This is a genomic window from Pseudomonas quasicaspiana (genome assembly GCF_021147825.1).
Classification (GTDB): domain Bacteria; phylum Pseudomonadota; class Gammaproteobacteria; order Pseudomonadales; family Pseudomonadaceae; genus Aquipseudomonas; species Aquipseudomonas quasicaspiana.
This window is the reverse complement of sequence record NZ_JAGTPI010000010.1, coordinates 1-55,286: the sequence shown is the minus strand read 5'-3', so window position 1 is coordinate 55,286 and position 55,286 is coordinate 1. Positions and strand designations below refer to the sequence as shown.

General features: G+C 56.2%; 58 protein-coding genes, 2 tRNA genes and 3 pseudogenes (1 of these 63 running past the window's edge). 39 read left to right on the top strand and 24 right to left on the bottom strand.

Annotation, left to right across the window (positions count from 1 at the left end):
• Positions 1-672: the 3' portion of a 7-cyano-7-deazaguanine synthase QueC gene (gene queC, locus KDX30_RS09170; RefSeq protein WP_049826808.1), read on the top strand. 3 nt of this gene lie to the left of the window's left edge; the window shows 672 of its 675 coding nt (coding positions 4-675); the start codon falls outside the window, past its left edge; it ends in the stop codon at positions 670-672.
• 63 nt (positions 673-735) lie between these two features.
• Positions 736-811, top strand: a tRNA-Lys gene (locus tag KDX30_RS09165).
• Between the two features lie 195 nt (positions 812-1,006).
• On the opposite strand, the gene KDX30_RS09160 is transcribed toward KDX30_RS09165, so the two are convergent.
• Together KDX30_RS09160 and KDX30_RS09155 are read right to left on the bottom strand one after the other, a co-directional pair.
• Positions 1,007-1,618 (bottom strand): Imm5 family immunity protein, encoded by a 612-nt coding sequence (locus KDX30_RS09160; protein ID WP_231675586.1) that lies wholly within the window; start codon positions 1,616-1,618, stop codon positions 1,007-1,009.
• 68 nt (positions 1,619-1,686) lie between these two features.
• Entirely contained in the window at positions 1,687-2,109 is a 423-nt protein-coding gene (locus KDX30_RS09155; RefSeq protein WP_231675585.1) for a hypothetical protein, read from the bottom strand.
• Positions 2,110-2,471: 362 nt separating this feature from the next.
• Between KDX30_RS09155 and KDX30_RS09150 the strand changes: the two genes are divergently transcribed.
• The 4 genes from KDX30_RS09150 (at position 2,472) to KDX30_RS09135 (ending at position 6,406) form a co-directional block, all read left to right on the top strand.
• Complete coding sequence (locus tag KDX30_RS09150; RefSeq protein ID WP_231675584.1) at positions 2,472-2,951, top strand: hypothetical protein; 480 nt, start codon at positions 2,472-2,474, stop codon at positions 2,949-2,951.
• Positions 2,952-3,017: 66 nt separating this feature from the next.
• Complete coding sequence (locus KDX30_RS09145; RefSeq protein WP_231675583.1) at positions 3,018-4,004, top strand: T6SS immunity protein Tli4 family protein; 987 nt, start codon at positions 3,018-3,020, stop codon at positions 4,002-4,004.
• A gap of 128 nt (positions 4,005-4,132) precedes the next feature.
• Positions 4,133-5,242, top strand: coding sequence for an ADP-ribosylarginine hydrolase Tri1 (gene tri1, locus KDX30_RS09140; protein ID WP_231675582.1), 1,110 nt, complete (start codon positions 4,133-4,135; stop codon positions 5,240-5,242).
• Between the two features lie 99 nt (positions 5,243-5,341).
• Positions 5,342-6,406, top strand: a complete 1,065-nt coding sequence (locus tag KDX30_RS09135) for an ankyrin repeat domain-containing protein (RefSeq protein ID WP_231675581.1) — start codon at positions 5,342-5,344, stop codon at positions 6,404-6,406.
• Between the two features lie 214 nt (positions 6,407-6,620).
• Here the strand turns inward: KDX30_RS09135 and KDX30_RS09130 are convergent, their stop codons facing one another.
• Together KDX30_RS09130 and KDX30_RS09125 are read right to left on the bottom strand one after the other, a co-directional pair.
• Complete coding sequence (locus KDX30_RS09130; protein WP_231675580.1) at positions 6,621-7,211, bottom strand: biliverdin-producing heme oxygenase; 591 nt, start codon at positions 7,209-7,211, stop codon at positions 6,621-6,623.
• A 70-nt stretch (positions 7,212-7,281) separates the two neighbouring features.
• Positions 7,282-8,181 (bottom strand): LysR family transcriptional regulator, encoded by a 900-nt coding sequence (locus KDX30_RS09125; RefSeq protein ID WP_122707721.1) that lies wholly within the window; start codon positions 8,179-8,181, stop codon positions 7,282-7,284.
• A 132-nt stretch (positions 8,182-8,313) separates the two neighbouring features.
• On the opposite strand from KDX30_RS09125, the gene KDX30_RS09120 reads away from it, so the two are divergent.
• The 8 genes from KDX30_RS09120 (at position 8,314) to nadA (ending at position 15,874) form a co-directional block, all read left to right on the top strand.
• The gene (locus KDX30_RS09120) at positions 8,314-9,519 is read left to right on the top strand and encodes an aminotransferase class I/II-fold pyridoxal phosphate-dependent enzyme (RefSeq protein WP_231675579.1); all 1,206 of its coding nucleotides are present in this window, start codon (positions 8,314-8,316) and stop codon (positions 9,517-9,519) included.
• Positions 9,520-9,606: 87 nt separating this feature from the next.
• On the top strand, positions 9,607-10,413 hold the full coding sequence (locus tag KDX30_RS09115) for an ABC transporter substrate-binding protein (RefSeq protein WP_206361721.1): 807 nt from the start codon (positions 9,607-9,609) through the stop codon (positions 10,411-10,413).
• 40 nt (positions 10,414-10,453) lie between these two features.
• Positions 10,454-11,155, top strand: coding sequence for an amino acid ABC transporter permease (locus KDX30_RS09110; protein ID WP_206361720.1), 702 nt, complete (start codon positions 10,454-10,456; stop codon positions 11,153-11,155).
• A 2-nt stretch (positions 11,156-11,157) separates the two neighbouring features.
• Positions 11,158-11,904 carry an amino acid ABC transporter permease gene (locus KDX30_RS09105; protein ID WP_122395915.1) on the top strand — a complete coding sequence of 249 codons (747 nt, stop codon included), beginning with the start codon at positions 11,158-11,160 and terminating at the stop codon, positions 11,902-11,904.
• A complete protein-coding gene (locus KDX30_RS09100) occupies positions 11,901-12,629 on the top strand; it encodes an amino acid ABC transporter ATP-binding protein (RefSeq protein WP_095093525.1) in 729 nt (242 codons plus the stop codon). Before KDX30_RS09105 ends, KDX30_RS09100 begins: the two co-directional genes overlap by 4 nt.
• Entirely contained in the window at positions 12,629-13,666 is a 1,038-nt protein-coding gene (locus tag KDX30_RS09095; RefSeq protein WP_231675578.1) for an amidohydrolase family protein, read from the top strand. Before KDX30_RS09100 ends, KDX30_RS09095 begins: the two co-directional genes overlap by 1 nt.
• Before the next feature lie 188 nt (positions 13,667-13,854).
• A complete protein-coding gene (locus KDX30_RS09090; protein WP_099269083.1) occupies positions 13,855-14,532 on the top strand; it encodes an RraA family protein in 678 nt (225 codons plus the stop codon).
• A 283-nt stretch (positions 14,533-14,815) separates the two neighbouring features.
• Positions 14,816-15,874, top strand: coding sequence for a quinolinate synthase NadA (gene nadA, locus KDX30_RS09085; protein ID WP_122707713.1), 1,059 nt, complete (start codon positions 14,816-14,818; stop codon positions 15,872-15,874).
• 274 nt (positions 15,875-16,148) lie between these two features.
• Here nadA and KDX30_RS09080 read toward each other — a convergent pair whose 3' ends face one another.
• A complete protein-coding gene (locus KDX30_RS09080) occupies positions 16,149-17,579 on the bottom strand; it encodes a M48 family metalloprotease (protein ID WP_027899145.1) in 1,431 nt (476 codons plus the stop codon).
• A 148-nt stretch (positions 17,580-17,727) separates the two neighbouring features.
• Between KDX30_RS09080 and KDX30_RS09075 the strand changes: the two genes are divergently transcribed.
• Together KDX30_RS09075 and KDX30_RS09070 are read left to right on the top strand one after the other, a co-directional pair.
• Complete coding sequence (locus KDX30_RS09075; RefSeq protein WP_122807912.1) at positions 17,728-17,979, top strand: sulfurtransferase TusA family protein; 252 nt, start codon at positions 17,728-17,730, stop codon at positions 17,977-17,979.
• A 36-nt stretch (positions 17,980-18,015) separates the two neighbouring features.
• Entirely contained in the window at positions 18,016-19,086 is a 1,071-nt protein-coding gene (locus tag KDX30_RS09070) for an AI-2E family transporter (protein WP_099269086.1), read from the top strand.
• 117 nt (positions 19,087-19,203) lie between these two features.
• Here the strand turns inward: KDX30_RS09070 and KDX30_RS09065 are convergent, their stop codons facing one another.
• Positions 19,204-19,677, bottom strand: a complete 474-nt coding sequence (locus tag KDX30_RS09065; RefSeq protein ID WP_231675577.1) for a peroxiredoxin — start codon at positions 19,675-19,677, stop codon at positions 19,204-19,206.
• Between the two features lie 9 nt (positions 19,678-19,686).
• Positions 19,687-20,250, bottom strand: coding sequence for a glycine cleavage system protein R (locus KDX30_RS09060; RefSeq protein WP_027899149.1), 564 nt, complete (start codon positions 20,248-20,250; stop codon positions 19,687-19,689).
• A gap of 326 nt (positions 20,251-20,576) precedes the next feature.
• On the opposite strand from KDX30_RS09060, the gene dapA reads away from it, so the two are divergent.
• From dapA to KDX30_RS09020, 8 genes are all read left to right on the top strand, one after another.
• The gene (gene dapA, locus KDX30_RS09055; RefSeq protein WP_027899150.1) at positions 20,577-21,455 is read left to right on the top strand and encodes a 4-hydroxy-tetrahydrodipicolinate synthase; all 879 of its coding nucleotides are present in this window, start codon (positions 20,577-20,579) and stop codon (positions 21,453-21,455) included.
• An 18-nt stretch (positions 21,456-21,473) separates the two neighbouring features.
• On the top strand, positions 21,474-22,589 hold the full coding sequence (gene bamC / locus KDX30_RS09050) for an outer membrane protein assembly factor BamC (RefSeq protein ID WP_231675576.1): 1,116 nt from the start codon (positions 21,474-21,476) through the stop codon (positions 22,587-22,589).
• Positions 22,590-23,348 carry an MBL fold metallo-hydrolase gene (locus tag KDX30_RS09045; protein ID WP_027899152.1) on the top strand — a complete coding sequence of 253 codons (759 nt, stop codon included), beginning with the start codon at positions 22,590-22,592 and terminating at the stop codon, positions 23,346-23,348.
• Between the two features lie 28 nt (positions 23,349-23,376).
• A complete protein-coding gene (gene purC / locus KDX30_RS09040) occupies positions 23,377-24,090 on the top strand; it encodes a phosphoribosylaminoimidazolesuccinocarboxamide synthase (protein WP_077571533.1) in 714 nt (237 codons plus the stop codon).
• Between the two features lie 92 nt (positions 24,091-24,182).
• Positions 24,183-24,272: transfer RNA gene (locus tag KDX30_RS09035), tRNA-Ser, on the top strand.
• A 131-nt stretch (positions 24,273-24,403) separates the two neighbouring features.
• On the top strand, positions 24,404-24,799 hold the full coding sequence (mntA, locus tag KDX30_RS09030; RefSeq protein WP_231675575.1) for a type VII toxin-antitoxin system MntA family adenylyltransferase antitoxin: 396 nt from the start codon (positions 24,404-24,406) through the stop codon (positions 24,797-24,799).
• Entirely contained in the window at positions 24,789-25,211 is a 423-nt protein-coding gene (hepT, locus tag KDX30_RS09025) for a type VII toxin-antitoxin system HepT family RNase toxin (protein WP_231675574.1), read from the top strand. The genes mntA and hepT overlap by 11 nt, the downstream gene beginning before the upstream one ends.
• Positions 25,212-25,724: 513 nt before the next feature.
• Positions 25,725-25,952, top strand: coding sequence for a hypothetical protein (locus KDX30_RS09020; RefSeq protein ID WP_099269093.1), 228 nt, complete (start codon positions 25,725-25,727; stop codon positions 25,950-25,952).
• A gap of 120 nt (positions 25,953-26,072) precedes the next feature.
• Here KDX30_RS09020 and KDX30_RS29715 read toward each other — a convergent pair.
• The 4 genes and pseudogenes from KDX30_RS29715 to KDX30_RS09000 form a co-directional block, all read right to left on the bottom strand.
• Positions 26,073-26,164 (bottom strand): annotated as a pseudogene (locus tag KDX30_RS29715) (HAD family hydrolase); the annotation flags it as partial.
• A 53-nt stretch (positions 26,165-26,217) separates the two neighbouring features.
• On the bottom strand, positions 26,218-26,502 hold the full coding sequence (locus KDX30_RS09010; RefSeq protein ID WP_099269095.1) for an addiction module antidote protein: 285 nt from the start codon (positions 26,500-26,502) through the stop codon (positions 26,218-26,220).
• Between the two features lie 3 nt (positions 26,503-26,505).
• Positions 26,506-26,799: a type II toxin-antitoxin system RelE/ParE family toxin gene (locus KDX30_RS09005; RefSeq protein WP_027899161.1), complete on the bottom strand. Its 294-nt coding sequence runs from the start codon at positions 26,797-26,799 to the stop codon at positions 26,506-26,508.
• Between the two features lie 336 nt (positions 26,800-27,135).
• Positions 27,136-27,786 carry an HAD-IA family hydrolase gene (locus KDX30_RS09000; RefSeq protein WP_231675573.1) on the bottom strand — a complete coding sequence of 217 codons (651 nt, stop codon included), beginning with the start codon at positions 27,784-27,786 and terminating at the stop codon, positions 27,136-27,138.
• Positions 27,787-28,156: 370 nt separating this feature from the next.
• On the opposite strand from KDX30_RS09000, the gene KDX30_RS08995 reads away from it, so the two are divergent.
• From KDX30_RS08995 to KDX30_RS08975, 5 genes and pseudogenes are all read left to right on the top strand, one after another.
• Positions 28,157-29,845, top strand: a complete 1,689-nt coding sequence (locus tag KDX30_RS08995; protein WP_099269098.1) for an NAD-dependent malic enzyme — start codon at positions 28,157-28,159, stop codon at positions 29,843-29,845.
• A 306-nt stretch (positions 29,846-30,151) separates the two neighbouring features.
• Positions 30,152-30,769, top strand: a pseudogene (locus tag KDX30_RS08990) (methylated-DNA--[protein]-cysteine S-methyltransferase); the annotation flags it as partial.
• A 147-nt stretch (positions 30,770-30,916) separates the two neighbouring features.
• Positions 30,917-32,050, top strand: a complete 1,134-nt coding sequence (rnd, locus tag KDX30_RS08985) for a ribonuclease D (RefSeq protein ID WP_099269100.1) — start codon at positions 30,917-30,919, stop codon at positions 32,048-32,050.
• On the top strand, positions 32,047-32,340 hold the full coding sequence (locus tag KDX30_RS08980) for a YcgL domain-containing protein (RefSeq protein ID WP_027901859.1): 294 nt from the start codon (positions 32,047-32,049) through the stop codon (positions 32,338-32,340). The genes rnd and KDX30_RS08980 overlap by 4 nt, the downstream gene beginning before the upstream one ends.
• Before the next feature lie 114 nt (positions 32,341-32,454).
• Entirely contained in the window at positions 32,455-33,387 is a 933-nt protein-coding gene (locus tag KDX30_RS08975; RefSeq protein WP_231675572.1) for a D-2-hydroxyacid dehydrogenase, read from the top strand.
• Between the two features lie 138 nt (positions 33,388-33,525).
• On the opposite strand, the gene KDX30_RS08970 is transcribed toward KDX30_RS08975, so the two are convergent.
• Positions 33,526-34,119 (bottom strand): nitroreductase family protein, encoded by a 594-nt coding sequence (locus tag KDX30_RS08970; protein ID WP_099269102.1) that lies wholly within the window; start codon positions 34,117-34,119, stop codon positions 33,526-33,528.
• Positions 34,120-34,347: 228 nt separating this feature from the next.
• On the opposite strand from KDX30_RS08970, the gene KDX30_RS08965 reads away from it, so the two are divergent.
• The gene (locus KDX30_RS08965; RefSeq protein WP_027901862.1) at positions 34,348-34,797 is read left to right on the top strand and encodes a YcgN family cysteine cluster protein; all 450 of its coding nucleotides are present in this window, start codon (positions 34,348-34,350) and stop codon (positions 34,795-34,797) included.
• A 129-nt stretch (positions 34,798-34,926) separates the two neighbouring features.
• On the opposite strand, the gene KDX30_RS08960 is transcribed toward KDX30_RS08965, so the two are convergent.
• The 4 genes from KDX30_RS08960 to KDX30_RS08945 form a co-directional block, all read right to left on the bottom strand.
• Positions 34,927-35,301 (bottom strand): YgaP family membrane protein, encoded by a 375-nt coding sequence (locus KDX30_RS08960; RefSeq protein WP_027901863.1) that lies wholly within the window; start codon positions 35,299-35,301, stop codon positions 34,927-34,929.
• A gap of 87 nt (positions 35,302-35,388) precedes the next feature.
• Positions 35,389-35,877, bottom strand: coding sequence for an RNA methyltransferase (locus KDX30_RS08955; RefSeq protein WP_087265375.1), 489 nt, complete (start codon positions 35,875-35,877; stop codon positions 35,389-35,391).
• Positions 35,878-36,003: 126 nt separating this feature from the next.
• Positions 36,004-36,375, bottom strand: coding sequence for a YajD family HNH nuclease (locus KDX30_RS08950; protein ID WP_122707684.1), 372 nt, complete (start codon positions 36,373-36,375; stop codon positions 36,004-36,006).
• A 71-nt stretch (positions 36,376-36,446) separates the two neighbouring features.
• Positions 36,447-37,133 carry a spermidine synthase gene (locus KDX30_RS08945; protein ID WP_027901866.1) on the bottom strand — a complete coding sequence of 229 codons (687 nt, stop codon included), beginning with the start codon at positions 37,131-37,133 and terminating at the stop codon, positions 36,447-36,449.
• Between the two features lie 93 nt (positions 37,134-37,226).
• Between KDX30_RS08945 and KDX30_RS08940 the strand changes: the two genes are divergently transcribed.
• On the top strand, positions 37,227-37,511 hold the full coding sequence (locus KDX30_RS08940; RefSeq protein ID WP_122707682.1) for a hypothetical protein: 285 nt from the start codon (positions 37,227-37,229) through the stop codon (positions 37,509-37,511).
• Positions 37,512-37,887: 376 nt separating this feature from the next.
• Here the strand turns inward: KDX30_RS08940 and KDX30_RS08935 are convergent, their stop codons facing one another.
• Both KDX30_RS08935 and KDX30_RS08930 read right to left on the bottom strand, forming a co-directional pair.
• Positions 37,888-38,364, bottom strand: coding sequence for a cyclic nucleotide-binding domain-containing protein (locus tag KDX30_RS08935; protein ID WP_122708300.1), 477 nt, complete (start codon positions 38,362-38,364; stop codon positions 37,888-37,890).
• Positions 38,365-38,471: 107 nt separating this feature from the next.
• Entirely contained in the window at positions 38,472-40,532 is a 2,061-nt protein-coding gene (locus tag KDX30_RS08930) for a S9 family peptidase (protein WP_231675571.1), read from the bottom strand.
• Between the two features lie 142 nt (positions 40,533-40,674).
• Here KDX30_RS08930 and KDX30_RS08925 point away from each other — a divergent pair, with 142 nt between their 5' ends.
• The 3 genes from KDX30_RS08925 (at position 40,675) to KDX30_RS08915 (ending at position 42,603) form a co-directional block, all read left to right on the top strand.
• The gene (locus KDX30_RS08925; RefSeq protein WP_231675570.1) at positions 40,675-41,163 is read left to right on the top strand and encodes an MFS transporter; all 489 of its coding nucleotides are present in this window, start codon (positions 40,675-40,677) and stop codon (positions 41,161-41,163) included.
• A gap of 59 nt (positions 41,164-41,222) precedes the next feature.
• On the top strand, positions 41,223-41,996 hold the full coding sequence (locus KDX30_RS08920; protein WP_231675569.1) for a class II glutamine amidotransferase: 774 nt from the start codon (positions 41,223-41,225) through the stop codon (positions 41,994-41,996).
• Between the two features lie 82 nt (positions 41,997-42,078).
• Positions 42,079-42,603 (top strand): DUF2937 family protein, encoded by a 525-nt coding sequence (locus tag KDX30_RS08915; RefSeq protein WP_099269107.1) that lies wholly within the window; start codon positions 42,079-42,081, stop codon positions 42,601-42,603.
• A 177-nt stretch (positions 42,604-42,780) separates the two neighbouring features.
• Here the strand turns inward: KDX30_RS08915 and KDX30_RS08910 are convergent, their stop codons facing one another.
• The 3 genes from KDX30_RS08910 to KDX30_RS08900 form a co-directional block, all read right to left on the bottom strand.
• Complete coding sequence (locus tag KDX30_RS08910; RefSeq protein WP_099269108.1) at positions 42,781-43,959, bottom strand: vWA domain-containing protein; 1,179 nt, start codon at positions 43,957-43,959, stop codon at positions 42,781-42,783.
• Positions 43,960-43,972: 13 nt separating this feature from the next.
• Complete coding sequence (locus KDX30_RS08905; protein WP_027901874.1) at positions 43,973-44,818, bottom strand: AAA family ATPase; 846 nt, start codon at positions 44,816-44,818, stop codon at positions 43,973-43,975.
• A 278-nt stretch (positions 44,819-45,096) separates the two neighbouring features.
• Positions 45,097-46,164 (bottom strand): DUF748 domain-containing protein, encoded by a 1,068-nt coding sequence (locus KDX30_RS08900; RefSeq protein ID WP_099269135.1) that lies wholly within the window; start codon positions 46,162-46,164, stop codon positions 45,097-45,099.
• Positions 46,165-46,299: 135 nt separating this feature from the next.
• Here KDX30_RS08900 and cysK point away from each other — a divergent pair, with 135 nt between their 5' ends.
• Positions 46,300-47,274, top strand: coding sequence for a cysteine synthase A (gene cysK / locus KDX30_RS08895; RefSeq protein WP_231675568.1), 975 nt, complete (start codon positions 46,300-46,302; stop codon positions 47,272-47,274).
• A gap of 138 nt (positions 47,275-47,412) precedes the next feature.
• Positions 47,413-48,351 (top strand): aspartyl/asparaginyl beta-hydroxylase domain-containing protein, encoded by a 939-nt coding sequence (locus KDX30_RS08890; protein WP_122707676.1) that lies wholly within the window; start codon positions 47,413-47,415, stop codon positions 48,349-48,351.
• Between the two features lie 236 nt (positions 48,352-48,587).
• Here KDX30_RS08890 and KDX30_RS08885 read toward each other — a convergent pair whose 3' ends face one another.
• Positions 48,588-49,481 carry a DMT family transporter gene (locus KDX30_RS08885; protein WP_099269109.1) on the bottom strand — a complete coding sequence of 298 codons (894 nt, stop codon included), beginning with the start codon at positions 49,479-49,481 and terminating at the stop codon, positions 48,588-48,590.
• A gap of 413 nt (positions 49,482-49,894) precedes the next feature.
• Between KDX30_RS08885 and KDX30_RS29710 the strand changes: the two are divergent.
• Together KDX30_RS29710 and KDX30_RS29705 are read left to right on the top strand one after the other, a co-directional pair.
• Positions 49,895-50,869: pseudogene (locus KDX30_RS29710) on the top strand (cache domain-containing protein); the annotation flags it as partial.
• A 54-nt stretch (positions 50,870-50,923) separates the two neighbouring features.
• Positions 50,924-51,775, top strand: coding sequence for a methyl-accepting chemotaxis protein (locus KDX30_RS29705; protein WP_406643806.1), 852 nt, complete (start codon positions 50,924-50,926; stop codon positions 51,773-51,775).
• Positions 51,776-51,873: 98 nt separating this feature from the next.
• On the opposite strand, the gene KDX30_RS08875 is transcribed toward KDX30_RS29705, so the two are convergent.
• Both KDX30_RS08875 and KDX30_RS08870 read right to left on the bottom strand, forming a co-directional pair.
• Positions 51,874-53,055 carry an FAD-dependent monooxygenase gene (locus KDX30_RS08875; protein ID WP_231675567.1) on the bottom strand — a complete coding sequence of 394 codons (1,182 nt, stop codon included), beginning with the start codon at positions 53,053-53,055 and terminating at the stop codon, positions 51,874-51,876.
• Positions 53,056-53,125: 70 nt separating this feature from the next.
• Positions 53,126-53,662 carry a MarR family winged helix-turn-helix transcriptional regulator gene (locus KDX30_RS08870; RefSeq protein ID WP_231675566.1) on the bottom strand — a complete coding sequence of 179 codons (537 nt, stop codon included), beginning with the start codon at positions 53,660-53,662 and terminating at the stop codon, positions 53,126-53,128.
• 234 nt (positions 53,663-53,896) lie between these two features.
• Between KDX30_RS08870 and KDX30_RS08865 the strand changes: the two genes are divergently transcribed.
• Positions 53,897-55,174: an aromatic amino acid transport family protein gene (locus tag KDX30_RS08865; protein ID WP_231675565.1), complete on the top strand. Its 1,278-nt coding sequence runs from the start codon at positions 53,897-53,899 to the stop codon at positions 55,172-55,174.
• The last annotated feature ends 112 nt before the right edge of the window (positions 55,175-55,286 follow it).

The window sequence follows — 55,286 nt, the reverse complement described above, 5'->3', positions numbered from 1 at the left end:
ACTGAAAAAAGAGCGGTAATCCTCCTTTCTGGCGGCCTCGACTCGGCCACTGTCGTCGCGATGGCGCGTGAGCAGGGCTACGCCTGTTACACCATGAGTTTCGATTATGGTCAGCGTCATCGCGCTGAGCTCGATGCAGCGGCACGCGTCGCTCGCGATCTGGGCGTGATCGAGCACAAGGTCATCGGCCTGAATCTCAATGGCATTGGTGGCTCGGCGCTGACTGACGATTCCATCGCGGTTCCGGAAACGCCAGGCGAAGGCATTCCGGTGACTTATGTACCGGCACGCAACACTGTGTTTTTGTCTCTGGCGCTGGGCTGGGCAGAAGTGCTCGGTGCACGTGACATCTTTATCGGCGTCAACGCGGTGGATTACTCGGGTTACCCGGATTGCCGGCCTGAGTTTATCGAGTCGTTCGAGCGTATGGCCAATCTAGCTACCAAAGCGGGTGTGGAAGGGCAGGGCTTTACGATCCAGGCGCCCCTGCAGAATCTGAGCAAGGCCGACATCGTCAAGGCAGGCGTGCGTCTGGGGGTTGATTACGGTCTTACCGTTTCTTGCTATCAAGCCGACGATCAAGGCCGTGCATGCCGCAAATGCGACAGCTGTCGCTTGCGCGCAGAAGGCTTCGCAGCCGCCGGAATCAGTGACCCGACACGATATTTTTAAAATAATTGAAATTAGGTGTTGAATTACTCATATAAATCAGTAATATACGCGCCACGCAACAGAGGGTCGTTAGCTCAGTTGGTAGAGCAGTTGGCTTTTAACCAATTGGTCGTAGGTTCGAATCCCACACGACCCACCATTTTTTAGCAGTTTGAAAACCTGGAAGGCCCACGCAAGTGAGGATTTTCAGGTTTTTTTTTGCCCGTACGATCGGCCTGGCTGAAGGTCTAGCTTTTTCAAGGTGTTCAGTCGCTCATACAAGCAGCTGTCTACCGCGAAGCATGGCTTTGCTTCGGCGCAGCATCACCGAGCACAGCCACTGTACGTACAGAGCCTAGGGCAAGTCAGAGAGCACCTGCGCCACGGCAACAGTCAGATACCACTTCCAGAAAGCACGCCGCAATTCCGGGTCGCCATCGTCGGACAGGCTGCTCGCGAACCCCAACCCTCCCGCAAACGCCGATGCGACTAAATAATCAGGCTCAAACGCTTCAGGATCCAGGTCTTGATCGCGTTGGTCGTCGTCAGCGTCGAATTGGACGTCAGCGACTGCCGTGACGATTGTGTTGGCAGCAGCGTGCCCGACGAACATTGCAGGGTACTCATCGGGTTCATACTCTTCATTCTCGACCACCGACACATAAAAATCGTCACGTACGGCAATTGCATCAGCGTGATCAAAAGCGCCACTGGCAGCCTGAAGTGCCGCTGTCAGAACGTGTTCGATGCGTTGAGCATCGCCAAACTTCTCTGTCCAGAATCCCATGCCGTGTTGCACGCAGGCGATATTGAGCTTTGTCAGTATCAGCTTTTGGTCGTTGGGGTTCCTGTTTTCAGTGATCATCGCCCAGAGCCGAGTTCGCAGAGAGCGTGCTAGCTCACCCTTGGGCGAATTTTCAACTTCAGTCAGGAGCTTTGTGATGAACGCTTCGTGTTCTTTTTTCATTTGAGCCTGATGGTCGGATGGGCAGTATTTTCGTATTGAACGATGCGCAAAGTTCTCGGACGCATGACCTAACGAAATACGTTGATCTCAGCATGGTTGATGTTGAAGTTTTTCAGAGTAGTCATCGCCGTCTCAGAAACGACTAATCCATTGCTTTCGGCCACGCCAAAGTCGTCGACTCCAGCGACCCCATTTACTTGTAACCAGTAAAAATCAGGTAAGGTTTTGTCTGGGTAAAGCTCCAGAAAGTTTTCTGATTTTGAAATGATGACGGACTCAAATGACACGCCTGAAAATTCGTCCGCCGATAAAGCCTCCGCCAAGGTGCAGGTACAGATAAAACACGGGAACGTCTCCAGTAACTCGTCACCCAGCCAGCCTTCAAATTGATACTCGAGTTGACTGACCTTTGGCGGCCAGATCCCGGTATCCATAACCGTCCGGTCTCCCAGGCTACCGGCAACTTCGGGCTCTACGTGGTAATAATTCATAAGTGTTTCTGCTCAATAGTTGGCTTTTTTCAGCACATACTCATCTTGATGCCTCTCTCGGGCAAGCATACCCAAATCTGTTCCAGCTCATGGCTCGATTGTCAGCTGAGCAATTCAGTAAGCTGTCCTGTGCCCTGGTCACTGCTGCGGATGGGTTTGCATGGCTACGTCGCTTGAGCCAATCGGGCAGGTGAGCGCGCAGCATCAGTAGGTCGGTCCATTACGGCGTACACAGGATGCACAATCTGCATTTTGTCTTTACAGTTGTTGAGGCGTGCTGCCTGGCTGAGATGCGGCATTGGGGGCATAGGACAGTCCGGTATCCGGTTCAGGAAGTCTACAAATACTGATATGAAATTATAATGATGAACATTGATGTGGAACTTGAAAGGATAGGAAGAAGTCGGTTTTTTTCCAACATGGGCGTTTTGCTCTCTGGAGAGGAGCGTATTATCTGTATCGAGAGCGTGCGCAAGGTATTTGTTGAACCCTCGGAGCTCGAATTTCAAGGGTGCTACGAGGAAGTTGAGTGGCTCCCCACCTCTCCCTCTCAAGATGATCCGTTTTATAAGCTACCCAATCCGCCCAAAGATTTGACTGGACTTAGAATGGAAATCAATAAGTCTGTGATGGCGGCCACAAGAAAAGTGGAGAAAGAGTTGTTCTTGTGTGGGTCACATGATTTTAGTGCCGCTGCTAGAAATGGAATTTGTTTTGCTTTTCGCCAGTATGTGTCTGAGCGTTATTACGGTCATGGCGATCATTGGAAGCAAATCGTAGAGATTTATTATAAAGGACATTGGCCCGTTGGGTTTGCGAAAAATAAATGGGTTGTCATCTAGAGGCTGGGGCTTATTCGTAGGTCGTTTCAAAATAACTCTAGGAAAAAATACAGGCCAAGGGCAAACATGAAGAGTTTTCTGATATTTAAAAAAGCATTATGGTGCGTCATGATTCTCTCTGCCTTTTATCCACAGCTCTCTTCAGCGCTACCTACAGATGGAAATAAAGCCATCAACGCCCCGTGGACCACTCATTACTTTGGCAGATTTCAACTGGATATCCCAGCAGGGTCTGAAATTGCCGCCGATTACAAGCTCTACAACGAGAAGGTCGAGCTCATTAGCAGGAATGGAAAGTCCGACCTGAACTCGATCGTCGACCAAAAAATTGAAGAGCTAAAAAAGGGAGTTGCACACGGTACATCAAGCAGGTATGAAAAAACGATACCCTTAAGTAATGGCAGCGTATTAATACTTTCGAGACTGGATAAGCTCTATACCTTTCATGCTTATCTTCTTACGTCCCAGAACGTCCTGTACAGCATGCTGGTGAAATCGATTTCTGCCAAAGGAATAGACGGCGCCATCAATAAAACCCGCCTGATAAGTGAATCCCTGTTTTCCAGACGTCCCCAAGACGCTCCACCCCAAGGGGCTTTTGCTTTAGAAGAAGGGTATACCACCCTGGGGGCAGCTCAATCTCTGGAAGGTGTTTACATGGGCGCACAAGTATCAACGCACCCGGGCACGTTTGTCAGTCTACTCACTCAACGGATAGTTGAGCATGATGACACATTAATAAAGCGCTTCGAGGAAGAAAGCGGCGGCGTTGTTTCAGGCGTTGCCGGGTTATTGAATAAAACAAAAATACTCAGGAAAAAAACGCGCAGGGTGGGTGACATTGAAGCAGAGGAGGTTGCTGTTGCAACGTCAATCGATGGAAAGCGTTTTTACACGTTTCAACTCGAATACGAGGGCCAGCTGAAATCGAATACTCGTCCGTTTATAGATTTGAGATTAGGTACACATGAGGTCGGGAGTGACTTCAAAACCGATGAGGAGGCGCTAGCGTTTTGGGACAAACTGGTAGGTAGCTTGAAAGCACTGCCTTGATTTCGCATCGCGTAGTGCCTGCGCCATACACAGCGTTCATTACTTCAGCTTGACTGCCCGAGGAACCAAGGGGAAAGATGTCTTTTTTTTCGGCTCATCCTTGGGTCGAGATGCTATAGGGAAATTCCGTGATTGATTTAAGAAGCCCTGACGAAGTTCTCGAAGAATACGCTGAGCGCTATGATTCCCTGCTCCCCCTGCCTTCTCCACAGCTGATTCAGCGCATGGATTACATGTTGACGTCTGACGCCCCAAGGTTGCCCGTGGTGAAGCCCGAATGGATTGCCTCGCGCAAGTGCACCTTGACCGAAGCAGAGGCGCTGGATCGTGCAAAAGGCTGCTTGCTTGGACTGGCAATAGGCGACGCCGTGGGCACAACACTCGAATTTTTGCCTCGTGATCGTAGCCATGTGCATGACATGGTGGGTGGCGGTCCCTTCAGGCTTAATCCGGGAGAGTGGACCGATGACACCAGCATGGCGCTCTGCCTGGCAGACACTTATCTTGCGAAAGGCAGTTTCGACCTTATTGATTACGCGGACCGACTAGGCCGCTGGTATCTAAGTGGCGAAAACAGTCATAACGGCAAGTGTTTTGATATCGGCAATGTCACTCGAACTGCGATCGAAGAAAGGCTGAAAAATGGCGGCTTATGGCATGGAAATGATGCGCCATCCACCGCGGGTAACGGCTCGATAATTCGCCTGGCCCCCACTGCGATATTTCATCGACATACGCTCTCGGCTACGTGGCGTGACAGTGCGGCCCAAAGTTACTGTACGCATAGGGCGCTGGAGGCCGTCGCGTGTTGTCATCTGCTCGGCGCGCAGCTGCATCTGGCCCTCAATGGTGCAGACAAAGAAGAAACCCTGTCTCCCATGATTCGGCCCTTGCGGCCAAGAGCCTTGATCATCAATGCGGGCGAATACAAAGAAAAAAACCGGGACCAGATACGTTCATCAGGGTATGTCATCGACACACTGGAAGCAGCACTGTGGGCAGTGTGGAATACCGACAACTTCAAAGACGCTATTCTGTTGGCTGCCAATCTGGCTGATGATGCCGACAGCGTAGCCGCCACTGCCGGACAAATTGCTGGCGCTCTGTATGGCGTGTCGGGTATGCCGGAGGAGTGGGTCAAGAACGTCGCATGGTCAGAGCATATTCAGGGGCTGGCTCAGCAATTGTTCGAGCGTGCTCCGCTGCATGATCCTTTGGAAGAGTCCATACGCGATTGAATACCTCGTTGCATGACCGACATCGGTGAAGATAGCTGTTACCAAAAAACTCGTGGTTCGATGATGAAAAACCTCTTTATCAGGATGATGACTGCCTCTATGGGTAAGCGTAAAAGAAAGACACTCCCGAAGGGTTTCGATCAGTTGCTGAGGGATGCTCCACTTGCCGAGTTGATCGCAGTGTTCGAAGTGTGCGAACTCGAAGCCACCGGGGGATACAGTAAGAGCACTGCGCTTGGTTTTTATAATTGCCCCGATGATCTGGTCCGGTGGCTGGTGGAGCAGGGCGCAAACGTTGATGCCCGTGACCTGTATCAGCGAACGGCCCTGCACCATCGTAGTTCGAGCCGAATAGGAGGTGTTGATCTGCTGCTGGACCTGGGGGCTGATATCGAGGCTCAGGACTCTAAAGGCCATACACCGCTGCAGGTGGCGGTAGAGAGTCACAAGGCCGACTCAATCGCTGCTCTGATTCGTCGAGGCGCCAATACGGAGGTTAGAACCCGGCGACAGGGATACAGCCTGTTGCACCTCGCACTGCTCACGACGTCCAATGGCGACATTCGGCCTACTGCCAAAATCGCTGAGATCCTGTTGGAAGCCGGTGCGCAAGTCGAGGACGCTATGCGTTCAGAAGTGCAGCGTATCGGTCGTGAGTTCGAATTTCATCGGGCTGACTTCAACCCTGATTACCTGGCGGCAACCGATGCAGCCCTTACCGCTCTTTATCGTCTTTTCAATGTCACTCCAGTTGCCGCGCGTAATATCCATGACGGTCAGGCTGCGATAGTCGTGACAGCAGATGACTGGCCTGCCCAGCATCAGCAATTGTGGGAAATGCTGGTGCCATCCTCGGGAGCAGCAACGACGGTGCAAGGTGAAGCCATCCGCATCAGTGGTCGTATCTCGATTGAGATCAACGACAATGGCTCGGCGAACTGGGACGCCGATTTCAAAAAAATGCTGAACGCGCTTGTAGAGTATTTAGGCAGTGCCGTGCCGTTAAGTGAGCTGGAGCTGGCCGAAGCCCGCAAGCTCGCTGCCGCACTTAAAAGCGGTAATGATACTGCCGGGCACACCGATCGCCTCTGTGAACTGGCCGTATGCTGGGTCATTGCCAACCCGCAGCCAGAGCTGTTGAGTACGACTTACTATGGCCGATAGACATCGGTGTGACTCTGTTCGCTGTCCGGTTGGGGCGCTCTCCTTGCGGATTGCATCAGCATGTTCATACGAGGATTCTTCCTTCGTTCTCGGTGGTTTCCGAGAAGGTCGTCGGCGAACGCTTTCAGGTGTTCAACCTCTCTGACGCATCAAGAATCTCTGCTGATGTCATACCGAAAGTAGATCTGAACGAGCTTGACCGGCTTATCGACGTTTAGCTATGGAAGCATTCTCGCAGAGCGCTTCGATAGAAATCGAAAGCGTCAATTGCACCCTGGATAGCCTGAGCTTTCTGCGTCTCGTCCAGTTTCAGCCCGTCAAGTAATGTCACGAACTCGCGCCAGTGCAGGGCGCGACCATCGGGGTGGGCAGCAAGGTGACGTGCGCCATGTTCGGCGCCGAAGCCCATCTGCTGGGTTTCCTTGAAGAGGAAGGCCGCTCCCAGATTTGAACCCTCAGCGCAATACAGCCAGCCCAGCGCCGCATGGATCGAGTGTGGTTTGACTACGGCGGGCGCTATGGGAGTTGGCAGGCCTATATCGTTCATGTCGGCACGAACGGCATCAAAACGCGGCAGCTCACGCAGACCGGGCAGTAACTGGTTCAGCTCGGCATCGTGATACAGCTCATGAATTGCGCCATGAAAGCGGTGCTGAAGGCGCAGGAAACAACCGTAGCGCTGATCGTCCGCGAAAGGTCGGGACTGCATGACCAGCGTGTCGACGCTGTCGTGGTCGCGGGCGCTCCCCGCTTTAAGGCGTTTACTGAGCGGAAGGTCTGGCGTTACTGGTGAATCTACGAGCATTGATGAAAGTCCTTTGGGAGCCGCGACACGTTACCAGATGCCGGGGTTTGCTGCCGCTCAGGCGCGCATGTCAGTGAATAATGAACTTGGTGAAGTCGCATGCGTTGCGCGTGATCCCCAGAATGTCGGCCATGAATCGGTCATCTTCAGTGCTGCGGTGCATGGCTTTGTAAGAAATCTGCGGCAGCGCTGGCGTGACATCCAGGCGCTGTAACTGTTTGCGATCCAGCACGTGCCCCAGGCAGTGTAGCGGCAGGCAAGCGGTTGCAAGTCCGGACACCGCCAGGCCGATCTGCGCCAGCAGGTTATTACAGGTAATGGACTTGACGATGTCGATGCCTTTCATCTTGAACCACTGCCCGTAGGCCATCCCCATGCCAGACAGCGCGCCCTGAATGATCAGCGTGCGCGACGCCAGTTCTTCCAGCGTCATACTCGTCTGTTCACCCGCCAGCGCCGGTGTACACATCCAGGCGTTTTCCACCGAGTCGAGAATCTCAGCGGAGAAGCGATTGTCCTGAAAGATGTCCGGAACAATGATCAGATCGATGGAGTTGCTGGCCAGGCGCTCATAAAGCACCGGGCTCAGGTCCACTTCCGGAATGATCTCCACCAGCGGATAAGCGCTGCGAATGCCATTGACCAGATCCGGCAACCAGGTCAGCGCGGTCAGCTCTGTAACCCCCAGACGCAGCTTGCGTTGCAGGTTCTCCGGGCTCTCCAGGCGCTGCAGCATCGCGTCCCGCTGATTCAACAGACTTGAAGCCAGAGCCACCAGTTCTTCACCCATGGGCGTGAGTTGCGCACTGCGTCGTGAACGGTCGAACAGCGGTTGCCCATAGCGCGTTTCCAGATCCTGAATGCGCTTGGAAATGGCTGACTGAGTGGTGTTCAGGTGGTCGGCTGCCGAGTCGAAGCTGCCCAGCCGGGCGACCCAGAAAATCGCTTCAATCTGCTTGATGGTAATCATCTTCAAACCCTGATTTTTTCCTCGAAAGATGCCTTTAAGCGATGAATAAAGCCAACTAAAAATCGCTTTTTGTTCGTTTTGGCAATCAGTAGTCTTCAGAGCAACCGAGCCTAAACCCACAGGTCACTCACAATGTCGTACCCGCTTTCGAACAAACTGAACCGTTTCGCATCGTCCGCCAGTGTTGCCGCGAAAGCGCGGGTCATGGAGCTGGAGGCTGCTGGCAAGAAGATTCTCGACTTCTGCGTAGGCGAGCCGGATTTCGTGACCCCGACCTCGATTATTGAAGCGGCGCGTACTGCGGCTCTGGCAGGGCAGACTCGCTACACCGCGACCACCGGCACCAAGCAACTGAAGACCGCCGTGCAGCGCAAGTTCAAGCGAGACAACGGTCTGGATTACTCACTGGCCGAGATCGTCGTGGGTTCGGGTGCCAAGCAACTCATCTATACCGCGTTCACTTGCACTGTGGATGATGGTGATGAAGTGATCATCCCCGCGCCTTACTGGGTCAGCTACCCGGACATCGTCAAGCTCAATGGTGGAGTGCCGGTGATCCTCGAATGCCCGGACTCTCAGGGTTTCAAGCTCAAGCCTGAACAGCTTGAAGCCGCGATCACGCCTAAGACCAAATGGCTGGTGCTCAACTCGCCGAACAATCCTAGCGGTGCGATTTACAGTGAAGCCGAAATGCAGGCCATCGCCGATGTGCTGGTGCGTCATCCTCACGTGTGGCTGATGACCGACGAAATTTACGAGTATTTCAATTACGCCGGTGCCACGTTGCCCGCACCTGCTGTGCAGGCCCCGGAACTCAAGGAACGCACCCTGGTGATCAACGGTGTTTCCAAGGCCTACGCCATGACTGGCTGGCGCATTGGTTACGCGGGTGGTCCGCTGCTGCTGATCAAAGCGATGGACAAGCTGATGTCGCAAAGCATCGGTGGCGCATCGGCGGTGAGTCAGGCTGCCGCAGTGGCAGCGCTGGAAGAGGGTGGTAGTTTCGTGGAGGAGGCGGCGCGTGTGTTTGGTGAGCGTCGCAATCTGATCATCGAATTGTTGAATGACGTGCCGGGCCTCAAGTGCCTGGACATTGAAGGGGCGTTTTATGCGTACCCTAACTGCGGCGGCCTGATTGGCAAGCGCACGCCGGACGGTGTGGTGCTGCAGTCGGATCTGGACGTACGCAACTATTTGCTCGAAAGCGCCAACGTGGCTGTTCTGGATGGCGCGGCTTATGGGCTTTCACCTTATTTGCGTCTGTCGTTCGCCACGTCCACCGAGATCATTACCGAAGGGTGCCGGCGGGTGAAGGAGGCATGCCAGGCATTGAGTTGAGGAAAGTCTTGAGCAAAAACTGTTTTCTAAAAAACTAAAAAAAGATCCGCTTTTATTTCTGCCCTCATTCTTGAAGAGATACCGATCATGATGAAAAAGGTTTTGCTTACTTTGATGGGGTTGATGGCAGCAACCACGGTAATGGCTGACGGCCTGCAGGACGTCAAGGACCGCGGAACACTGCGCTGCGCGACATTGACTGACAGCGTGCCCCTGGGCTACCAGGACCCGACCACCCGGGAAATCGTCGGGCTGGATGTTGACCTGTGCAAGGCGCTCGCCAAGCATTTGGGTGTCAAGGCTGAGCTGCAAGGTGTTGCCGTCAGTGCGCGGATTCCAACGCTGATTTCCGGTCGCGCCGACGTGGTGGCCGCTGCTCTGGGTTACACCAAGGAGCGTGCCGAGCAGATCGATTTTTCTTCGGCTTACTATCAGGTGCCGATCAAGGTGCTGGTCAAAGGCGACAGCGGTATCAAGACCTTCGCCGACCTGGCCGACAAGCGCGTCAGTGCTATCAAGAGTTCCACGCCTGAACTGTATGCACGCCAGCAGATCACCGACGCTAAAGTCGTAGGTTTTGAAGACGCACCTTCAGCGTTTCTTGCTCTGCAACAAGGCAAGGTGCAAGGCATGGCCATGACCGAGCCTGCGTCGATTCGCTTTCATACCCGCAGCCAGAACATGCGCTTTCTTGATCAGGCGCTGCACTTCGAGCCCAACTGCGTAGGTGTCAAAAAAGGCGAAACTGCACTGACCAACGCTATCAATCAGGCATTGGTGGACATGGAAGCCAGCGGCGAGCTGCAAGCACTGTGGGATCACTGGTACGGCGATCAGACTGAATACAAGCTGGTACGTGAGAAGAAACTCACCGCGCTATCTGATTTCCAGTGATTGAAAGCGGGCCGCTTCACGCGGCCCGATCGAGGTGCATGTGTCAATTTTCAATGGCTTCGGTTCCCTGCTTCAGGGGGACTACCTGCAGGCGTTTCTGGGCGGTGCGGGGGTAACGCTGCAGTTGTTCTTCATTTCGGCGGTGCTTGCATTCGTGCTGGCTTGCCTGTTGATGGGCATCCGGCTGATCCCCGGGCGGGTCGGCGATTTCGTGGTGGCAGTCTTCGTTGAATACCACCGCAATGTGCCTAGCCTTGTGCAGTTGTTCGTGTGGTACTTCGGCATCCCGCAACTGCTGCCGATGGCCGCTCAGGACTGGATCAACGGCCACGGCGGCGAAGTGATCTTCGCCATCATCGCTCTGACCCTGAACAGCGCCGCTTATGTTTCCGAAGACCTGCGCAGCGGCTTCCGTTCGTTGCCCAACGGCCAGACCGAAGCGGCCCGTGCACTGGGGATCAATTACGTGCAGACCCTGCGCAAGGTTCTGATTCCCCAGGCCATGCGCGCGTCGGCTCCGTCGTTGGTCAACCAGGCGCTTTCGCTGTTCAAGACCACCGCACTGGCCATGGCCATCGGTACCGCAGAAATGATGTACATCACGCGGCAAATCGAAGGCGAAACCTACATGACCTTCCAGACCTTTGCCGTGGCAAGTCTGTTCTACCTGATCGGCTCCTGGACGATCATGATTCTGGGTGCCGTCTGGCAGCGACGCATCGATCTGCGGATGGCGAGGTAACCATGCTCGAGATACTTCACGATTACGGGATTCTGCTGCTGGTCGGCCAGTATCCACAGGGTCCGCTGGGCGGTTTGGCGCTGACTGTCATCATCGCGTTGCTTGCGCTGATTATTTCGTTCCCGCTGGCAGTCATGATGGGCCTGGCGCGTACGTCATCCATTGCACCGATTCGCAACGTGGCCATGGGTTACACCTATGTCGTGCGGGCGATCCCGCTGCTGTTGCTGATCTTCTGGTGCTATTTCGCGGTGCCGCTGATTACCGGCATCAACATCTCCGGCTTCGTCACCATGCTGGTGGCACTCGTGGTGTACGAGGGGGCGTATCTGGGTGAAGTGGTAAGGGCCGGGATCAACGCGGTGCCCAAAGGCCAGGTTGAAGCCGCCCGTGCGATTGGCATGAGCTACGGCCAGTGCATGCGCAAGATCGTGTTGCCGCAGGCACTGTTCAACATGCTGCCGAGCATCCTCAACCAATTCATCATGATCACCAAAAACACGTCACTGGCCTATCTGATTGGTACGCAGGAAGTCACCTTCGCTGCCTATCAGATCAACAACCAGCTATTGACCCAGCCGTTCGAGGTCTATGCGCTGCTGGCCGGTTTCTACTTTGTGTTGTGCTTCTCGCTGAGTCGTCTCGCCAAGTGGCTGGAAGACACCATCAACCGCAAGCGCCTGGGTTCCGCCCGCGCCCAAGATGAAAGCGTCGAAGAAAATCCAGTTCTGGTGGGGCAACCGAAATGATCGAATTCAAGAACGTGAACAAGTGGTACGGCGAATATCGCGCACTGAGCGATATCACCGAGCAAGTGTCGGCCGGTGAGGTGGTTGTCGTGTGCGGCCCGTCGGGGTCGGGTAAATCCACGTTGATTCGTACGGTGAACCGCCTGGAAGAGATTCAGGACGGCAGCATTCTGATTTCCGGCGAGGACGTTCATGCCTCGAAAAAGAACCTCAATGCCTTGCGCAGCCGGGTGGGCTTCGTCTTCCAGAACTTCAATCTGTTCCCGCACATGAGCGTGCTGGATAACGTGATGATCGGGCCGATCACGGTGCTTAACCGTAACAAGACCGACGCCGCGAAAACCGCTCGTGACCTGCTGGCCAAGGTCGGGTTGGCGCACAAGGCCGACGCGATGCCGCTGCAGTTGTCCGGTGGTCAGCAACAACGGGTGGCAATTGCTCGGGCCTTGGCGATGGAGCCGCCGGTGATGTTGTTCGATGAGCCTACCAGCGCGCTCGATCCGGAAATGGTTGGTGAGGTTCTGCAGGTCATGAAAGACCTCGCGTCCGAAGGCATGACCATGATTTGTGTGACCCATGAAATGGGCTTTGCCCGGGAAGTGGCTGACCGTATCTGGTTTATGGACGCGGGTCAGGTTCTGGAGCGCGCCGCGCCGGAAGACTTCTTTACGGCGCCGAAACACCCGCGTGCGGCCAAGTTCATCTCTGATATTCGGGCGCACTGATGAAGCCGTCAGCATCGCCGCACCTTCCGGTTCGCAAGGACTGGCTGGCGCGGGTGGATGAACCTGCGATCGATCCGCAGTTGGCGATTGTCGATGCACATCACCATCTGTGGGATCGTCCGGAAAACCATTATCTGCTGGATGACTATCTGGACGACATCGATAGCGGCCATCGGGTCATGGCGTCGGTGTATGTGCAATGCCGCTCGATGTTCAACATGGATCGGCCTGAGGCATTCCAGTGTGTGGGCGAGGTGGAGTTCGCCAACGGTATCGCGGCGCTCAGTGCCAGTGGGCTTTACGGCCCGGCGCGGATTTGCGGCGCGATTGTGGCCGGTGCGGATTTGCGTAGGGGGCAGGCTGTGGTGCCGGTACTGGAAGAGATGCTTGAGCGGGCCGGGCCAAGGTTGCAGGGCATTCGCAATGTAACGGCCTGGCACGCCGATCCGCGGGTGGTCTCCAATCCCAAACCGCCACCGTCGGGCATCCTCATGGACACCGATTTCCGCAAGGGCGTGAACTGCCTCAAAGATTACGAACTGACGCTGGACGTCTGGAGTTATCACACCCAGCTTGAAGAGGTGCTGGATCTGGCCAGTTCGTTCCCGAACCAGATGATCGTGCTGAATCACGTGGGCGGACCTGTTGGCGTCGGACCTTATGCTGGCCGCCGGGATGAGGTTTTCGCCGAGTGGTCGCGGCTGATCTGCCAGTTGGCTAATTGCCCGAATGTACGGATCAAGCTGGGTGGGTTGGGCATGAACGTCGGTGGCTTCGATCTGCACACTCGCGAGTTGCCTCCTGATTCGGACACGCTCGCCGCATTGTGGCGGCCGTACATCCTGCATTGTATTGATGCTTTCGGTGTCGAGCGTTGCATGTTTGAAAGCAACTTTCCGGTTGATAAGGGGATGTATTCCTATGGCGTCATGTGGAATGCCTTCAAGAAGATAACGGCCAACTTCACGGCTGAAGAGAAGCGCTTTCTGTTTAGTCGGACAGCCGTGTGTACCTATAACTTGATGATTGCTGATTAGTGCCTGCGGCACGTTAACAGCCTGGGCTGTTATTTAGATTTTTAGTCTGTCCGGTCTTCGGGGCGCGGTGTCGTTCGCCTTGAAGAAAGCTTCATGCCGTTTTCTGTTGTTTGATTTTGAATGTTTATTTAACTCATGACAGGGCAGGGCAGTTGGTTTTGCTCAGTCAATTATTGCGAGGCTGCATCATGTCCAGTGGTTTCAGAGTATTAAAGCGTGCCCGTCAGGTCAGTGCTGAACAGGTCGAAGGTTATCGTCAGGTGCCCGTGGCCAACGTCAGTGATTCAATGAACCGGATGACCGCCGGGGGCGTGACTTTGCGGCCCATGCACCGTTCGGGTGTGCTCGCCGGTCCTGCGTTGACGGTTAAATCCCGCCCCGGCGATAACCTGATGGTGCATTACGCCCTGGACATCGCTCAGCCGGGCGATGTGATTGTGGTGGATGCCGGGGGTGATCTGACCAATGCAATTATCGGCGAACTGATGGTCGCTTACGCCATCAAGAAGCGCTTGGGCGGTATTGTCATCAATGGCGCCATCCGTGATGCGGCGAGTATTGCTGCAGGCGACTTCCCGGTATTTGCCGCAGGTATTACTCACCGTGGTCCTTATAAAGATGGTCCCGGGGAGATCAATGTTCCGATTGCAATCAACGGTATGGTGATCGAACCGGGCGACATGATTGTCGGCGACGATGACGGCCTGTTAAGCATTCCTTTTGATGAAGTTGACAGTGTTCTAAACAAAGCCAGCGCCAAACATGCGGCTGAAACTCAGCAACTTCTGGATATTGCTGAAGGCAACAGCGATCGGAGTTGGGTTATCAATAGCCTGAAACAGAAAGGCTGCGTATTACCGGAATAAGCGTTACGAAACCGTGGCCAATCGACGGGAAATGACCCGGTATCACAGGCGGCTGAAACAGATGGTAAATCCGTAGGAGGCTGGCTAAAATCCGCGCGCCTTCTGCGGCTTGAGCCAATCGGACGTGACCGATTGGCCTCAGGACCGAACCACGACCCTGGGTCGACATAATTTATAAAGCTGGAAGGCCCGTGAAAATGAGGACGTCCAGCTTTTTTTGTGTCTGCTTTTCGGGGGTAAACTCGCCTTGTGCGCTATCAAAGCGCTTGCAGGTCCAGCGAACATGACGCAAATTTCCGAACGCCTGTTGGTCCAGGCCCATCTCGATGCCAAACAGCCCAAAGAGCTGAGCATTGAAGAGCAGGCTCACTACCGTGCTGCGATTGCGGCCGAGCTCAAGGCCCAGGACGCTGTGCTGGTGGCGCATTACTACTGCGATCCGGTCATTCAGGCTTTGGCGGAAGAAACCGGCGGCTGCGTATCCGATTCGCTGGAAATGGCCCGGTTCAGCAATAACCATTCAGCGAAGACCGTGCTTGTCGCTGGCGTGCGGTTCATGGGCGAGACTGCCAAGATCCTCAACCCTGAAAAACGCGTGCTGATGCCGACGCTTGAGGCGACCTGTTCGCTGGATCTGGGCTGCCCGGTGGATGAGTTCACGGCGTTCTGTGATCAGCACCCGGAGCGTACGGTGGTGGTTTACGCCAATACCTCGGCAGCGGTCAAAGCCCGTGCGGACTGGGTAGTGACGTCCGGGTGCGCGCTTGAAGTCGTCGAAAGCCTGATGGACAACGGCGAGAAAATCATCTGGGCACCGGACAAGCATCTAGGGCGTTACATCCAGCGCGAGACCGGTGCTGACATGCTGCTCTGGGACGGCGCTTGCATCGTTCACGAAGAGTTCAAGTCCAAGCAACTCGAAGACATGAAGGCGCTGTATCCGGAGGCGGCGATTCTGGTTCACCCAGAGTCGCCCGAGTCAGTGATCGACCTGGCTGACGCCGTGGGTTCCACCAGCCAGATGATCAAGGCCGCACAGACGCTGCCGAACAAGATGTTCATCGTGGCCACCGATCGGGGCATATTTTACAAGATGCAGCAGCTGTGCCCGGACAAGATCTTCATTGAAGCGCCGACTGCCGGTAACGGCGCTACCTGCCGTAGTTGCGCGCACTGCCCGTGGATGGCGATGAACACTCTTGAGCGTACGTTGCAGTGCTTGCGGGAGGGGAGTAACGAGATATTTGTCGATCCGGCGGTGATTCCCCATGCAGTCAGGCCGTTGCAGCGGATGCTGGACTTCACCCAGGCCGCGCGGATGAGGCAGGCTGGGAATGCTTGATTGTCGCCTGCAAATGATTGACCTGTAGGAGCGCGCTTGCCCGCGATAGCGATTGACCAGATAAAAACAGGGAGCCTGACACACCGCAATCGCGGGCAAGCGCGCTCCTACACAGACTGTGTGAAAACTACTACGCTCGGCAATACTGCGTTAAAAACAGGCGAAAAATGCTCATTTAGAACACCTAGACTCCGCTTTTTCGCCTGTTTTTGCCTTGTCTTGCCGTCGCTCGCTACGTTTTCACACAGTCTGTACAGGATCAAAACTTGCAGCGCTACATCATGTCCTTGACCATCCGCTCCTGATCCGCCAATTCCTTCTGCCGCGCATCAATGCGTGAAGCCAGCTGGAAGTTGTTGTTCGCCCGACGTTTGGCGAAGTCCAGTTGCTGGATGGCCTGCCTGAAATCACCCACCAGCGCGAAGTACTCGGCACGGGCCTGATGCAGGCCGATAGTGTTGCCATTCAAACCGCGGGTTTCAGCGACCAGATACCAGATGTCCGGATCATCAGGACGACTCTTCAGCAGCCCGTTCAGGGACTTTTCCGCTTCGGCGGTACGATTCTGTTTGAGCAGCACATCAACTCGCACCTGATTCAACGGATAGTTGTCGGGGTACTGAGTCAGCATCCGGTCAACCCGCTGTTGCGCGTCGTTGAGTCGGTTGTTGGTGATGTCCAGATCGATCTGCGTCAGGTTGTAAGTGATGTCGTTCGGCGACTTGTCGAGCAACGGCTTGAGGGTTTCCCGGGCTTCGTTGAGTTGCCCGCCCTTGATCAACGCGATAGCGAGGCCATAACGTGCAGGTTCGGATTTAGGGTTCTCGGTCAATTGTGCGCGGAAGCGCTTGGCCGCGATGCCGGGTGTTTCTTCGTAGATCAACGCTACACGAGCGCGCATCAACTGATAGCGCACGCTGTCTTCCTTGCCCCCCGGCTTGGCTTGCTCGGCGCGGTTACGGGTATCTGCGATCCGCGATTCTGTTACCGGGTGAGTCAGGAGGAATTCGGGTGGCTTGGCATCGAAGCGATACTGACGCATCAAACGTTCAAACATGGTCGGCATGTTGCGCGGGTCGTAGCCGGCTTTCTCCAGGTTGAGAATGCCGATCCGGTCAGCTTCCTGTTCATTCTGACGCGAGAAGCGCCGCTGTTCCTGGATAGCCGCAGCCTGTGAACCCGCGATGGCGGCAATGCCCGCATCTCCGGCCCCGGCAGCCGCCATCACGATACCCGCCAGCATCGCTGCCAACACAGGCACCTGCATGCGCTGTTGGGCTTCAACACCCCGGGCAAAGTGGCGTTGCGACAAGTGAGCCAGTTCGTGGGCCAGTACTGAGGCGTATTCGCCCTCAGTTTGAGCATTCAGGAACAACCCGCCGTTCACGCCGATAATCCCACCAGGAGCTGCGAAGGCGTTGAGTTGCGGGCTGTTGATCAGAATGAACTCAAGGCGTCGGTCCTGCACCTGACTGGTTTCCGCCAGGCTATAGACCGAGGTCTCGACGAAGTCCTTGAGTTGCGGGTCCGAAAGTTGCGCGACCTGGGCTCGCAGCAGTCCAAGCCAGGCACGGCCCAACTGGTGTTCCTGCTCCGGCGAAACAATCGCGGAACTGGCATCGCCAAGGGATGGCAAGTCATCGGCATGCGCAGGAACAGATAGCAGGCATGCGAGCGTCAACAGGGTGGGGCGCAGAAAATTCATCCATGGAGCTCTGAGTTGGAGAACCTCTACTGTAGCTGTCTCCATGGCCTGATGACCAGAGTGCGGTATTCTTCCGGGCTGTAAGACGTATCTGAAAAAACATTTTGCCTTCGCATGGCAATTTGATGTGCCTGCCTGGAGAGAAACGATGTCTGACGCTGTAACGCGCCCCGAAAGCTGTGATGCCGAAGTCGACGCCAGTGGCCTTAATTGCCCGCTGCCGCTGCTCAAGGCCAAGCTTGAGCTCAACCGCCTTTCCCGAGGTGACGTGCTCAAGGTCATCGCTACCGACGCTGGATCTCAGCGTGACTTCCGTTCCTTTGCCAGGCTTGCTGGTCATGAATTGCTTCATGAGGAAGCTGACGCGGGGATCTACACCTATTGGCTGCGCAAGGCGTAACCCACCGGGGCTCATCCGCTTTCACAAGGATTCTTGATGTTCAACGTGCTTCGCAACTGGGTACAACGCTACTTCTCCGATGAAGAGGCCGTGGTACTGGCGGTGTTGCTGTTTCTGGCATTCACCATTGTTCTGACGCTGGGCGGCATGCTGGCGCCGGTGCTCGCCGGGATGGTGCTGGCGTTCCTGATGCAAGGGCTGGTGAGCCTGCTTGAGCGTTTTCGCGTTCCGGAGTCCGGTGCTGTTGGTCTGGTCTTTATGCTGTTCATGGGCGCGCTCCTGCTGTTTTTACTGGTCTTGGTGCCGCTGCTCTGGCATCAATTGATCACCTTGTTCAACGAGCTGCCGGGCATGCTTGCAAAGTGGCAGTCGTTATTACTGCTGTTGCCCGAGCGCTACCCGCATCTGGTTTCCGATGAACAAGTGCTGCATGCCATTGAAGTCGCGCGGGGCGAGATCGGCAAATTCGGTCAGTGGGCGCTGACGTTCTCGTTGTCGAGCCTGCCTTTGCTGGCGAATATCATGATCTATCTGGTGCTGGTGCCGATCCTGGTGTTCTTCTTCCTCAAGGATCGGCGTCTCATCGGTCGTTGGGTCGTCAGCTATCTGCCGCGGGAGCGCGCTTTGATGACGCGAGTGGCCGAGGAGATGAATCGGCAGATCGCCAATTACATCCGTGGCAAAGTCATCGAGATATTTATCTGTGGCGGCGTGACCTACATCGGTTTTGTGGCGCTGGGCCTCAACTATGCGGCCTTGTTGGCGATGCTGGTGGGTATTTCCGTTGTGGTGCCCTACGTAGGCGCGGTCGTGGTAACCGTTCCGGTGGCGCTGATCGCCTTGTTTCAGTGGGGCTGGAGTGACCAGTTCATCTATCTGATGGTGGTCTATGGCGTGATTCAGGCGCTGGATGGCAACGTGCTGGTGCCGCTGCTGTTCTCGGAGGCGGTCAACCTGCACCCGGTCGCAATCATCTGCGCGGTCCTGTTGTTTGGCGGGTTGTGGGGCTTCTGGGGGATTTTCTTCGCGATTCCGCTGGCGACGCTGTTCAAGGCCGTGCTGGATGCGTGGCCAAGGCAGGAGCCGACCGTGGCACCGCTTTTGTAAGTGTCCAGCCTTATCGTCGGAATGCCGCCCAGGCCAAGCCTCGCGCCCACATGAGATTGCGTCCATATGTGGGAGCGAGGCTTGCCCGCGATGGGGGCGACGCCAATTCAGAGTCGATCAGGCTTTATTCAACGCCTGAGCCTTCTCCAGCACGGCTTCCACATGCCCCGGCACTTTCACACCGCGCCATTCGTGGCGCAGCACGCCATCCTTGTCGATCAAAAAGGTGCTGCGATCCACGCCAAGGTATTCCTTGCCGTACAGCTTCTTGAGCTTGATCACATCGAACAGTTGGCAAAGGGCTTCGTCCTTGTCCGAAATCAGCTCGAACGGGAACGATTGCTTGGCCTTGAAGTTCTCGTGGGACTTCAGGCTGTCTCGCGACACGCCAAATACCAGCGTGTTGGCCGCCTGAAACTGCTCGTGCTGATCGCGAAAGTTCTGACCCTGAGTGGTACAGCCCGGTGTGCTGTCCTTCGGATAGAAGTAAATCACGACCTGCTTGCCCTTCAGTTCGGCCAGGCTCACGGCCTGCCCGCTGGTGGCTTGCACCTGAAAATCACTAACCGGTTGATCTACTGCTACAGCCATGGGATTTCCTTACATAGGAGCTTGCGGACGCCACGGTTCAATCAGTGCATCGAGGTTCAGCGCGTCGGCGAAATCCAGGAACTGATCGCGCAGCCAACTGATCTGGATGCCCGCAGGCAAGGTCACGGTGAAGGTTGCGTTGAGCATGGTGCCACCGGTCTGCGGAGCCAGATAGGTATCGCAGATCAGGTTTTCCAGTTCCACATTGTGATCCATGAAGAACTGGCACAGCTCATTGATGATGTCCGGGCGATACGCCGAGCTGACGTAAGCCACGTAAGGCAGCGCCTCTGGACGGCTTTCCAGCGTGGCACTGCGCACCACACTGGTAGTGAAGTCATGTTTCTTGGACAGGCCGGGGAGGCCGGTTTCCAGGCGGGCCAGCGCATCCCAGCTACCGGAGACCTGCAGAATCAACGCGCTGTATTCGCCGTGACGGGTCAGGCGTGAGCTGACAACCGAGCAACGACTTTCGTGACTGGCACGGCACAGGACGTTGGTCAGCTCCATTGGGTTTGCGCCAAGGGCACTGATGACAAGGAATTGTTCGCGAACTGTGGGGGTGGACGACATGCAGCATTCCTAGATGATGAGCGGTCGGTACATTTATTGGCTTGCAGGACCGAATCGACGATCAACAGCGCCAGACACCCGCCGCAGCTTCTGGCGGAGTGCGTCTGCCTGATTACCGAAGGCAGGCTGCAACAGCGCTGGAGCAGGGGTTCTGACGATAAAATCGACCGATTGAAGGAGGCGCGCAGATGACCAGTACCGATCAAAGAACGAAGGGTAGCGAAAACCATCGCTCAGGGGAATGCTCACAGCGTGGTACTTCGCTTGTACTAGGCTGATAGCGCCAGTACCATTACCGCTCTCTTTTTCCGGCAGGAGCGGTTTGCATGATTGCGGGCAGTATGGTGGCACTGGTCACACCCATGGATGCACAGGGACGTCTGGACTGGGACAGCCTGAGCAAACTGGTGGACTTCCACCTGCAAGAAGGCACCAACGCCATTGTTGCCGTTGGCACCACAGGTGAATCGGCCACGCTCGATGTGAACGAACACATCGAAGTGATCCGTCGTGTGGTCGATCAGGTTGCAGGTCGTATTCCTGTCATCGCAGGTACCGGCGCAAACTCCACGCGTGAAGCGATCGAGTTGACCAACAACGCCAAGCGCGCTGGCGCCGATGCGTGCCTGCTGGTCACGCCGTATTACAACAAGCCGACCCAGGAAGGGCTGTATCAGCACTTCAAGACTATCGCCGAAGCGGTCGATATCCCGCAGATTCTTTACAACGTGCCAGGCCGAACAGCCTGCGACATGCTGCCTGAAACCGTCGTGCGCCTGTCCACGGTGCCGAATATCATCGGTATTAAAGAAGCTACGGGCGACCTGCAGCGTGCCAAGGCCATTCTGGCCGGTGTCAGCAGCGACTTCCTGGTGTATTCCGGTGATGACCCTACGGCGGTCGAACTGATTCTGCTGGGCGGCAAGGGCAATATTTCCGTAACGGCCAACGTTGCACCGCGCGCCATGAGCGAGCTGTGTGCCGCCGCCATGCGCGGGGATGCCGAGACTGCGCGGGCCATCAATGAAAAGCTGATGCCGCTCAACAAGACCCTGTTTATCGAATCCAACCCTATCCCCGTGAAATGGGCCCTGAACGAAATGGGTTTGATGCCGGACGGTATCCGTCTGCCGCTCACCTGGCTGAGTCAGGCCTGTCACGAACCGCTGCGTCAGGCCCTGCGCCAGTCCGGCGTTCTGGTTTAATTGAGGAAGCATTACGCAATGAAGCGATTGGCCGGACTTTCCGCACTTGCCTTGATTATCTCCAGCACCAGCGGTTGCGGTTGGCTCTGGGGTGAAGATGGTTACTTCCGTGACCGTGGCAGCGATTACCTCGAAGCACAGCAAACTGCACCGATGCAGATTCCGCCGGGTGTCTCCGAGACGAAGCGTCTTGACCCTCTGTTGCCGATCCCGCGCAACGTGGCGGACGACACCGCCAAAGGCGAATTCGTAGTTCCTCGCCCGCAACCGCTGTCGACCGTAGCGGACTCCAGCGACTTCAGTCTGCAGAAGAGCGGCAACAACAGCTGGGTGCTCGCTCAGCGTGCGCCTGCCGAAGTCTGGCCAGTCGCGCATCAGTATTTCGAGGATAACGGTTTCCGTATCGCCGAAGATCGCCCGCAAACTGGTGAGTTCAGCACTACCTGGCAGCGTCTGGACGAGCTGTCCGCTGCCGTTGCCAAGCGCCTGAGCGCGAGTGGCACGGCCTCTGATGCTGAAACTCGCGTGCGAGTGCGTATCGAGCCAGGCGTGCAGCGCAACACCAGTGAAATCTACGTGGTAAGCGCCGAGCGCCCAGCCGGTAGCTCCGCTGATGTCCCGTTCACTGATCGCGCTACCAACGTGGCACTCGATGCCGCACTGACCGATGACATGCTGGCCAGCCTGAGCCGCAGCTCTGCCCAGGGCGGTTCCGTATCGCTGCTGGCAGCGCGTGACTACGACACCCCAAGTCGTGTCGCCTTGAGCGAAGACGGTAGCGGCAACCCGGTTCTGAACGTCGGTTCGGATCTGGATCGCGCATGGTCCAGCGTAGGTCGAGCCCTGAATCAGGGTGAATGGCGCGTTGAAGACATCAACCGCAGCCTGGGTCTGTACTACATCAACCTGGCAGAGCGGGCTGATACGCCTGAGAACAAGCCTGGTTTGTTCGGCCGCCTGTTCGGCAGCAAGGAAACCAAGGAAGAGATCGATGCCCGTGCCGAGCGTTATCAAGTGCGCTTGAGCAAAGTGGGTGACAACGTTCAGGTTACCGTCGAGAAGAACATCAACACCGTCGCGCCGGCAGATGTTGCCCGTCGCGTACTGGGTGTCATTCAAGACAACCTGGGTTAAGTGCGTTTCGCAGTATTAGGCAGCGGCAGCCAAGGGAATGGCACGCTGGTAGCCAGCGGCAATACCCATGTGTTGGTGGATTGTGGTTTCTCCCTGCGGGAAACCGAACGAAGACTGGCGCGGCTAGGGCTTAGCGCGCATCAGTTGAGCGCGATTCTGGTGACCCACGAACATGCCGATCACGTGCATGGCGTGGGTTTGCTGTCTCGGCGCTACAATCTTCCGGTGTACATGAGTAGCGGCACGGCGAGAGGGTTGCGCAAGCCTGTTGAAGTCGCCGGGTATCTGGCAGGCGGCCAGGATTTGCAACTGGGGGCGTTGAACATCCATGTGGTGTCCGTCGCTCACGATGCCCTTGAACCGACGCAGTTCGTCTTCACCGACGGCACGCGTCGCTTCGGCCTGCTGACAGATCTGGGGTCGTACTGCCCGACGGTGCTGCAAAGCTACCACGGCCTGGACGCCCTGATGATCGAGTCCAACCACTGCAGGGACATGCTTGCTCGCGGTCACTACCCATACTTCCTGAAGCAGCGGGTCGGTGGCAGCGAAGGACATTTGAACAACCATCAGGCCGCAAGCCTGGTGAACGAGCTGGGCTGGCAGGACCTGCAACATCTGGTACTGGCCCACCTCAGCAGCAAGAACAACCTGCCGCATCTGGCCCGGCAATGTTTCGTCGACACCCTCGGGTGCGATCCGGACTGGTTACAATTGGCCGATCAAGATTCAGGGCTCGACTGGCGACATATCGCCTAGCCCAACTACTTAGCAAGCGGAGCCCATCATGGAAAAACGTGAAGAACTCTACCGCGGCAAAGCCAAATCGGTTTACAAGACCGACGACGCTGACCGCTTGATCCTGCTGTTCCGTAACGACACGTCGGCGTTCGACGGCAAGCGTATCGAACAACTGGACCGCAAAGGCATGGTGAACAACAAGTTCAACGCCTTCATCATGCAGAAGCTCGAAGCAGCAGGCATTCCGACCCAGTTCGACAAACTGCTGGCCGACAATGAAGTGTTGGTCAAAAAGCTCGACATGATCCCGGTCGAATGCGTCGTGCGTAACTACGCTGCGGGCAGCCTGGTCAAGCGCCTCGGCGTCGAAGAGGGCCTCAAGCTCAACCCATACACCTTCGAGCTGTTCCTGAAGGACGACGCCAAAGGCGACCCGTTCATCAACGAATCCCACGTCGTGGCATTCGGTTGGGGCACCGCCGAGCAACTGGTTCGCATGAAAGAACTGTCGCTCAAGGTCAACGAAGTCCTGAGCAAACTGTTCGATGACGCCGGTCTGCTGCTGGTCGACTTCAAACTCGAATTCGGCGTGTTCAGCGACGGCTCCATCGTCCTGGGCGACGAATTCAGCCCGGACGGCTGCCGCCTGTGGGACAAGGACACCAAGAAGAAAATGGACAAAGACCGCTTCCGCCAGGGCCTCGGTGACGTTATCGAAGCCTACGAAGAAGTCGCCAACCGTCTAGGCGTACCGCTCTAAGACGGAAAAGTAACGCAAGCGCTTGATAGCACGAAAAAAAATCAGCAAAAGGTATCGCCTTCTGCGATTGAACTGTTATGATGCGCGCCGTTGGAGAGATGCCGGAGTGGCCGAACGGGACGGATTCGAAATCCGTTGTACTGGCGACAGTACCTAGGGTTCAAATCCCTATCTCTCCGCCATACAAATGAAAGCCCCAGAAGTTATGCTTCTGGGGCTTTTTTGTTTTTGAACGGTTGTCAGGGGGATTGGGTGAGACCTTGATTAACGGTTCTGTTACGGTCTGTCCGAGTCACTCTCTGAGAAGCTGCAGATGAATATTCAGAATATATTGGAGCATGTGCGAAGCCGGTTGCCAGGTTTGCTAGCTGTTTATATTTTTGGAAGTCAGGCCAATGGTCATGCCAACGCGGAAAGCGATCTGGATATCGCCGTTTTGGTTGCTGGCAGTCTTGACCCTGTTGACCTCTGGCGTCTGGCAGGTGAGATCGCAGATATTGTGAATCTTCCTGTCGATTTGATCGACCTGCGTACGGCTTCGACAGTTATGCAATATCAGATTATTACCAAGGGCCGCCGAGTTTGGGCTAAAAATGAGGCCGCAGGAGTTTTTGAGGCTTTTGTGCTCAGCGAGAAAACTTCACTGGACTCCGCCAGGTCGGGATTACTCGACGATATCCGAAAGAAAGGGATTGTTCATGGTCGATGATGTGCTAATCAATAAAGCAGCTTCTATTGAGCGCTGTGTCCAACGGGTGCGGGAAGAGTACGAAAAAAATCCCGCAACTTTTGAGTTTGATTTCACTCGTCAAGATGCCGCGATACTCAACATTCAGCGTGCCTGTGAGGCTGCTCTGGATATGGGGCAACACCTTATCCGTCGTGAGGGGCTTGGGATTCCGCAGAGTGCTCGTGATGTCTTTGAACTGCTCCATCGCGGCGGATGGTTGGACGCATCATTACTAACCGTCATGAAAAACATGGTGGGATTTCGAAATATCGCAGTCCATGAATATCAAACTCTGCAGCTGCCTATCACTGTCGCAATCATCACTCAGCATTTGGGCGATTTCATTTTGTTCAGTTCGGCAGTCCTGCGCAGGGATGCTGGCGCTCAATAGCGACAGCAAATTCTCGTTGTAGGCATTGAACGCAGGAGGTAGCGCTTAATCATCTGGCGCGACTTTTTATGGATTACGCAGATTTGTCATTTCGGCGAGCGTTGGCACTCGGCGTAGACGGTGGGGTATTGATGCGTGAATTGGGGTGATGGGTTAGACGGATAGAGGGCGCTGTTTGTGTGTGCCTGATGCTTCGCGGCGATTGAATCGCGGGCAAGCCTCGCTCCCACAAGTTCTGTGAGGTCCAAGTCACCACGTCGTCAATCGGCTTGCGGGCAAACAGAGGGTTCGCTCAAGTCAATCTGCTAACGCAGTCCCGTTGAAGTGTAGGAATCGTCCTGTTTTCCTCAGGTTGATAGTCGAGAGCCTGGAGATATGAATAACTACCGCAGTCGCCAATTGGAATTGGCTGAAGATGAACCTGAATCCACTCGGCATAACGAGGGAAATCAGTTTCAGGGGCGCAGGCTTATATAGGCGCTCATTTCAGGGGAAACCATGCAGGAACGCGTCATGACTGAAACCGAGCTCGAAAAAACCAAAGCCGAGATCGACAAAATATTAGCTGAAGCTCGCAAGCTCGTTTTGGAGGCTGACAAGCTTGGCGCTGAAAAAACCAAGCTCAATGCTGAAGCTCGCAAAATGACTCGCGAAATCTTCTGGTATCCCGTCGCAATTGCCATCGGCATGATTGGCGCAGTGTCCACGGTAACGCTGTTGCTGGCCAGGCTACTCAGCTAATCGCTTTTTGCTTGCATCCCTTCTGGTGGTGAGTACCTAATAAGCCCCAATCCCTCAGCGTCAACAACCACCGTCACCCCTTCATAGCTCGCCAGCGTCGCGTGCGTCGTCTCTATCTCATGCTGCGTCAACGCCATGACGTTCACCCAGTGATTCCAGACCCGCTCGGCGGCGACGATGGAATTGAGCAGCTTGCCGTCCAAGTCTAACAGGAGTGCCTAGAGCGTCGGTTGTTGAGCATGGCTACCTCGGACTGGGATTCTGGTTAAGGACGATGAGTGACCAGCTTGATTCCGAGTGCAGTTAATACTTTCAGTACTGTGTCAAAGCGCGGCTTTGCACCTGGAGCCAAAGCTTTGTACAGACTGGCTCTGCCAAGTCCTGAATCCTTGGCTATCTGAGCCATGCCACGTGCTTTTGCTACATGGCCCACGGCACGAATCAGTTCGTCCGTATCACCATCAGCAAGAACCTGGGAGAGGTATTCGTTGATCGCCTCGTCGCTGTCAAGGATCGCTGCCATATCAAACGGCACTAGGGTAGTGGACATTTATCAAACCTCCTTCGCCATTATTTTTGCCTGCCTTATATCACCCGGCTGAGTTGATTTATCCCCGCCGACCAGGAGCACGATGATCGTACGGTCCCGGGTGGTGAAATAGATTCTGTATCCTGCGCCGACATCTACGCGCATCTCGGACACTCCTTCGCCGACGGCTTTCACGTCTCCCAGATTACCTGCCGATACGCGCTCAATACGTCGCGCTATAGCGATCCTGGCCCGTATGTCGCGCAAGCCTGCGTGCCAATGGGTGAAAATTTGTGTCTGCTGTATTGTGTACGTCACTGCCAAGTGTATCCGACTGGAGACAAGTTTTCGTCGTTTTTTAGGTTGGCGATATTCGCGCAGGCGAGTTCATTCGAGCTCGAATTCGGCTATTTATCGAGGAGAAGGGCTGGACGAAATATCACAACGGGGCGGAGAGCTTAGGCTGGCAACCTGTATCGCGTGCGGTAGATACCTACCGCGCTTGGTCTCATGGAGTCGATGCTGGAGAGGCTGGAGAGGTTGCTGATGAGTTTTTATGGTATTCCATGGCAGTCGCCGCTGGAATTTTTATCACGATCGCGACGATTACTATCTTAGTAGTCAGGCTCTTGAGCGCGGGCTGTCTTTCCTGCTTTAAACCCGCATCAATCCCAACCCTTCAGCGTCAACAACCACCGTCACCCCTTCATAGCTCGCCAGCGTCCCGTGCTGGGTCTCCATTTCATGCTCATGCGTCGCCGTAATCACAACCACACTCGCGCCTGCTGCTTCAGCCGCTGCAATGCCTGCGGGTGCATCTTCAAATACCAGACAGTCTTTCGGATCAACACCCAGTCGTTTGGCTGCAAGCAGAAAGCAGTCCGGGGCGGGTTTGCCTTGGCTGACGTCCTCAGCGGTGACGATGTTGACCGGTAATTTCAGTCCAGCAGCTTTCAGGCGCGCTTCGGCCAAGGCGCGTGGGGCGGAGGTGACGATAGCCCAACGCTCTGGCGGGAGAGAGGCGAGGAGGCGCGCGGCGTCGGGTACTTCGATGACGCCTTCTACATCGTCAATTTCAGCCTGGGAAATGGCATCGGCTTCCAGCTCTGGGTCAACGCCGGGCAGGTTGAGGTTGCGGATGGTGTCGATGCATCGCACCCCGTGGATCGTGGGCAGGAAGGTTTTGACGTCCAGGCCGTGGCGTTCTGCCCAGTGAGTCCAGACCCGCTCGGCGGCAACGATGGAGTTGAGCAACGTGCCATCCATGTCGAACAGGAATGCCGAGAAGCGTCGGTTGTTGAGCATGGGTTACCTCATTGAAATGGGGAAGATACGCACGATTTTGTAGGAGCTGCCGAAGGCTGCGAAATAGGGTATGTCAGGAAAACGCCTTCGCAGCCTTCGGCAGCTCCTAAAGGGGTCAACATATTCCGTGACAATTCCGAGTTTAACCAGCAGCGCCGGGGCATTCGAGTCTGATTTTTTGCCATCCTTTCGCCATGTAGTAGCGGCAAATTGTCGCAACACGATTTTGCGCGAGTAAGATGTGCACCTTGATTTCACGACCCCCGATTTTTCGGGGCTGGCTCTGATGCGCTCTGCATGGAGATTCCAGGTTGCCAGCCTTGGTTGTACGGACTGAATACGAGTAGACAAGAAAAGGCGATAACTGAAAATGACCAAGACTTCGCGACCTTTATATATTTCCTATGCCGGCCCTTCGCTGCTGGAAATGCCCCTGCTGAATAAAGGCAGTGCTTTTACCCCGCAAGAGCGGGTCGAATTCAATCTGATCGGTCTGCTGCCGCAAAACGTAGAGACGATCGAAGAGCAAGTCACGCGTGTATACAGCCAGTATCAGCAGTGCGCGAGCGATCTGGATAAGCATATTTATCTGCGTTCGATCCAGGACAACAACGAAACGTTGTTCTTCCGTCTGCTGGATTCCCACCTCGATGAAATGCTGCCGATCATCTATACGCCGACGGTAGGGCAGGCGTGTCAGGAATTCTCCAAAATCTATCGCACTCACCGCGGTCTGTTCATTTCCTATCCGGATCGCGACCGCATTGATGACATTCTTCGTAGCGCCACTAAAGACCGGATCAAGATCATCGTCGTGACGGACAGCGAGCGAATTCTCGGTCTGGGCGATCAGGGCATCGGCGGCATGGGTATTCCAATCGGCAAGCTGTCGCTGTACACCGCGTGCGGCGGGGTCAGCCCGGCTTACACGTTGCCTATCGTGCTGGACGTCGGCACCAACAACCAAGAGTTGCTCGACGACCCGATGTACATGGGCTGGCGCAACAAGCGGGTGACCGGCAAAGAGTACGAAGACTTCATCGCGTTGTTCATCGAAGCCGTTCAGCGTCGCTGGCCGGACGTGTTGCTGCAGTTCGAAGACTTCGCCCAGACCAACGCCATGCCGTTGCTGGACAAGTACCGCGACGAGCTTTGCTGCTTCAACGATGACATTCAGGGCACCGCGTCGGTGGCGGTGGGGACTTTGCTCGCCGCCTGTAAAGCCAAGAATGAAACCCTCGGTCAGCAGCGCGTGGTTTTCCTCGGTGCAGGTTCGGCGGGTTGTGGTATTGCCGAGCACATCATCGCCGCGATGGTGATTGAAGGCCTCACCGAAGCAGAAGCTCGTAAGCGGGTAATGATGGTGGATCGTTTTGGCCTGCTGACTGACAGCATGGACAACCTGCTGGAATTCCAGAAGAACCTGGCCCAGAAAGCGGGTGACGTTGCGGGCTGGTCGAACGGTGCGGGTTATCCTGAACTGCTGGACGTAGTGACTAACGGCAAGCCGACTGTGTTGATCGGTGTTTCCGGCCAGCGTGGCCTGTTCACCGAGCAAATCATCCGCGAGATGCACAAACACTGCGCCAAGCCGCTGGTCATGCCGCTGTCCAACCCGACGTCTAAAGTCGAAGTCACCCCGCAGGAAGTTCTGACCTGGACCAACGGCGATGCATTGGTGGCTACCGGTAGTCCCTTTGCGCCAGTGACTGTGGGCGATCGCACGTTCCACATTGCACAGTGCAACAACTCCTACATCTTCCCGGGCATCGGTCTGGGTGTTATCGCGGCAAAAGCCACGCGGATCTCCGACAAGATGCTCATGGCGGCGTCCAACGCGCTGGCTGAGTGTTCGCCGATGGTGACGGGCAAGGGCGACGCAGTATTGCCGCCGCTGAAGGAGATTCAGGAAGTCAGCAAGAAGATCGCTTTGGCGGTCGCCAAGCAGGCTCAGGCGGACGGTGTGGCGCTGGAAACCACCGAAGAGTTTCTGGTTGAGGCGATCCAGCGTAATTTCTGGCAGCCGAAATACCGGGCGTATCGTCGCAGCGCGGTTTGATCGCGGGCTGACGGGATGAGCTAAAGCCGCGACAGGTAAACCTGTCGCGGCTTTTTTATGGGTTTAAAATGAAACAGAGTCAACGGTCTGAAATGCAATCTCTGTGGGAGCTGGGCTTGCCCGCGATAAGGCTTGCCCGCGATAAGGTGGGTGTGATCTGAAGTGAATCGCGTCCAGCCTTATCGCGGGCAAGCCCAGCTCCCACAGGTTCGGTGTTTGCCGTTAGAAAGCGCTGAGTCATGGGCTCCGCGCGACTATCAGTACCTATATAAAACACAGGAGCATCCGTTGGAAGGAATCGACAAGGCAGGAACTGAACAGATCTTCGCCTTCAACGCCGCCCTGAAAACCCTGCTGCAAACCCGGCCAGCAAAGCCTTCCACCGGCGAGCCGCTGTATTTCAAAATCTTGCCAACGCCCCTCGGCCCAATGCTCGCCATGGCGGAAAAGCGCGGGTTGGTGATGCTCGAATTCCTGGATCGGCCGATCCTGATGCGTGAGGTCGAAGAGCTGCGCAGCCGTTTCGGCTATTTGATCGGCGCGGGAGACACGCCGCATCTGCTGCAGATCGAAGACGAACTGAAACGCTACTTCGAAGGCTCGCTGACCCGCTTTGAAGTCCCGCTCCACACTCCGGGTAGTATTTTTCAGAATCAAGTATGGGAAGCGTTACGTCAGGTGCCTTATGGCACCACCTGCACCTATGGCGAAATAGCGCTGTTGCTGGGCAAGCCAGGCGGCAGCCGTGCGGTCGGGCTGGCCAATGGCAGCAACCGCATGTCCATCGTTCTGCCGTGCCATCGGGTGATCGGTGCAGACGGCTCGCTCACAGGTTATGGCGGCGGCAAGCATCGCAAGGAATTCCTGTTGCGTCTGGAGCGCGTAAAGCTCCAAATCGACGAACAGGGCCAGTTGGCGTTCTGAAGGTCGGAACGCTGGCCCGATGAACGGTCAAGAATTGCCCATATTACCTGCAAATCCAGGATGAAGATGTTTAACACTTGCAGGACAGATGCGCGGTAATTGCCGAGTGCGATATATACTGCGCGCCATTCTTCAAGGGAGAGCCGTGTGGCCATCGATATTCACTGGATTCGCGACGACGACAGCCTCGCCCTGCATTGCGCACAGTGGCAGTCGCTGCCCTTTGTTGCACTCGACACCGAGTTCATGCGGGTCGACACTTTTTACCCTATCGCGGCGTTGCTGCAGATCGGTGACGGCACCAGCGCGTGGCTCATTGACCCGCTGCTGATCAATGACTGGCGGCCGCTGGCTGCACTGCTGGAAAACCCTGACGTCATCAAAGTGGTGCATGCCTGCAGCGAAGACCTTGAGGTTTTGTTGCGTCTGACTGGCAGCCTGCCCGCGCCGCTGTTCGATACTCAACTGGCGGCTGCTTACCTGAACCTGGGTTTCTCCATGGGCTACTCGCGTCTGGTTCAGGACGTCCTGAACATCGACCTGCCTAAAGGCGAGACCCGTTCGGACTGGCTGCAGCGTCCGTTGTCCGAAACGCAGATCAGCTACGCAGCGGAAGACGCGGTGCATCTGGCCGAGCTTTACAGCCTTCTACGCCCGCGACTGTCTGACGAAAAATACGCGTGGTTGCTAGACGACGGTGCCGAGCTGGTTGCCAATTTGCGTCGCGATGTTGATCCGTATGAGGTTTACCGCGAGGCCAAGCTGGCCTGGAAACTGTCCCGCGCTCAGTTGGCAGTCCTGCGCGAACTGTGTGCCTGGCGTGAGCGTGAGGCCCGTGCCCGCAATGTGCCGCGTAACCGCATCTTGCGCGAGCACTCGCTGTGGCCGCTGGCAAGGACTCAGCCGGACAGTCTGGCGGCGCTGGCAAAGATTGATGACATGCACCCCAAGACCGTGCGTCAGGATGGCGAGTTTCTGCTTAACCTGATCAAGACAGCCAGCAGCGTGCCGCCGGATCAATGGCCGCCAGCGCTACCTGAGCCTTTGCCGATCGAAGCCGCGGCCGTGATCAAGACACTCCGTGCCGTTGGCCAGCGCTATGCCGAACAACTGGATATGGCGTCAGAGCTGATGTTGCGCAAAAAGACCCTGGAAGCCCTGCTTAAAAGCGGTTTCCCTAACGGCCCCTATCAATTGCCCGATTCGCTGCGTGGCTGGCGTCGCGAATTGATGGGCCAGGCGTTGCTCGATAGCCTGGCCAACGCAGGAGAACAGCAGTGAAGCGTATTTGCTCGATTTACCGCAGCACCAAAAGAAATGAAATGTACCTGTACGTGCTCAAGAGCGATGAGCTCAAGCGCGTACCGCCTGAATTGATGGTTGCATTCGGCAAGCCGTTTCACGCATTCGATCTGGTATTGAGCCCGGAGCGAGCGTTGTCTCGCGAAGACATCAACAAGGTATTGGAGAACCTCGACACCCAGGGTTATCACTTGCAGATGCCGCCAGCGGAGGACGAGTACATCGAACACTTGCCCGAAGAGCTGTTGCGCCGCAATGATCCGGTCTGAGCCCAAACCAGCACCCGTTAGCCGAAGTTATAAAGATTGATACTGGTCAGCGCGCCGAGTCAGGGCGCATTGCCGGTCAGTGGTCGCTTGTATTGTTTTTAAGGTTTTGAAGCCATGCGCGTTCTGATCGCCGAACACGATTACCCTGTCTATACCCAACTGCTGCGCAAGGCTGCGCCGGAACTGGAAATCCTCAGCACGGGCGACTCTGCGGAGTTGTCCAGGTTTGCCACTGATTGCCCGGTATGGCTCGGCCAGCCGGACCTGTTGGCCAATCTGCTGCGTCAGGGACATAAACCCGCATGGATGCAATCGACCTGGGCAGGCATTACGCCGCTGCTCGCCGAAGGTCTTCCCCGAGATTACCGTTTGACCCGAGCGGTTGGCATATTTGGTCAGGTCATGGCCGAGTTTGTGCTGACCTACATGCTGGGTCACGAACGTGAAGTGCTGGCGCGTCTGGTCAGCCAGGTCGAGCGCAAGTGGGACAACCGCAGCGGCCAGAGTCTCGCAGGCCGCAAGGCCTTGATCGTCGGCGCGGGTGATATTGGTGTGAGCGTGGCGCAATTCCTGGCGCCGTTTGGCGTGCAGGTCTATGGCATCGCATCGAGTGCGCGCACTCAGGCACCTTTCGTTGAGGTCGGCGCGATGGAAGATCTGGACCGGCTGGTGGGGGAGGTGGATTACGTGATCAACCTGCTGCCTAACACGCCGCAAACCCACGATCTTTACGACGCGAAACTGTTCGCCAAATTCAAGCCTACGGGCTTGTTCATGAACGTCGGGCGCGGTACTTCGGTGGTTGATGCTGATTTGGTGGAGGCCCTCAAGGAAGGGCATCTGGCGGGCGCAGTGATTGACGTTTGCCGTCAGGAACCGCTGCCGCAGCGCCACCCGTTCTGGACCGCCTGGGGTTTGCTGCTGACCGGTCACAGTTCGGCGCCGACTTCGCCCGTGGCGATGGTCGGGCTGTTTCTTGAAAATCTCAAAGCCTATGAGGCGGGTGAGCAGCTGCGCGGGGAAGTGGATTTTTCGCGGGGATATTGAAATTCAAGCTCGCGAAGAGACCTGTGGGACCGGATTCATCCGGGAAGGCGTCATTACAGGCGGCATAATTGTTTCGACTGTACTGAACTCTTCGCGAATGAATTCGCTCCCACAGGGATTCATCAGGTTACCATTGGCTTACAGGCTGAAATCACCTTCTGCTGCCAACTGCGCCACGGTCTGACGCGGGCTTGGCACTTCGCGGCCTTGCAGGTATTCCGGCAAGATCGATTTGTCGCCCAGCTTGCCGATTGCCACGGCTGCGTGCACCGCGTAGCCCTCGGGAATATTCAGTTCTTTGCGGGTCAGTTCCTGATCGAAACCGGCCATGCCGTGGGTGTGCCAGCCGCTCAAGCTTGCTTGCAGAGCCAGATAGCCCCAGGCGGAACCGGTATCGAAGGTGTGCCACAGCGCCGGGCTTTCTTCCGTGGCGCCGGGTGCGGTGAAGGTGGTCTTGGAGATCACGATCACCAGTGCCGCCGCATGTTGTGCCCAGTTACGGTTGAACTCGACCAAAAGGCTCAGGTAACGCTCCCAGTTCGGCGTGTCCCGGCGTGCATACAGAAAACGCCAAGGCTGCGAGTTATAAGCCGAAGGTGCCCAGCGAGCGGCTTCGAAAAAGCTCAGCAGGGTTTCTTGAGGGATGCTTTCGCCACTGAACGCGCGAGGCGACCAGCGTTCGGTGAATTGTGGGTCGATGGGATAATCGGCGACGCGAGGGTTTGTGCTCATGGGAATCCTGAAAGGCGAGGATGGAGGAACGCTCAAGCGGTGGGCCGTGGACGGCAGGCATCGCGGATGTCGACTAGCGCATGTTGTATAAAAGCAGCGCACTAAAGCTACTGCGCCGTCCGTCCGATGACAAGTCTTGAGTACCGACAGTCGATCACACTTGGCCCGTAGCCCCTGTCGCACTAGACTGGCGGCCTTTTTCCTACCTGATGCTGATAGCCCGAACCCATGGCCGCTAAAGTCGAACCTTTCTGGATCCGCAAGACCCTTGCCCAACTGGACAACACCGAGTGGGAGTCGCTGTGTGACGGCTGTGGCCTGTGCTGTCTGCAGAAGCTTGAGGACGAGGACGACAACAGCGTCTATTACACACGTATCGCCTGCAAGTTACTCGACCTGAAAACCTGCCAGTGCACGGATTACCCTAATCGCCGGGCTTCGGTACCGGATTGCATCCAGCTCACGCCGGGGCAGGCTGACGAATTCAAATGGTTGCCGCCGACCTGTGGTTATCGTCTGGTCAGCGAAGGCAAGGACCTGCCACTCTGGCATCACCTGGTGTGTGGTGATCGGGATGCGGTACACAAAGAACGCATCTCTCAGTCTGGTCGCATGGTCAGCGAGAACAGCGTGCCTGAGGATGATTGGGAGGATTATCTGATCTTTCGCGCCGGGTAATGCGTGATTCGGTTAGATATTCGTGGGAGCGAATTCATTCGCGAAGGCGGTATCTCAGCCGCTGAATATGGGCCAGACAAACCGGCCCCTTCGCGAATGAATTCGCTCCCACATTAACTCGAGGCCGGGTTACAGCCCGTTCTTCGGCTTGGTCAGCGCTTCCAGACCTTCAGTCAGCGCGTCTTCAGTCGCCACTTCGGCTTTGGTCTTCAACAAGCTCAACTCGTCACCGGCACGTTTGATGCGCGATTTGGCGATGTCCAGATCATTGCGGCTTTTCTCGACCATGCTCTTGGCCGAGCAATGCCCGGTGATACCGCGGGCCAGCACCGCGCCGCCAATGGCCAGCTGAATCAGGCCGAAGAAACCGCCCCGACGCAGGCCTTTACCCATCATCAATACGCCGCCTGCCAGCGAGCCAACACGCTCCCAGCCTTGAACGTTCTGTTCTGGTTTGCCTTCGATGGCGTCGTCAATGCGTTCTACGATCGGGGTATCGCTCATGATGTTGCTCCATGATGGGATGATTTTCGGTTCAGTAAGAACTGACTATTGCCTTCCGAAACTGTTCAATCCATTTCACCGAGCTGTTTACGAATCAGCCTGTTCCCGACCGAATTGTGGACCTGAGCGCGTGTTGACGCCTTTGGCCATGCGGTCGTAAAGCACCACATTGACGGTGGCAGCCAGGTTCATACAGCCCTGAGTCGGGATGTAGACGACGTCTTCACACCAGTCGCGAATTTCTTTGTCCAGCGAGCCGTCTTCGGGCCCGAAGATATACAGCGCACGGTCCGGGTGAGTGTATTCCGGCAGGGCGCGGGCCCCGTCCACCAGTTCGACCGCGACTGGAATGCAGCCCAGGGGCAGAATGCTTTTCAGGTCTTCGATGCCGATCAGGGGGATGTCCTGATGGATCTTTTTGGTGTCGGTAACGAAGTCCCGAGCGCGCTCATAGCGTTTACCGGTGTAAAACACCGAAGCCACCCCGTAACAACCCGCTGCACGCATCACGGAGCCTACGTTTTCCGGAGACTTGGGATTGAACAGGCCAATGCAGGCATAGCGTTTGTTTGCCACGGGGAAGTGCTCGCAGGGAAAAGCGGGCGATTATACGGTGGCAAAGCCGCAAGCGGTAAGCTACAAGCTACAAGCGGATTGGGTTGCTCTTACTTGCAGCTTGAAGCTTGCAGCTCGAAACTGCTTCTATTCCTTCTTCATCAACCCCGCCAACGCCGCGAACGGGTTGTGCGTGGCCTTGGAGGCTTTCGGGCTGCTGGTGGAGCTTTCCGAGAAGTACTGCTGGTCGGTGTAGCGTGAGTGTTCGTTGTCGTGGCAGTAGAGGCAGAGCAATTCCCAGTTGGAGCCATCCTGAGGATTGTTGTCGTGGTTGTGGTCGCGGTGGTGCACGGTCAGTTCGCTCAGGCGCTTGCCGGCAAACTCACGGGCGCAGCGGCCGCAGACGTGGGGATACATACGCAGCGCCTTGTCGCGATAACCCATCTCGCGGTCGCGCTGGGCGTCGGCGAGGATGCGATCCAGCTTGGCGGTGTGGGAGGGTGGATTGGCCGTGCTCATGAGGTCACCTGTATCGGATTCGGTCGATGAAACAATAATGAATGCGTCAAGTCTAGCGCGTCGCGTCGGGTTCAGCCTTTGAGTTTTTCGGCGATCCAGATGGTGTGCCGCGTGCCCTTGTTGCCGTGGGCGAAGACTTGCACCTCCTCAGCTTTGAAGCCGGCCTTGCGCAGCTTGTCGGAAAACTTCTGATCGGCGCTGGCTGACCACACAGCCAGAATGCCTTTGGGGCGTAGAGCCTGCGCACACGCGGCCAGGCCACCGGAAGAATAGAGCCAGCTGTTGGACTTCTGCGTCAAACCTTCGGGGCCGTTGTCCACGTCGAGCATGATGGCATCGAAGCCATGAGGCTCGCTTTTCAGTACCTGAGCGACGTCTTGAACGATCACTTTGGCGCGCGGATCCAGCAGCGGGTTGCCGGACTTCTCGCCCAGCGGCCCGCGATTCCACTCCACCACACCCGGGACCAACTCAGCGACTACCACTTCGCCATTTTTGCCCAGATGCTTGAGCGCCGAGGCCAGGGTAAAACCCATGCCGAGGCCGCCGATCAACACGCGAGGCTGTACCCGTGAAGCGACTTTCTTGCAGGGGATCTCAGCCAGAGCGTCTTCAGAACCGTGCATGCGAGTGTTCATCAACTGGCCGCCATCGCCGCCCTGAATCTTGATCACAAAGTCTTCACCGTATTCGAACAGGCACAAAGCACCGCCGTTATCGGGAATGGCAGTGGTGTCGAGCAGTACGAAACGTTTCATTGAGGACTCATCTGGAAGTAGATTTTTGACCATAGGTCGTCGGCCAGGAGTAGGCTGAACGGCACAACAATCGTTTGGCACAGGAGGCCATTGATGAAGCGCGCTATTCTACCGGCGATTATCCTGACTGCGCTCTGGGTAAATGTCGGGTATGCAGATAATCAGTCTGCGGCATCTATCCCCGCATCGGGCTCGCCGGGCACCGCTACACCGACGCCGTATCCCCAGGTCGTTCCGCCGGGGCCTGCACTCATAAACGGTACCCAGGGCGACGGGGCATTGCTGCCCAAAGTCGAACTGCCGCAGCCACCCAAAGGGCAGCCGGTGCCTGGGCAGGACCCGAATACTCCTACGCCTATGCCGCCTCGGCCTAAATAGCCGATTGAACGTCTATGAACCACGAGTGGTGAAAGGGCTGTGTATCCCTGCAGGCGCAATCCCGGTGGGGGATATTGGTCTGCATACACTATTCCCGTGCAAACTGTGTGAAAACGTAGCGAGCGACGGCAAGACAAGGCAAAAACAGGCGAAAAAGCGGAGTCTAGGTGTTCTTAATGAGCATTTTTCGCCTGTTTTTAACGCAGTGTTGCCGAGCGCAGTAGTTTTCACACAGTCTGCGTGGGAGCGAATTCATTCGCGAAGGGGACGTTCCTGAAAAGAATTCTGGGCTGACACACCGCTTTCGCGAATGAATTCGCTCCCACATTTAAAGCCAGTTTCTGCTCAGACGTTGCGAATTACTTGAGACAAACAACTAAACCTGCTGCGCCAATAACTGGCCATCAACCATGCGCAGGCGTTTGGACAGCGACGTGGCAAGTGCACGGATGATCTTCGCAGCAACCCGCGGCGCTTCATCGAGCATTTTTTCCAGCGCGTCCCGGCCCAGATTCAGCAACTGACAATCGGTTGCGGCGATGCAACTGGCCGAGCGACGTTCGCCATCCAGCACAGCCATTTCGCCAAATGCCCGGCCACGACGCAACACGGCGATTTCCACCGTCTGCCCATCAGGGTTGAGTTTCTGCACCGAGACCGTGCCCAAATGGATGATGCTCATGAACGAGCCCGGATCTCCTTCGCTGAAGATCGCTTCGTTCTTGGCAATCGATGCCATGTTGAAGTAGCCCGCAGCGGTCTGGAAATCAGCAGGCAGCAGTGGGTCAAACAGCCCACAGTCCATGAGCATGTCGCGGATTTCGTTATTCAGGTGTGACGGTTGTTCTGACATGGTCGGGTCTTGTTCTGGCCAATCGACGGTGTTGATGTATTTGCGCAAGGTCGGACGCTTGAAGCGTCCGACCCCACAGCTACTAAGACACGGATTTCAATCCGAGTTCATGGCTTGATCTGCAATACCTTGAAGATAAACCCGTATTCGAGTGCCACGTCACGCAAACCCTGATAGCGACCGCTCATGCCGCCGTGGCCCGCGCCCAGTTCGGTCTTGAGCAGCAGCAGGTTATCGTCGGTCTTGTTAGCCCGCAGTTTGGCCACCCACTTGGCCGCTTCCCAATACTGCACCCGGCTATCGTTGTAACCCGCGATCACCAGCATGGCCGGGTAGTGTTGGGCGCTGACGTTTTCATACGGCGCATAGGCTTTGATTCGCTCATAAACCTCTGGCTCCTGCGGGTTGCCCCACTCGTCGTACTCGGTGACGGTCAACGGCAGGTCGGGATCCAGCATGGTGTTGAGCACATCAACGAAGGGCACTTCGGCAATCGCAGCCTTGAACAGCTCGGGACGCTTGTTGACCACTGCGCCAATTAACAGGCCACCCGCACTGCCACCACTGATCACCAGGTGTTCGGCGCTGGTGCGCTTCTCGGCGATCAAGTGTTCAGCGCAACTGATGAAGTCGTCGAAAGTGTTCTGCTTGTTTTCCTGCTTGCCGTCGCGATACCAGGCTTCACCCAGCTCACCGCCGCCTCGCACATGAGCGATAGCAAAGGCAACGCCACGGTCCAGCAAGCTCAGGCGGGCATGGGAAAACCATGGGTCAAGGCTTTCGCCGTAAGCACCGTAGCCATACAGGTACAGCGGCGTTGGCTGGTCGGCCAGTTCACGCTTGACCACCAGGCTGATCGGTACTTGCGTACCGTCCTTGGCCGTGGCCCACAAACGCTGGCTGACATAAGCATCGGCATCGAAAGGGCCGAGCACCGGGGTTTCCTTGAGGACCGATTGCTCGCCGCTGGCCAGCGTCAGTTGACGTACCTGAGCCGGTCGATTCAGGGACTGGTAGCGCAGGCGGATTTTATCGCTGTCGAACTCCAGCGTGTCCTGCACGTAAAGGCTGTAGGCCGCGTCCGGTAACTGCACGCGATAGGCAGGCAGACCTTGCGGACGCACCTCAATGATCGGCAAGCCTCCTTCGCGCAGGCTAAGGGTCAGGCCCTTGGCGTTGAGGCTCAGACCTTCAAGCATCACCGTGTCGCTGTGCGGGACCAGCACTTGCCAGTCATTGCGGGTCGGTACGCCAGTGGCTTTTTGCTCAGCCTGATACAGCGCAAAGTTGATGCCGTCCTGATTGCTGCGGATCAGCCAGCTCCACACGCCATCCACCTGGCCGTGATCGATGGAATATTCGTGGCCTTCAACGCGCGGTGCCATGCACACGAATGCATGTTGCGGTTGATCAGCATCCAGCACCCAGGCTTCGCTGGTGGTTTTGCTGTCGAGCCCGAGAATCAACTGCTTTTCCGAACTGCTGCGATAGCAATGCAGGAAGAAGCGGCCGTCTGGCTCGCTGAAAACCAGATCCGCCGATTCATCACCCAGTCGGTGGCGATACAGCTTGTGAGGGCGATGGGTATCGTCCAGTTCGCCAAAAAACAGCGTCTGGCTGTCGTTGGCCCAGGTCATGCTGCCGTCGCAATTCTCAAACGGCAGGCTGCTGACCCGACCATTGCTCAGCTCTTTGACGTAAAGCTGATAAACCTCTTCGCCGGTGGTGTCCAGGCTGTAGGCCAGACGCTGGTGGTCCGGGCTGATGCTGAAGGCCCCGAGGGAGAAGAAACCGCCCCCCGCCAATACATTGGGGTCGAGCAATACTTCTTCACGGCTTTCGTCGATGCTCAGCGAGTCGTCTGCCGGACGCGGGCAGCGGTAATGCCGGGCGTATTCGTCGCCTTCGGTGGTGCGGGTGTAATACAGATACGGTCCCCAAGGGGAGGGCAGCGACAGGTCTGTTTCAAGAATGTGGCCTTTGATCTCCTGAAACAGTGTCTCGCGTAGCGCTTCCTGATCCGCAAGCTGTGTCTGCTGCCAGGCGTTTTCCGCCTTGAGGTAGTCGAGAACTTCCTCAGTGTCGCGGTTTTGCAGCCAGGCGTAAGGATCTGCGCCATCGGCTTTGCGGGCGAGGGGGGCAGTTGATGCTGAATTCGATAAGGTCATGCAGGGCTCTCTCGTGGAGGCGCCTGGCGCAAGCGGAAAAAATGAAAAGCCGCTGCACCGGACTAATACTCAAGCCGGACAAGCCGGGTTGGCGAAAAGCCGTTATCATAAGCGCCTCTTTACCTGCCTTACCACGGATGTCATGACCGAGAACGACTATACGATCGCCTGGGGGCTCTACGCTTTTGCTGCGTTGGGCTGTCTGCTGGTTTGGTTTCTGGCGACCCGCTGGATGTGGCGTTACCTGCGCGAGCCGCTGGTGGTGATCGTTGCGGTGTTGCTGTTTACGCCGACGATGATCGACGCCACCAAGGAAATTTACGCGCCTGCTGTCGCCATCACCGCCCTGGACCTGTTGTTCAAGGTGGGCAGTAACGTCTGGAACGCGCTGTCTGACCTGGCCATGTACGGCCTGATTGCCCTCGTGGTTTACGTGCTGTTCGCGCTGATTCGCTGGCCGCTGGAAAAAAGCTGGAAAGCTCGCCATCCGGAAAAGCCGGTCCAGCCTGAAAACCCGGCTGACGCCGAAGACGACGATGAACCTTTTTCCGGGACTGACCGCAATACGCGTAAACCGGCGGCTCCCGCAGTCAATACCAGCAGCCGTTCGCGAGTCGAACCGCGCCTTTGAATCCTCCTCCGGCGCTTGTGTCGCCATGCTGCTGAACGTTTGCAATCGAGAACCTGAGCATGTGTGAACTACTGGGCATGAGCGCCAATGTCCCGACTGACATCGTTTTCAGCTTTACCGGCCTGATACAGCGCGGCGGGCGTACCGGCCCGCATCGTGATGGTTGGGGGATCGGCTTTTACGAAGGCCGTGGCTTGCGCTTGTTCCAGGACCCTGCGGCCAGCAGCGAGTCGGAAATTGCCCAATTGGTGCAGCGTTATCCCATCAAAAGCGAAGTGGTGATTGGCCACATCCGTCAGGCCAATGTCGGCCGCGTATGTCTGTCCAATACCCATCCCTTTGTGCGCGAACTCTGGGGCCGTAACTGGTGTTTTGCTCATAACGGCCAGTTGGCGGAATTCGGTCCCCTGGCGACGTTCTATCGCCCGGTGGGTGACACCGACAGCGAGGCGGCCTTCTGCGATTTGCTTAACCGCGTGCGTGAAGCGTTCCCTGAACCGGTAGAAGTCGAAGAACTTCTGCCGTCGCTGGTCGAGGCGTGCAGTCACTATCGCAGCAAGGGTGTGTTTAACTGCTTGCTCAGTGATGGCGACTGGCTGTTTTGCTTTTGCAGTACCAAACTGGCTCATATCACCCGTCGCGCTCCGTTTGGTCCGGCACGGCTGAAGGATGTCGATGTTATCGTCGATTTTCAGGCTGAAACGACACCCAATGACGTGGTGACAGTGATTGCGACAGAACCGTTGACCGAGAACGAAAACTGGAACCGCTACGAACCGGGTCAGTGGGCGCTCTGGCGGCGGGGTGAGTGTGCGGCGAGCGGCAATACCTAATTTTGTTGAACCTGGCTTATGTGGGAGCTCCTACAGAAGGTATTTCAATTCGATATCTGTGGTTTGTCTGAGAGGGATCTAAATGCTGCGAAGTTATCTGCGATTGGTCTTGTTCACAGCGGGCCTGTTGTTCGGGGTTCAGATACCGGGTTTTATCAGCGATTACGGCAAGCGGGTCGAGGCGCATCTGCTTGAAGCTCAGCAGAGCGTGCGAGGATACAACGCCACCGCGCAACAGTTCTTCAAAGGCGATGTGCAGGCGTTGATTCAGCACTACCGCAACAGTGAGGACCCGGTGTTCCGTAGCGACGCCGATACCATCAACACGCTCTTGACCCGCACCCAGGTCCTGGAGCGTGAATGGCTGGCAATGCAAGGTCCGTGGTATGCCCGGGCGATTCATGTCGCAGTGGCCGCCGATGCCGATATTCGCAGCGAGACCTGGAATGGTTACACCTGGCAGGTGTTGCTGGCACCCGACGTTATTGCGTGGGGTATCGTCAGCGCGCTGTTGCTGGCGTTCCTGATCGAAAGCTTCTTCCTGATGATCAACTGGGTCGTCAACGGCGGTCGTCGCAAGCATCGTCCGGAGCGGGACTGGCGCTGATCAGGAGTTGCGGTAAGCGTTACAGTGGGAGCGAATTCATTCGCGAAGGCGGCACTCCAGGCGATACGTGGGCTGTGGATGTACCGGCCTCTTCGCGAATGAATTCGCTCACACGGGAATTTTGTTTGTAGGCTAACCTGGAACTCCCTGCGGTATCGGCTCTGCTGCGCAACAGTGCTACTTCGACAAAAACCTCATCCCTTCTTCCAGCCCTCGCAATGTCAGCGGATACATCTGATCTTCGATCAAATCACGTACGATATTGGTCGACGTCGTGTAGGCCCAGGCGTCTTTTGGGTAGGGGTTGATCCAGATGAGCTTCTTGAACTTGGCGGTAAAGCGCTGCATCCACAAGTAGCCCGGTTCTTCGTTCCAGTGTTCGACACTGCCGCCCGCCTGGGTGATTTCATAGGGCGCCATGGCGGCATCGCCGATGAAGATCACTTTGTAGTCCGCTCCGTATTTATGCAGCAAGTCCTGGGTCGAGAAGCGCTCCGAGCCTCGGCGCATGTTGTTCTTCCACACCGATTCATAGATGAAGTTGTGGAAGTAGAAATACTCAAGATGTTTGAACTCGGTTTTGCACGCCGAGAACAGCTCCTCGCAGACTTTGACGTGGGCATCCATCGAGCCGCCGATGTCGAATAGCAGCAACAGCTTGATGGTGTTGCGTCGTTCGGGGCGCATCTGGATGTTCAGCAGACCTGCGTCGCGAGCTGTGTGGTCAATGGTGCCGTCGATGTCCAGTTCTTCTGCCGCGCCCTGACGGGCGAATTTGCGCAGGCGGCGCAGGGCAATCTTGATGTTGCGCGTGCCCAGCTCCACTTGATCATCGAGGTTCTTGTATTCACGCTGATCCCAGACCTTGACCGCTTTGCCTTTGCGCTCGCCAGCGTCGCCAACCCTGATGCCTTCCGGGTTATAGCCGCCGGAGCCGAACGGACTGGTGCCACCCGTACCGATCCATTTGTTGCCACCGGCATGACGTTCCTTTTGCTCTTCCAGACGCTTCTTGAATTCTTCGATCAGCTTGTCGAGCCCACCCAGTGACTGGATTTGCGCCCGCTCTTCATCCGTCAGAGAGCGCTCGAACTCCTTGCGCAGCCAGTCTTCAGGGATCAGCGCCTTGAGATGATCGTCGAGCTTTTCCAGGCCATTGAAATAAGCGCTGAACGCTCGGTCAAACTTGTCGAAATGCCGCTCGTCCTTGACCAGAATCGTCCGGGCCAAAAAATAGAACTCATCCATGTCGGCGAAGGTGACACGTTGTTTCAGCGCGTTGATCAGGTCCAGCAGCTCACGGACTGAGACCGGCACCTTGGCGGCGCGCATTTCATTGAACAGATTGAGGAGCATGGTCTCTCCTGAATCAGCGGTTGCCGCGACGGCTCATGAATGCAAGGCGCTCAAGCAACTGCACGTCCTGCTCATTTTTGACCAGCGCGCCGGCCAGTGGCGGAATTGCCTTGGTCGGATCGCGTTCGCGAAGCACGGCCTCACCGATGTTGTCGGCCATCAGCAGTTTCAGCCAGTCCACCAGCTCCGAGGTCGAAGGCTTTTTCTTCAGGCCCGGCACTTTGCGCACATCGAAGAACACGTCCAGCGCTTCGCTGACCAGGTCTTTCTTGATGTCCGGGTAATGCACGTCGACGATCTTTTGCAGCGTCGCCCGGTCCGGAAAAGCGATGTAGTGAAAGAAGCAGCGACGCAGGAAAGCGTCCGGCAGCTCTTTTTCGTTGTTCGAGGTAATGATAATGATCGGCCGGACTTTGGCCTTGATAGTCTCGTCGGTCTCGTAGACGTAGAACTCCATCTTGTCGAGTTCTTGCAGCAGGTCGTTGGGGAATTCGATGTCGGCCTTGTCGATTTCGTCGATCAGCAGAATAACCCGTTCTTCGGCTTCGAAGGCTTCCCAGAGCTTGCCTTTCTTGAGGTAGTTACGCACGTCGTGGACTTTGTCCACGCCCAGTTGCGAATCCCGCAAGCGGCTGACCGCATCGTATTCATACAGGCCTTGATGGGCCTTGGTGGTGGATTTGATGTGCCAGGTAATCAGCTTTGCGCCGAAGGATTCCGCCAGTTGCTCGGCGAGCATGGTTTTACCAGTGCCGGGCTCGCCCTTGACCAGCAGCGGGCGCTCCAGAGTAATGGCCGCGTTGACCGCCAGCTTGAGGTCGTCGGTGGCGACGTATGCGCGGGTGCCTTCAAACTTCATCGGTAAATCCTCGATAAACAATGCGCGGACTATAGCGCGCAGGTCTGGCGGCTGTGAATGTGGGGCGGGTATTCATTGATTGAATGGCGAGGTTGGTGCGCGTCCTACGGGACTGCGTACGCTCCGTGGGAGCGAATTCATTCGCGAAGGGGCCTGTACATCCGCAGCCTATGTATCATCTGAAATGCCGCCTTCCCGAATAAATTCGGTCCCACCGGTTCGCTGTGGCCAAGAGCATAAATTCGCGTCCACAGGAATTGCGTTCGCCCCGCGCAAAATTACCCTTTGCTGTTGTCATACCGCGCATTGAATGCCTGCACGAACGCATTCCTCAGGATCTGCAGGAATGCCTGAAACGCGCTGACATCCTGGTTGTGCACGCTCCCGCTCAGTTCAACCCGGGTAGCAAACTGGTTTTCGCTCTGGTTCTTGAGCACGGTTTCGCTGCCGCCCACCACGGCTTCCCAGATGGACCGAAAGAAGCCTTTGTTCTGGTTTTCGACATCCTGCTTCCAGTTGAAGACTTCAACATCGCGTAGCAGCGGTTTGATGTAACCACTCAACTGGCCTTTATTCGCTTGAGCTTCGATCACCAGATCGCCTTGCCCGGCATTGAAGTCGAAGTTGCCGTAGGCGGACGCAAAGTCGTTCAGGCGCTTGAGCTGTATGCCGGTGGCACGCAGTCGCAAGTCAAAATCCTCGAAGTTGCTGAACGGATCGAAGGTCGCGGACCCTTCCATTTTTGCGTGCCCTTCGAGGAGCGCCTTGCCTTCGAAGCGGGCATCACGATTGCCCTTAACGTCCTCGACGTTCGTCAGGTTATAGAGGCTGGCGTTGAGCGAGTCGGCCTCGATCTTCACTTTCGGCGTTGTGCTGAAATTATTGAAGGTGATCTTGCCGTCATTGATGCGGACTTCGTTGAGGGTAATCGGTAGCAGCTTGTTTATTTGCTCCTGCCAGTCGGTGCCCTTACCCGTCTGTGACGCTTGCTTGTCGTTGCCGCCGTCGACAAAGTTGATCTCTGGCTGGGCGAATATCATCTCGGCAACCACCGCGTGGTCGTACCACAGATGATTCCAGCTCACCGCCAGATCGATGACGGGTACTTTGACGAATGGCACTGGTACCTTGCCGTCCACCTTGACGATATTCAACCCGTTGATTCTGTAAGCGCCGCGCCACAGCGCCAGATCCACATCCGTGACCTGGCCGCGGTAGTCGCCCATGTTGGCGAGCTTGTCATTGAGGTAGTTGCGGACCAGCAAGGGCAGGGTGATATGCACTGCGATCAACAGCACGATAATCCCGGCCAGAGTCCAGAGTGGCCAGCTATAGCGACGTTTCATGGCAAAGGTCTCAAGTTGCGATGAGTTGTTGACTCCGTGCGTTCGCATCCGTTCGCTGCGACTGGACGCATGCAGGTCATGAGGCATAGGCTTCCAACTCTCTGACATCTGATGAACGTGCACAAGGACACCGCCATGAGCCGTATCTACGCTGACAACGCCCACTCGATCGGCAAAACCCCACTGGTGCAGATCAACCGTATCGCCCCCCGTGGAGTCACGATTCTGGCCAAGATCGAGGGCCGCAATCCGGGCTACTCGGTGAAATGCCGGATCGGCGCCAATATGATCTGGGACGCTGAAAGCAAGGGCAAACTCAAGCCCGGCATGACTATCGTCGAACCTACCTCCGGCAACACCGGCATCGGCCTTGCATTCGTCGCGGCAGCACGCGGCTACAAGCTGATGCTGACCATGCCCGCGTCCATGAGCATCGAACGCCGTAAAGTTCTCAAGGCATTGGGTGCCGAACTGGTTTTGACCGAGCCCGCCAAAGGCATGAAAGGCGCTATCGAGAAGGCCGAAGAACTGCTGGCCGGCGATCCTGAAAAATTCTTCATGCCAGCCCAGTTCGAAAACCCGGCCAACCCGGCAATCCATGAAAAAACCACTGGTCCGGAGATCTGGAACGATACGGATGGCGCGGTCGATGTGCTGGTCGCGGGTGTCGGCACCGGGGGGACGATCACCGGGGTTTCTCGCTACATCAAAAACACCGCAGGCAAACCGATTCTGTCTGTTGCCGTGGAACCTATGGTTTCGCCGATCATTACTCAGGCGCTGGCGGGTCAGGAAATCAAGCCAAGCCCGCATAAAATCCAGGGTATTGGCGCTGGCTTCATTCCCAAGAACCTTGACCTGTCCCTCGTCGACCGGGTGGAACTGGTCAGTGACGAAGAAGCCAAAGCCATGGCCCTGCGCTTGATGCAGGAAGAGGGCATTCTTTGCGGTATTTCCTGTGGTGCCGCCATGGCTGCAGCGGTACGCATGGCGGAAACCCCGGAAATGCAGGGCAAAACCATCGTCGTGGTCCTGCCAGACTCGGGCGAGCGTTATCTGTCGAGCATGCTCTTCAGTGACCTGTTTACTGATCAGGAGCTGCAGCAGTAAGACCTCGTTTGCACCGCGCTGCTTCTTGTCAGGTCGGCGAGGGTTTATGATGCCCGGCTGGCGAACCATCTACAGGATGGTTCGCCTTCACGCATGATTATCAAGGCAAGACGTACAGCGGTAAGCAAGGAGAGTTAGATGACGTTTTCATTGGCTGCCAAGGTATCGATCCTGATGCTTTTCGTGTGCAGCACGCTGTATGTGCATTTGCGTGGCAAGGCGCGATTGCCGTTGTTGCGTCAGTTCGTCAATCATTCGGCGTTGTTCGCTCCTTATAACGCCCTGATGTACCTGTTTTCCCGCGTGCCGTCCAAGCCGTATCTGGACCGCAGCGCGTTCCCCGAACTGGATGTGCTCAAGGATAACTGGCAGACCATTCGCGAAGAGGCCATGCATCTGTTCGACGAGGGTTATATCCGGGCTGCCGAGAAGAATAACGATGCCGGTTTCGGTTCGTTCTTCAAGAAGGGCTGGAAGCGTTTTTACCTGAAGTGGTATGACAAAGCCTTGCCGTCCGCTGAGGCTCTGTGTCCGAAGACTGTCGCACTGGTCAACTCCATCCCTAACGTCAAAGGCGCGATGTTCGCCCTGCTGCCCGGTGACAGCCACCTGAACCCGCACCGCGACCCGTTTGCCGGTTCGCTGCGCTATCACCTGGGGCTATCGACGCCTAACTCTGATGATTGCCGCATCTACGTGGATGGTCAGGTCTATGCCTGGCGTGATGGCGAAGACGTCATGTTCGACGAAACCTATGTGCATTGGGTCAAGAACGAGACTGACGTGACCCGCGTGATCCTGTTCTGCGACATTGAACGGCCGTTGCGTTCACGCATCATGACCCGCCTCAATCGTTGGGTCAGCGCATTTCTGGGCCGTGCGACTGCGCCGCAGAACACCGACGATGAACGCGTAGGCGGGATCAACCAGGCCTATGCCTGGAGCAAGCGTTTCAGCGATACCTTCAGCGGCAAGGTCAAGCAGTTCAAACGCAAGAACCCGAAAGCCTACCGGGTGTTGCGCCCGGTGCTGGCGGTGGTGGTGCTTACGTTGTTGGGGTATTGGTTGTTTGGGTGAGGTTGAACACAGGCTTCATATAAAACCTGTGCAGACTGTGTGAAAACTACTGCAGGCTGGGCACCTTCGGTGCTACGCGCACAATACTGCGTTAAAAACAGGCGAAAAATGCTCATTTAGAACACAAACCTGTGGGAGCGAATTTATTCGCGAAAGCGGGGGTATCAGGCACCGATGTTCTTCAGGCCTGGCCCCTTCGCGAATAAATTCGCTCCCACGCAATACGCAAACTTCCTTCAGGTTGTCTTCACCGCCGCAGGCCGCAACACCAGCCACAGCGACACCGCAATCAGCGCGCCGCCGTAGACGTGCACCATCGACAGCGGCTCATCCAGAAATAACGCACCCCACAGTACGCCGAACGGCGGAATCATGAACGTGACCGTCATTGAACTGAGCGGGCCGATGCTGCTCATCAGGCGGAAATACAGGATGTAGGCCAGAGCGGTGCAAACGAGGCCCAGACCCAGCAGCGATACCCAGACACTGACGCCACCCCAACTGGCAGGCGGGTCGGTGAACACGCGATAGCCAAAAAAAGGCAGCAGCAACAAGGTTGCGCCAAGCATGCTGCCCAGTGCTGAAAGACGACTGTCCAGTCCGCCCTGACGGTCCAGCCAGCGGCGGGTCAGGAAGCCGGCGAACGCATAACACGTGGTCGCCAGCAGGCAGGCGAGGGCACCCATCAACAGCTCAAGGTTGAAAGCCACCGGTCCTGCACGCGTCAGGATGCCGACACCGACCAACCCCAGAAAGACGCCGCAGATCTTCACTGCCGAGAGCTTCTCACTGAAGAACAACCCGCCGACTAATACGCCCATCAGGGGTGTCGTGGCATTGAAAATCGACGAGTAACCGGCAGGCAGCGTTTGCGCTGCAATCGAGTAAAGCGTCGCTGGCAGCCCTGAGTTGATTACCCCCAGCAGCATGCAGGTCTTGAGCTTGCCACGAAAATCCAGGTGCACGCGCATCAACAGGAAAATGATCAGCAGGCCTGCTGCGGCAATGGACACACGAAAAAAGGCAGTCGGCACGCTGCCCAATACGGGCGCAACAATGCGCATGAACAGAAAGCTCGCGCCCCAGATGGCGGCGAGCACCAGCAGGTTGACGATATCGGCAGGTTTCATGAAAGGTCCTTCTTGTTAGAAGGGCGGGAGTTTTACCGGGAGATGGATGCTGTTGCAATGGTTTGTAACGTTATTGGCAATTGTCTGATTTCGATGTCGCACTACCGCACGTAACTGGTAATAAAACCCGATAACTCGTCATACAACTGTGTGAGATTGTTAAACATTTAATACTTCAAATTATCGATATCCGGTCATTAATTTATTCTCTCCTCTGCCGACACAACGTATTAGGTTGCCGCAACGCAGTCAACGCTGCGCGGTGCCTTTAATCCAACGCCAATGTATTGGCTTCATGTCTTAGAGGGCCCGGACTTGAAGGGTCTCAGCAATCGCCATGAAAAATACAAATCTATTAAAACTATCGCATTCCACCGTTTTAATCGGTTTGTGATCGGAGAGGAAGTGTCGTGATGGCTTTGAAGTTTCGTCATAAAATTCTGCTGGCTGCCTCGATCATCGTGGTATTGGCGTTCGCGTTATTCACGCTGTACAACGATTATCTGCAGCGCAATACGATTACCAAAAACCTTGAAAACTCGGTGGCTCAAGCCGGTGAGCTGACAGCGACTGGCATTCAGAGCTGGTTGAGCGGACGCATTCTTATTCTGGAAAACCTGGGGCAAAACGTTGCCCGACAAGGGACCAAGAGTGATCTGGGCGGCCTGGTAGGCCAACCGTCGCTGACGTCGACGTTCCAGTTCACTTACATCGGTGATACCGAGGGCGTGTTCACTCAACGACCTGACGCCGAAATGCCTGCCGGGTACGACCCTCGCAAGCGTCCCTGGTACACCTCGACGGTAACCGCCGACAAGACCATCATCAGCGCGCCTTACCTGGCCTCGGTAGGTGGATTGGTGGTGACCATCGCCAGTCCGATCAAGATCAATGGCAAGCTTGCGGGTGTTGCAGGCGGCGACCTGAGCCTGGAGACCCTGGTCAAAATCGTTAACTCGGTAGAGTTCGGCGGTCTGGGGCATGCCTTCCTGGTCAGCGGCGACGGACAAGTCATCGTCAGCCCGGACAAAGACCAGGTGATGAAAAATCTCAAGGACATCTACCCAGGCCAAACCCTGACTCTGGACAAGAAGTTGCGTGAAGTCACCCTCAACGGCCAGCAACGCTTGCTGTCGTTTGCCCCGATCAGCGGGTTGCCGGGGGCGGACTGGTACATCGGACTGTCGATCGATAAAGATAAAGCCTACGCGCCACTGGGCGAATTCCGGACCTCAGCGCTTATTGCAATGGTAGTGGCCGTCATCGTTATCGCCTTGCTGCTGAGCCTGCTGATCAGTGCGCTGATGCGTCCGCTGACAGCGATGGGCCGTGCCATGCAGGACATCGCGCAGGGTGAGGGTGATCTGACCCGCCGCCTGAGCATTCAGGGCAAGGATGAATTTGCCGAGTTGGGTGGCTCATTCAACCAGTTCGTCGAGCGCGTGCACGCGTCAATCTCGGAAGTTTCTTCAGCGACGCTGCTGGTTCATGACCTGTCGCAACGGGTAGAGCAGTCGTCCAATTCCTCGATACTTGGTTTTGACGAGCAGAGCGCCCGGACCAACAGCGTGGCCGCAGCGATCAATGAACTTGGCGCTGCGACTCAGGAGATTGCCCGCAACGCTTCCGATGCTTCCGCTCAGGCCAGTCAGGCCCGCGAACAGGCCGAAGACAGCCGCGCAGTGGTGGAAAAAACCATTCAGGCAATGACCGGTCTTTCCTCCAAAATCAGCGATTCCTGCACGCAAATCGAAACCCTGAACACCAGCACTGAAAACATCGGGCAGATTCTCGACGTGATCAAAAGCATCTCGCAGCAGACCAATTTGCTGGCGCTCAATGCCGCAATCGAGGCCGCGCGCGCAGGTGAAGCCGGTCGTGGCTTTGCGGTAGTAGCCGATGAGGTACGTAACCTGGCGCACCGGACTCAAGAGTCTGCCGATCAGGTGCACAAGATGATCGGCGAACTGCAGCAGGGCTCTCACGACGCCGTGGAGAACATGAACCAGAGCCAGGCCAGCAGCCGCGACAGCGTTGACGTCGCCAATCAGGCAGGCATTCGACTGACCAGCGTCACCCAGCGCATCAGCGAAATCGACGGTATGAATCAGTCAGTGGCGGCTGCCACTGAAGAGCAGACCGCCGTGGTGGAAACACTCAACGTCGATATCAGCCAGATCAACATGCTGAACCAGCAGGGCGTCGCCAACCTCAACGAAACCCTGTCCGACTGCGCCGCGCTTTCGCAACAGGCAGGTCGTCTGAAACAGTTGGTGGCAAGCTTCAAGATCTGACCGATCCATCGGTGAATGTCAGCAAAGGCCAGCGAGCGTTGCAGTTCCTGGCCTTTTTTCAGCGCAAAGGAGAGTGCGCGATATTCAAAGACTCAGGTTTATTCGTAATCCGGAAGTTTTACTTTCTCCGAATCACGAAGGAACAGATTGGAAAATGCTTTGCGTATCATGGGTTGACCGGCAATACGCATTGCGCCCCTGAGTAACGTCAGTCCCCCGCGAGTGTGAGGCCAGAGCATACGTGGAACAATCTTCGGAACGCCTTGGCCTTCTTTCACGAATGGCCGCATCACTCGCTCGTACGCTGCAAGCGCGGATGGCAGATCCTCAGTCCTCGACAGCTCGCCCGCCAATACGTATCCACCGACAATCGCGAGGGTGGTGCCGATACCCGACAGGGGAGTAGCGCACCAGGCAGCGTCGCCAGTCAGGACAACCCGATCGTCATACCACCGGTTCATCCTCACCTGCCGAAGGACATCAAAATAGAAATCGTCTGTCCTGGACAAACCGTCGAGAATGCGCGGGAAGTGCCATCCTGCATCCGAGAATTTCTCTTGCAGGAACTGCTTCTGACGCTCGGTATCCCATTGGTTTTCACCCTCGGGTTTCTTCTGCATCCCCATGTAAACATGGACAGTGTCCTGTCGACCTGGCTTCAGCGTTGCCCCGATACCGCCAACGGTATTGTATTGACGGGCAAACACTCCATCCTCGGACGTCCTGGGGATTGCGAAGTAGGCGATAGTAATATCCATCCACTTCGGCTTGTTCTCTCCCGGGAAAACCAGTTCGCGGGTGGGTGAGCCAACCCCTTCTGCAACGATGACGAGATCGTAGCGATCGCTTGGGCTGTTCTCGAAATGCACGGTGACACCATGGGCATCCTGCTCTAGCGCCTTGATTGTTTCGTTGAAGCGATAGTTTGAACGCTGACTTGCGGGTTCATAGATCATGCTGGCGATATCGCCGCGCATTATTTCCAGCTCGGCTGTTGGCCCGTCGCCCATGTCCTCGACTGCAAATCGCGCGATGGTGTTGTCATGTTCGTCGACCCAGTCCGTGCCCGCCTCACCGGTAGTGAGGTCGAGAGCCGCTTGCTCCAGCCCCATCTTTCGCAAGACTTGGCGACCAGCGCCACGCACGTCCACGTTTTGCCCGCCATCGCGAAATTGAGGGGCCTTTTCTATAACGGTCACATCAAAGCCATGGCGGGAAAGCCACCACGCTGTGGTGTTGCCTGCAACACTTGCCCCACTGATGAGGATTCTTCTGGACATGCGGATTCTCCTGTAATCCGCACTTTGTATCACGCGTGATATAAATAAACATCACGCGTGATACAAAATGTTACTCTTCCAGATTGCCGATGAAGCGCTGGAGCAACGTAACGAAAACCGTAGCCTCTTCTGGACTGAAGCCTTCCAGGCCACGTGCATTGGTGTCGAGCAAAACCTGTTTTCCCAATGCCGCCACCTCCTGACCTCGCGCTGTGATGCTCACGTTGGCAGCACGCTTGTTTGTGGCAACAACGGAACGCTGGATGAGGCCAGCAGCTTCCAGCTTGTCCAGAGTCGCAACCATTGCGGGCTGTTTGACGGCAGAGGCTTTTACAAGGTCGCGCTGAAGCATGGGGCCGCGCCAGGCAAGCCACAATAACGGGCCGAGCAGGGTTAGCGAAATACCGTGAGACCGTAACGCGGCATCGGTCGCGCGGTTGAACACGCGTTCCGCGTGATTGGCGAGATAGCCGGGAGCGACGGCGGCTTCCGGGTGGATGTCTTTATCATTCTTCATCGGAGCATTTTGTCGGATTTTGAAAGGTTCCACTACCTGCGGCCAGCGTCTAGTTTTAAACAGCAAGTCCCTTGCCCAATCTGCGTTCATGCAGCGAAACCAGAAATAGTGAAAAACTCCGAGAAAATCTACAAACCTGCATTCATCCGTTCTGAATATCACGTAAGACTGATCCCGATCACGCTCTTCTCGTCCGACAAACCTTTGATTTTCTGGCGTAATCCCTGACAATCGCGCCCCTCTTTTCTGAGGGGACGCGAAACTGCCCGGTTTATCTGACGCGTCCCTGCCATGTTGTATTAACCGGCACGGAGATTCGACCGGATGAATGATCAGGCCAATAGCGTCGAACAGCGTTTTGATGCAGCCGCTACACCGATTGCGGCATGGAGTCGTCATGACACCACCTGGATGCTCGGGTTGTTCGGCACCGCCATCGGTGCAGGTACGTTGTTCTTGCCCATCAACGCAGGTATTGGCGGCTTCTGGCCGTTGCTGGCCCTGGCGTTGCTGGCGTTTCCGATGACCTACTACGCGCATCGCGGTTTGACCCGCTTTGTGCTGTCCGGCCGTGAAGGCGCAGACATCACGGAAGTCGTTGAGCAGCACTTCGGCAAAAGCGCCGGGACGCTGATCACCGCGTTGTACTTCTTTGCGATCTTCCCGATTCTGCTGATCTACAGTGTGGCGCTGACCAATACCGTTGGCAGCTTTCTTGAGCACCAGCTTCACATCCAGCCGCCGCCCCGCGCCTTGCTGGCGTTTGTGCTGATCCTCGGGTTGCTGGCAGTTGTGCGCTGTGGAGAACGGTTCATCGTCAAGGCCATGAGCCTGATGGTCTACCCGTTCATCGTGGCGTTGCTTTTCCTGGCGGTGTTCCTGATTCCGCACTGGAACGGCGGCATTCTTAGCACGGCCACCACGGTGCCGGAGCCTTCGGCATTCCTGCATACCTTCTGGCTGGCAATTCCGGTGATGGTGTTCTCCTTCAACCATTCGCCGATCATCTCGGCGTTTGCCGTTGACCAGAAGCGCATGTACGGCGATCAGGCTGAAGGTCGCAGTTCGGAGATTCTGGCGCGGGCTCACGGTTTGATGGTGGTCATGGTGATGTTCTTCGTGTTCAGCTGTGTGCTGACCCTGTCCCCAGCACAACTGGCTGAAGCCAAAACGCAGAACATTTCGATCCTGTCGTATCTGGCTAACCATTTCAGCAACCCGACGATTGCCTTCGTGGCACCGCTGATTGCTTTCGTGGCGATAGCCAAATCATTCCTGGGCCACTACATCGGTGCCAGTGAGGGTTTGAAAGGCATCGTGGTGAGAACCGGCCTGCGTCCCGCGCCCAAAGCGCTTGATCGCCTCACCGCAGCCATGATGCTGGTGGTGTGCTGGGTTGTAGCGACACTTAACCCAAGCATCCTCGGCATGATCGAAACCCTTGGCGGGCCGATCATTACCGCGTTGCTGTTTCTGATGCCGATGTACGCCATCCACAAAGTCCCGGCCATGCGTCAATACGCAGGCAAGGCGTCCAACGTGTTCGTGGTAATTGTGGGTGTGGTGTCGATGCTGGCGCTGGTTTACTCGTTGATGCAGTAATCTTTGAACAGGTAATACACAGTCTCAATTGAAACGCGATCCCCTGTGGGAGCTGAGCTTGCTCGCGATAAGGCTGGACGCGGTTCACTTTAGATCGCGTCCAGCCTTATCG

Coding starts and splice junctions, on each gene's coding strand:
- KDX30_RS09160 (WP_231675586.1), bottom strand. CDS start 1,618: ATGAAAAAAGAACACGAAGCGTTCATCACAAAGCTCCTGACTGAAGTT.
- KDX30_RS09155 (WP_231675585.1), bottom strand. CDS start 2,109: ATGAATTATTACCACGTAGAGCCCGAAGTTGCCGGTAGCCTGGGAGAC.
- KDX30_RS09150 (WP_231675584.1), top strand. CDS start 2,472: ATGATGAACATTGATGTGGAACTTGAAAGGATAGGAAGAAGTCGGTTT.
- KDX30_RS09145 (WP_231675583.1), top strand. CDS start 3,018: ATGAAGAGTTTTCTGATATTTAAAAAAGCATTATGGTGCGTCATGATT.
- KDX30_RS09135 (WP_231675581.1), top strand. CDS start 5,342: ATGGGTAAGCGTAAAAGAAAGACACTCCCGAAGGGTTTCGATCAGTTG.
- KDX30_RS09130 (WP_231675580.1), bottom strand. CDS start 7,211: ATGCTCGTAGATTCACCAGTAACGCCAGACCTTCCGCTCAGTAAACGC.
- KDX30_RS09125 (WP_122707721.1), bottom strand. CDS start 8,181: ATGATTACCATCAAGCAGATTGAAGCGATTTTCTGGGTCGCCCGGCTG.
- KDX30_RS09120 (WP_231675579.1), top strand. CDS start 8,314: ATGTCGTACCCGCTTTCGAACAAACTGAACCGTTTCGCATCGTCCGCC.
- KDX30_RS09115 (WP_206361721.1), top strand. CDS start 9,607: ATGATGAAAAAGGTTTTGCTTACTTTGATGGGGTTGATGGCAGCAACC.
- KDX30_RS09105 (WP_122395915.1), top strand. CDS start 11,158: ATGCTCGAGATACTTCACGATTACGGGATTCTGCTGCTGGTCGGCCAG.
- KDX30_RS09100 (WP_095093525.1), top strand. CDS start 11,901: ATGATCGAATTCAAGAACGTGAACAAGTGGTACGGCGAATATCGCGCA.
- KDX30_RS09095 (WP_231675578.1), top strand. CDS start 12,629: ATGAAGCCGTCAGCATCGCCGCACCTTCCGGTTCGCAAGGACTGGCTG.
- KDX30_RS09090 (WP_099269083.1), top strand. CDS start 13,855: ATGTCCAGTGGTTTCAGAGTATTAAAGCGTGCCCGTCAGGTCAGTGCT.
- nadA (WP_122707713.1), top strand. CDS start 14,816: ATGACGCAAATTTCCGAACGCCTGTTGGTCCAGGCCCATCTCGATGCC.
- KDX30_RS09080 (WP_027899145.1), bottom strand. CDS start 17,579: ATGAATTTTCTGCGCCCCACCCTGTTGACGCTCGCATGCCTGCTATCT.
- KDX30_RS09075 (WP_122807912.1), top strand. CDS start 17,728: ATGTCTGACGCTGTAACGCGCCCCGAAAGCTGTGATGCCGAAGTCGAC.
- KDX30_RS09070 (WP_099269086.1), top strand. CDS start 18,016: ATGTTCAACGTGCTTCGCAACTGGGTACAACGCTACTTCTCCGATGAA.
- KDX30_RS09065 (WP_231675577.1), bottom strand. CDS start 19,677: ATGGCTGTAGCAGTAGATCAACCGGTTAGTGATTTTCAGGTGCAAGCC.
- KDX30_RS09060 (WP_027899149.1), bottom strand. CDS start 20,250: ATGTCGTCCACCCCCACAGTTCGCGAACAATTCCTTGTCATCAGTGCC.
- dapA (WP_027899150.1), top strand. CDS start 20,577: ATGATTGCGGGCAGTATGGTGGCACTGGTCACACCCATGGATGCACAG.
- bamC (WP_231675576.1), top strand. CDS start 21,474: ATGAAGCGATTGGCCGGACTTTCCGCACTTGCCTTGATTATCTCCAGC.
- purC (WP_077571533.1), top strand. CDS start 23,377: ATGGAAAAACGTGAAGAACTCTACCGCGGCAAAGCCAAATCGGTTTAC.
- mntA (WP_231675575.1), top strand. CDS start 24,404: ATGAATATTCAGAATATATTGGAGCATGTGCGAAGCCGGTTGCCAGGT.
- hepT (WP_231675574.1), top strand. CDS start 24,789: ATGGTCGATGATGTGCTAATCAATAAAGCAGCTTCTATTGAGCGCTGT.
- KDX30_RS09020 (WP_099269093.1), top strand. CDS start 25,725: ATGACTGAAACCGAGCTCGAAAAAACCAAAGCCGAGATCGACAAAATA.
- KDX30_RS09010 (WP_099269095.1), bottom strand. CDS start 26,502: ATGTCCACTACCCTAGTGCCGTTTGATATGGCAGCGATCCTTGACAGC.
- KDX30_RS09000 (WP_231675573.1), bottom strand. CDS start 27,786: ATGCTCAACAACCGACGCTTCTCGGCATTCCTGTTCGACATGGATGGC.
- KDX30_RS08995 (WP_099269098.1), top strand. CDS start 28,157: ATGACCAAGACTTCGCGACCTTTATATATTTCCTATGCCGGCCCTTCG.
- KDX30_RS08975 (WP_231675572.1), top strand. CDS start 32,455: ATGCGCGTTCTGATCGCCGAACACGATTACCCTGTCTATACCCAACTG.
- KDX30_RS08970 (WP_099269102.1), bottom strand. CDS start 34,119: ATGAGCACAAACCCTCGCGTCGCCGATTATCCCATCGACCCACAATTC.
- KDX30_RS08965 (WP_027901862.1), top strand. CDS start 34,348: ATGGCCGCTAAAGTCGAACCTTTCTGGATCCGCAAGACCCTTGCCCAA.
- KDX30_RS08960 (WP_027901863.1), bottom strand. CDS start 35,301: ATGAGCGATACCCCGATCGTAGAACGCATTGACGACGCCATCGAAGGC.
- KDX30_RS08950 (WP_122707684.1), bottom strand. CDS start 36,375: ATGAGCACGGCCAATCCACCCTCCCACACCGCCAAGCTGGATCGCATC.
- KDX30_RS08945 (WP_027901866.1), bottom strand. CDS start 37,133: ATGAAACGTTTCGTACTGCTCGACACCACTGCCATTCCCGATAACGGC.
- KDX30_RS08940 (WP_122707682.1), top strand. CDS start 37,227: ATGAAGCGCGCTATTCTACCGGCGATTATCCTGACTGCGCTCTGGGTA.
- KDX30_RS08935 (WP_122708300.1), bottom strand. CDS start 38,364: ATGTCAGAACAACCGTCACACCTGAATAACGAAATCCGCGACATGCTC.
- KDX30_RS08930 (WP_231675571.1), bottom strand. CDS start 40,532: ATGACCTTATCGAATTCAGCATCAACTGCCCCCCTCGCCCGCAAAGCC.
- KDX30_RS08925 (WP_231675570.1), top strand. CDS start 40,675: ATGACCGAGAACGACTATACGATCGCCTGGGGGCTCTACGCTTTTGCT.
- KDX30_RS08920 (WP_231675569.1), top strand. CDS start 41,223: ATGTGTGAACTACTGGGCATGAGCGCCAATGTCCCGACTGACATCGTT.
- KDX30_RS08915 (WP_099269107.1), top strand. CDS start 42,079: ATGCTGCGAAGTTATCTGCGATTGGTCTTGTTCACAGCGGGCCTGTTG.
- KDX30_RS08910 (WP_099269108.1), bottom strand. CDS start 43,959: ATGCTCCTCAATCTGTTCAATGAAATGCGCGCCGCCAAGGTGCCGGTC.
- KDX30_RS08905 (WP_027901874.1), bottom strand. CDS start 44,818: ATGAAGTTTGAAGGCACCCGCGCATACGTCGCCACCGACGACCTCAAG.
- KDX30_RS08900 (WP_099269135.1), bottom strand. CDS start 46,164: ATGAAACGTCGCTATAGCTGGCCACTCTGGACTCTGGCCGGGATTATC.
- cysK (WP_231675568.1), top strand. CDS start 46,300: ATGAGCCGTATCTACGCTGACAACGCCCACTCGATCGGCAAAACCCCA.
- KDX30_RS08890 (WP_122707676.1), top strand. CDS start 47,413: ATGACGTTTTCATTGGCTGCCAAGGTATCGATCCTGATGCTTTTCGTG.
- KDX30_RS08885 (WP_099269109.1), bottom strand. CDS start 49,481: ATGAAACCTGCCGATATCGTCAACCTGCTGGTGCTCGCCGCCATCTGG.
- KDX30_RS08875 (WP_231675567.1), bottom strand. CDS start 53,055: ATGTCCAGAAGAATCCTCATCAGTGGGGCAAGTGTTGCAGGCAACACC.
- KDX30_RS08870 (WP_231675566.1), bottom strand. CDS start 53,662: ATGAACGCAGATTGGGCAAGGGACTTGCTGTTTAAAACTAGACGCTGG.
- KDX30_RS08865 (WP_231675565.1), top strand. CDS start 53,897: ATGAATGATCAGGCCAATAGCGTCGAACAGCGTTTTGATGCAGCCGCT.